This is a genomic window from Blautia caccae (assembly GCF_040095955.1).
In the GTDB taxonomy this organism is placed as follows: domain Bacteria; phylum Bacillota; class Clostridia; order Lachnospirales; family Lachnospiraceae; genus Blautia; species Blautia celeris.
In genome coordinates, this window is record NZ_JBBMFP010000002.1 from 172,731 (window position 1) to 230,401 (window position 57,671).

Here is a 57,671-nt window from a genome sequence, read left to right on the forward strand (position 1 = left end):
ATGGTTCGGGCCCAGAATATGGGCGCTGTGTGGCTGATCGACCTATCCTCCCTTACCTATGCCTGCAGAGCGGAATATGGGGATTTTGTCACAGGTATTTTCAGCAATGACAAGGAGACGGGGGAACGGTTCCGTTTTACTGCCCAGGGATTGGGAGAGCCGGCATTCGCACTGCCGCTGGACCATATCTACCATGAACTGCCGTGGCCGGAATGCCGGAAAAAGCATCTCAGCGTAGCACTTGCATTTCAGCGGAATATATTGAGAAAAGGCGTGCGCTGGATCCATCTGGACGCAGCAGGCCCTTCTGTGAACCGGGAGGATACGCTTTACATGGAAAAGGGAGCCAGCGGGGCGGATATAGCCGCGATCGCGGCCTTTGTTGAAAAAGAATTGCCCGGAGAGTTCATGATGTGAACCTCTTCGGGGGATTCTTTTTTTCTTGACTGCTGTGCACGAAAATGGTATCTTAATATAGGACAGCCCTGCAAAAAGGGCAAATATGAGGGAAGAAAGAAGGAATTTTTTAATCATATGGATGACGGGAGTAGTCCTTTATGGGCGGTAATGGTTTTTCTATTATTCATCATCATTAACGGAATTTTATATGGATTTGGCTCTGCCATACAGAAAGTAAGCGAAAGTGAAGTGGAGAAAAGGCAGCAGGAGGGTGACAAAAAATCCCGCTGGCTCCTGGATGTGGTGAACAACCCGGTTATGGTGGTCAATACCATCCTTACGGTCGGTACGCTTCTCAGTATCCTGGCCGGGTATGTGGGAATCCGTGAGATTGTTCCATACATGTATACGGCACTGAACGGGGTATCTGCATTTTCCTACATACCGGACGCTTTACTGCGCGGCATTTGCGTTGTGATCGTGGTGCTGTTGGTGCTGATCCTGCTTGTGGCTGTGGGCGTGATTTCCGCCAAGAAACTGTTTACCTGTAATCCCCATCAATGGGTTTACCGCACAGCCGGACTGGTACGGCTGATCGTGAAGCTGTTTTATCCGATTACGTTTTTGATTATGAAGCTGTCCAACGGACTGGTGCGCCTGCTGGGTGTGGATCCCCATCATAACGAAGAAGATGTGACAGAAGAAGAGATCATTTCAATGGTGGATGATGCCCATGAACAGGGTGTGATTGAAGAAAATGAAGCGGAAATGATTCAGAATATCATGGAGTTTTCCGACAAGGAAGCCCAGGATATTATGACTCACCGGAAAAATGTCAGCGCCATAGAGGTAAATACTCCTCTGGCAGAAGCGCTTTCCTATATGCTGAACGGAAGCAATTCCAGATATCCAGTATACAGGGAGGATATTGATGACATTATCGGCATTCTGCATCTGAAGGATGCCATGAAACAGATGACCTTTGAGAACAAAGGGGATGTGCCCGTGGGCCAGATACCGGATCTGATCCGGGAGGCCTCCTATATTCCGGAAACCAGAAGCATCAATGATCTGTTCAAACGGATGCAGGCCAAGAAAATCCACATGGCTGTGGTGGTGGATGAATACGGACAGACTTCAGGCATTGTGACCATGGAGGATATTCTGGAAGAGATTGTGGGCAATATCCTGGACGAATATGACGAAGACGACCATTTTATTGTGGAGCAGCTTGATGACTCCTATCTGATGAAAGGACTTACTCCGCTGGAAGAGGTGGGAGAGGTACTGGACATTGATTTTGAGGATGAAGACTATGAGACATTAAATGGATATCTGACCTCTTTACTCGGGCATATACCGAATATGCAGGAGGATAAGGAAGTCAGGGTAAATGGATATTTATTTACCATCCTTGGGGTGGAAAATAATACAATACAAAAAGTAAGGGTAGAAAAACTGCCCAAAAAAGAAGGAGAAGAGAAATGTCAGGACATTCAAAATTCGCAAACATAAAACATAAAAAAGAGAAAAATGATGCAAAAAAAGGTAAAATCTTTACCGTGATCGGCAGGGAAATCGTGGTAGCCGTAAAAGAGGGCGGCCCGGACCCTGCAAACAACAGTAAACTCCGCGATGTGATCGCAAAGGCAAAAGCAAACAACATGCCAAACGATACCATTGACCGCGGTATCAAGAAAGCAGCCGGCGATGCCAATGCGGACAACTACGAATACATCACCTACGAAGGCTACGGCCCAAGCGGTGTGGCTGTCATTGTGGAGACCCTGACAGACAACAAGAACCGTACAGCCAGCAATGTGAGAAGTGCTTTCACAAAAGGAAACGGCAATATCGGAACACCGGGATGCGTATCCTTTATGTTCGATAAAAAAGGCCAGATCATCATCGACAAAGAAGAGTGTGAGATGGACGCAGACGACCTTATGATGATCGCTTTGGACGCAGGCGCAGAAGACTTTTCCGAGGAGGAGGACAGCTTTGAGGTCCTCACAGCTCCGGATGATTTCAGTGCTGTCCGTGAAGCCCTGGAAAAAGAGGGCATCCCCATGGCAGAAGCCGATGTTGCCATGATCCCCCAGACCTATGTGGAACTCTCCGATGAGCAGGATGTGAAGAACCTGCAGAGAACACTGGATCTGCTTGAGGATGACGATGACGTACAGTATGTATGGCATAACTGGGACGAGTGATAAAATACGCTGAATATAAAATACCTCTTTGCGCAGGGAACTGTGCAGAGGGGTATTTTTGTATTTACATCTGTTGGACTTTATTGTGCGGAAATGGTATGATATCAATATAGGAATAGGCGAATCAGTAAATGGCATTTTGGACAGGTGAAGTCTATGGAAGCAAAACAGAAAAAAATATTTAAAAGGATTGTAGGGCTGCTTTTCTTCATTCCTCCGACAATTCTTCTTTATTATTTGAAAACCGGGCAGCTATGGAACCGGAAATTGTACTATTACGTGGTATTTTTCCTCTATGGCAGTCTGAGTATTTTTTATATTATAGAAATAATCCTATTGCGGAAAAAGAAAAAGTCCATTTGGGAGGACAGGGAATTACTGATAGCAACCCTTTTGGTTATATTTTGCTTTGTGGATTCCATATTCTCTTATGTAGAATTTGAGTATTCAAAAGACGTGTATGAAAAATGTCTGGAACATCTTCGCCAGGGGTGGTAGAACTTTGTAAAAGGTTGAACGGAGGTGAGCATATGCAGGATAAAAAGGAATCCGAGGATTTAAAAGACAGACTGGCCTATGAGCCGGAAGAAGTCAAGCGGATGGTGGAGGAGTACAACAGACAGAAGCAGATAGAATTTGAAGACCTGCATTCAGAGAAAACCTGTAAGATCATTTCAGTATTTAATGTGTTTCAGAACATACTTCTCATAGCCTGGCTTATCAGCTTTATAATCAGTATTGTTGAACTGTATATGCATTATCCCCTAACCAATCATTCAATCCGTTTCGGAAGAGACAGACGTATTCTCACGCCTATAATTATGCCGGTTGCTGTGATGATGGGCGAATATATTGGCGGACTGAGTAAAATCGGAGGTACTGTTTTTACCACATTGGGTGGTGCCTTTGCGCTTTGGATCACAAAGGAATATATACTGTTATATCCGAATATGCAGATTTCAACATGGCTTACAGCATTTTTTATTATAATGGCATATATCTGCTGTATCATCATGAATTTCCAACCCAGTATTAACCGCTATCTAAAAAGATATCCTTCCAGATTATGGTTTGATCCGGCCCGTGATAAGAGAAAAAAGAAGAAATAATTTTGCCACAGCCTGCAATATCAACAGAATAAAATGCAGCACATTGCTCTGACCCGGGCTATGCATAATAATCACCAAATTACATATCCTACCTCCAGGAATAAAATCTTGGAGGTACTTTTATGTCTGAAGAAAAGAAAAATGAACTGGAGAAAACAGAAAAGCAGAATGAACAGATAGAAGATATGGGGCAGCTTGATTTATCGGATAATGAAAAACAGTATCACATCCATCTTCTGTCCATCATAGGCGAGGTGGAAGGCCACGAATCCCTGCCGAACAACAGTAAGACAACAAAATACGAACATGTCCTTCCAAAGCTCGCTGTCATTGAAGACAGCAAGGACGTGGACGGCCTGCTGATCCTGCTGAACACGGTAGGCGGAGATGTGGAGGCAGGGCTGGCAATTGCGGAGATGATCGCGTCCCTGAGCAAACCGACCGTTTCCCTGGTGCTTGGAGGCGGTCACTCCATCGGTGTGCCTATGGCTGTATCTGCGGATTACTCTTTTATTGTGCCCTCTGCCACCATGGTGATCCATCCGGTCCGGAGCAACGGAATGTTTATCGGTGTGATGCAGTCTTATAAAAACATAGAAAAGATACAGGACCGTATCACAGGCTTTGTCTCTTCCCATTCCAAAATGACCCAGGAGCGTATCGAAGAACTGATGCTGGATCCCACCCAGCTTGTCAAGGATGTGGGCACTATGCTGGAGGGCGAAGAGGCCGTAAAAGAAGGTCTCATAGATGAAGTGGGCGGTATTTCCCAGTCTCTGGAAAAACTGTATGAACTCATAGAAGAAAATAAGAAAAAAGACGCCTGATCGAAAATTCTTAAATTTTGTAAAGACTTTTAAGTTGTGTGAAATGCAATTTTATGATAAAATAAACATTTGATAAAGTTTATCACTCCATCTGTGCGCTGTACACAGGAATCAGATGGAGAAAATACATATGAAGAGGTTGACCACATGTCATTATTACAGGCACTTCTGCTTGGACTGGTGCAGGGAATCACAGAATTCCTTCCGGTGAGCAGTTCCGGGCATCTGGCTATTATGCAGAATCTATTAAACATCAATACCGATACAGGCGTGTTGTTCGATGTGATTTTACATTTGGGAACGCTGACAGCTATTTTTATCGCGTTCTGGAAGGACATTAAGAAGCTGATCCTGGACGGCTGCGGAATGATCTATGATATCATTCAGAATATTAAAATATGGTCACACAACAGAAGAGAACACGATGCCAGGCGTTATAGGAAGATCGTGTCCTCCAATTATCGTAAATTTATCCTGCTTATTACGGTTTCTACAATTCCCACTGCGATTGTGGGCCTGCTTCTGCAGAATGTTGTGGAAACAGCCGGCAGCAATCTGCTGGCACCCGGGGTTGGGCTTTTTATCACCGGCATCCTGCTTTTGGTGGTGGACTTCTTCCCGGCAGGTGACAAAATACCGAAAGATGTATCCTTTTGGATCGCGCTGGCTATCGGCTTTTTTCAGGGAATCGCCGTATTTCCGGGAATCTCCAGGTCCGGTATGACCATAGCAGCCTGTCTGCTCTGCGGTCTCAACAGAAAATTTGCAGTAAAATATTCATTTATCATGTCCATTCCGGCTGTGTTGGGGGCAGCAGTCCTGGAATTGAAGGACATACCCGGCTCGGGAGTCACACTTCCCGTGTTTGGGGAATATCTGGCGGCAGCCGTTCTTGCAGGAACAGCGGGGTACTTCTGCATCAAAACAATGCTGCGGCTGATACAGCGCAAAAAATTCCGGTATTTCAGTATTTACTGTTTTATCATCGGAATTGTTGCTGTAACGTGTAATTTTGTCCTGTAGGTGCAAACCGCAGGAACTATAAGGGGAGTCAGGAAAATGGCAGCGACGAAAAAAAACAACACAAGAAAAAAGACGGGCACCCGCTCTGGAAGCAGAAATAAGAAAAAACAGGACGAGGGCATCGGCCTGTATACTGAGATAATATTATGGATCACACTGGCAGGCTCCATCCTGCTGTTACTGAGCAATTTCGGCATGGGAGGCCTGGTAGGAAAGACAGTCAGCGGAGTCTTCTTCGGACTGTTCGGCCTGGTGGCCTACATATTCCCTATCTTTTTATTCCTTGCCGTATCCTTTGTCATATCAAATAACAGAAATCCGAAAGCTTACCGGAAAATGGCAGGCTTTCTTTTGCTGTTCATTTCTGCCTGCGCATTGATGCAGCTTTTAACGGACGGCTATTTCGGCGGAACTTCCATTATGGATTATTATAAAATTTCGTCCACGTACCAGACCGGCGGAGGTATTCTGGGAGGACTTCTTTGCAATATCTTCGGAAAAGCGTTTGGCACGGTCGGAACTTATGTGATCGTTATCATTGCAATGATCATTGCTCTGATACTGATCACACAAAAATCCATGTTCGCGCTTCTTAAGAAGGGCAGCACCCACGTGTACGGCAGTGCGAAGGCAGGACATGCCCGCAGAAAACAGTACGCGGCAGAGCAGAAAGACAGACCTGTCACAGGAAGAAGAGCAAAACACGGAGAGAAAAACGAAGAATCCGAACCTTTAAAATTGAAAACAAGAAGAAACAAGAACGAAGACAGCATTGCAGCCAATCCGGCTGCTGAAAATATAAGTGTTATCCGGAAGGAAGCAGCAGCGGCTGAGGCAGCTTTGACGGAACCGGCAGAGGAGATTCCGGCAGATGATATCCTTCTGAAACCAGAAAATGCTTTCCCTATCCACCGTTCCGACACAGCGCCGGCAGAGGTGGAAGAGATTGTGGAAGATATACCGGCAGAACCTGTTGTGGAGGAAAAGCCCCGAAAAGCAGGTTCCGCGAAAAAAACGCGTTCCTCAAAAGATGAGATCGAGGATGGTATTGAAAACATAAAGGGTGAGATCGCGGACAAGGAACAGGAGATAAAAAAGGAATACGAAATTCCTCCCGTCTCACTGCTGAAAAAGGGAACCGGCGGAAAAGGTGATTCTGACACGCATCTTCGCAGCACAGCCAAAAAACTGCAGGAGACACTGCACAATTTCGGGGTCAATGTGACAGTGACCAATGTGAGCTGCGGTCCGACCGTTACGCGTTATGAGCTGCAGCCGGAACAGGGCGTTAAAGTCAGCAAAATTGTCAGCCTGACCGATGATATCAAACTGAACCTGGCAGCAACGGATATCCGTATTGAGGCACCCATTCCCGGCAAAGCCGCCGTCGGAATCGAAGTCCCCAATGCCACAAACAGTGCAGTTATGCTTCGTGAACTGATACAGTCCGAGGCTTTTTCCACGTGCAAATCCAAGCTGGCATTTGCGGCGGGAAAAGATATTGCAGGACAGCCGGTCATTGCCGATATTGCCAAGATGCCCCATCTGCTGATTGCAGGCGCCACAGGCTCCGGTAAATCCGTATGTATCAATACATTGATTATGAGTATCCTTTACAAAGCCACCCCGGAAGAGGTACGGCTGATCATGATAGATCCCAAGGTTGTGGAGCTGAGTGTGTATAACGGGATTCCCCATCTGCTGATCCCTGTGGTCACTGACCCCAAGAAAGCGGCAGGTGCCCTGAACTGGGCAGTTGCGGAGATGACAGACCGTTATAATAAATTTGCAGAGTACAATGTCAGGGATTTAAAAGGATACAATGCAAAAGTTGACAAAATTAAGGATATTGAAGAGGAAGGAAAGCCGGAAAAGATGCCGCAGATCGTTATCATTGTGGACGAGCTGGCAGATCTTATGATGGTAGCGCCCGGTGAGGTGGAGGATGCGATCTGCCGCCTGGCACAGCTTGCCCGTGCAGCGGGAATCCATCTGATCATCGCTACACAGCGGCCTTCCGTCAATGTCATCACCGGCCTGATCAAGGCAAACATGCCTTCCAGAATCGCGTTCTCCGTATCCTCCGGTGTGGATTCCCGGACCATTATTGATATGAACGGCGCGGAAAAACTGCTGGGCAAAGGCGACATGTTATTTTACCCGCAGGGTTACCAGAAGCCGGCCCGTGTACAGGGCGCTTTTGTCAGTGACCAGGAAGTGGGGGCTGTAGTGAAATTCTTAGCGGAGCAGAATCCTGCCCATGTCTACAGCCAGGAGATCCAGGACAAAATTGAAGCAGCCAAAGATGCTTCCGCCAATCAGGCAGGAGCTGCATCCGGTGGAAATGACCGGGATGCCTACTTTACCGACGCCGGCAAGTTCATCATTGAGAAGGACAAGGCCTCCATCGGTATGCTCCAGCGTGTATTTAAGATTGGTTTTAACCGGGCAGCAAGAATCATGGACCAGCTCTGTGAAGCCGGCGTAGTGGGCGAGGAGGAAGGTACCAAACCCAGAAAAGTCCTTATGTCCCAGGAAGAATTTGAACAGTATATAGAAGAGTATTTGTAAAATATTGATATAGATGAGAAATGAGGTATTTACATGAAGTGTGCGAACTGCGGTACAGAATTTGAAGATGGCATATTGTTCTGCCCCGTATGCGGCAAAGAAGTTCAATGGGTGCCGGAATATAATACGCTGGAAACGATTATCCAGCAGCGAGAGATACAGGAAAAAGAGAAGAAGAAAAAAGAGGAGCATGCGCTCCGGGAAAAGAGACGCCAGGAACAGGAGATGAAGCGCAGAAAGAAAAGGCGTATGGCTGTGGGCTTTACTGTGGCCGGGGTATGTGTGCTGGCTGTGGGCGCAGGTGTGATCTTCTATCAGAAGCAGTACAATTCTTTTGATTTCCAGATGGCCCAAGCTGAGTCTGAGTTCAGCAACAAGGACTATGACTCAGCTCTGAAATACCTGGAACGTGCCCTGAATCTGCAGCCTGACAGCACAGAAGCCAACATTCTGCAGGCAAAGATATATCTGAAAAATGAGGAGGAGGAGAAAGCGCTGGCGATTCTCATTGCCACCATCGCCAAGGCTCCCGACAGTGTCAGTGCCTATGGGGAACTGCTCCGCCTGTACGAGAAACAGGGGGAGGTCAAAAAGATCAAGGAGCTGATGGATGACTGTGAGAGCACAGAGGTAAAGGAACGCTATTCTTCCTATATCAGTACCCTTCCGGTTATCTCACTGGACGGCGGAACCTATGACAGCAAAGAGGAAGTGGATTTCAGCGCGATTGAAGACGGAACCAAAATATATTATACTCTGGACGGCAAAGACCCGGATACCACCAGCAAACTGTATGACTCCGCCAGCGGAATCATGTTGGAGGAGGAGGGAGAGTATACCCTGAAATATGTGGCGTATAACGCCAAAGGCATTCCCAGTGACATCGGCCTTATGACCTACACCATAGAATTCAAGGCGCCGGACGCTCCCAGGATCACACCCGCCTCCGGTCAGTATGAGGACTCCATGACAATTAAAGTATATGTGCCGAAGGGATGTACCGCATATTATGAATTTAATGAAACACCTACCACCGAAAGCACAGAATATACAGGCCCGGTTGCCATGCCTGTGGGAGAAAATATATTTTCCGCCATCTTAGTGGATGAAAACGGAAAAATAAGCAGTCCGGCAAGTGCAACTTATGTCATTTATCAATGATTTATAAAGTAAATTGGAAATTTTTCTAAAATTCGGATTGAATTTTTGTTACTTTTGCTCTATACTAAAAAGAGCGACTATAGCAATAGAATTACCATATTTGGAGTTGTGAGGAGGACATTATGTACAAGATTCTGAAAGCAGAAAAGCTCAATGAGATAGTATATCTCATGGTTGTTGACGCACCAAGGGTTGCAAAACACTGTGAACCCGGACAGTTCGTCATCGTGAAAAAAGACGATGCAGGGGAGAGAATTCCGCTTACCATCTGTGATTATGACAGAGAGGCAGGAACTGTTACGATCGTATTCCAGCCGGTAGGTGCTTCCACCGAAAAATTCGCTAAAATGCAGACAGGAGATTTCTTTGAAGATTTCGTAGGTCCGTTAGGATGTCCATCTGAATTTGTAAATGAAGATCTGGAAGAGTTAAAGAAAGAAAAACTTTTATTTGTAGCCGGCGGCGTTGGAACCGCACCGGTATATCCGCAGGTAAAATGGCTGCACGAGCACGGCATTGACGCTGATGTCATTGTAGGTGCCAAGACCAAAGACCTGATCATCCTGGAAAAGGAAATGGAAGAAGTAGCAGGAAATTTATACATCACCACAGATGATGGTACATATGGACGTCACGGAATGGTAACAAAAGTAATTGAAGACCTGACTGCTGAAGGCAAGACCTATACAAAATGTGTTGCGATCGGCCCCATGATCATGATGAAATTCTGCTGCCTGACAACTAAGAAACTGAATCTGCCCACTATCGTTTCCATGAATCCGGTCATGGTTGACGGAACCGGTATGTGCGGAGCCTGCCGTGTTATCGTCGGCGGTGAAGTGAAATTCGCATGCGTGGACGGTCCTGAATTTGACGGTCATCTGATTGACTGGGATCTGGCAATGAAGAGACAGCAGATGTACAAGACAGAAGAAGGAAGAGCATTATTAAAACTTCGTGAGGGGGATACCCATCACGGCGGATGCGGAAACTGCGGAGGTGACGAATAATGGGTGACGTATTAAAGAAAGTTCCTGTAAGAGAACAGGACCCGAAGGTGAGAGCAACAAACTTTGAAGAGGTTTGCTATGGATATAACAAAGAAGAAGCAATGGAAGAGGCAGCCCGCTGCTTAACCTGTAAAAATGCAAAATGTGTCAAGGGATGTCCTGTAAACATTGACATTCCCGGATTTATCAAAGAAGTAAAAGAGGGCAACTTTGAAGAAGCATTCAAAGTGATCGGCCAGTCCAGCGCCCTTCCGGCAGTCTGCGGACGTGTCTGCCCCCAGGAAACACAGTGTGAAGGTCTGTGTATCCGCGGTATCAAAGGCGAACCGGTTTCTATCGGTAAGCTGGAGCGTTTTGTTGCTGACTGGGCAAAAGAAAACGGAATCAAACCGGAACCTCCGAAGGAGAAAAACGGACATAAGGTTGCAGTGATCGGTGCCGGACCTGCTGGTCTTACCTGCGCCGGAGATCTGGCTAAGATGGGTTACGATGTAACGATCTTTGAAGCACTTCATCAGCCGGGCGGTGTACTGGTATACGGTATTCCTGAATTCCGTCTTCCGAAAGACAAAGTAGTTAAAATGGAAGTTGAAAATGTAAAAGCGTTAGGTGTTAAGATTGAGACGAACGTGATTATCGGTAAATCCACCACGATCGACGAGCTCATGGAAAAAGAAGGCTTTGAAGCTGTATTCATCGGTTCCGGTGCAGGACTTCCCATGTTCATGGGCATTCCGGGTGAGATAAGCAACGGTGTATTCTCTGCCAATGAGTACCTGACAAGAAGCAACCTGATGAAAGCTTTCCGCGACGACCATGACACACCTATTAAAATGGGCAAGAAAGTAGCCGTTGTAGGCGGCGGCAACGTGGCAATGGATGCTGCAAGAACAGCTCTTCGTCTCGGCGCTGAGGTACATATTGTATACAGAAGAAGTGAAGCAGAGCTTCCTGCAAGAGCGGAAGAAGTACATCACGCAAAAGAAGAAGGAATTATCTTTGACCTTCTGTGCAATCCTACAGAGATCCTGGCAGATGAAAACGGCTGGGTAAGAGGCATGAAGTGTGTTCGTATGGAACTGGGCGAGCCGGATGCGTCAGGAAGAAGACGTCCTGTAGAGATTTCGGGTTCTGAGTTTGAGATGGAACTGGATACAGTTATCATGTCCCTGGGAACTTCCCCGAACCCGCTGATTTCTTCCACCACAATCGGCCTTGATACAAACAAGAGAAAATGTATCATCGCTGATGAGGAAAATGGCAAAACAACCAAAGACGGTGTTTACGCCGGCGGTGATGCCGTGACAGGTGCCGCAACGGTTATCCTGGCCATGGGCGCAGGAAAATCCGCTGCACAGGGAATCGACGAATTCATCAAAGGAAAAAATAATTAATTAAACATACAAAGAGCCGTCACCGGACGTGGCGGCTCTTTTTTCAGTTGTATGGAGGAAAATGGAGAACACAAGGGAAATCATGATAGAAGCAATAAGAGAGGAACTGAGAGAGTCGGCTGATAAGGACTACAAAAAATTTCAGGAATCCCTGATACCGGGTCTGACGACCATGATGGGGGTCCGGCTGCCAAAGCTCCGGAAAATGGCAAAGAAGATCGCAGGGGAGGACTATGCCGGTTTTTTAGAGAAAGCGGATGATAGCTGTTATGAAGAACTGATGCTCCAGGGTATTGTGATCGGATATGCGAAAATGGAGCGGGAGGAGCAGACGCAGGCACTGGCGCGTTTTGTGCCCAAAATCAATAATTGGGCCATTTGTGACTGCAGTTGTATTACTTATAAGTTTATGAGAAAGGATTCTGCTTACTGGTTCGCCTTTTTGGAGCGATATCTCAGCTCAGAAAGAGAATATGAGATTCGTTTTGCTCTGGTATCTATGCTTGACCATTTTGTGACAGAGGATTATATTGACCGTCTGCTGGATATATGCAACCATTTAGACAGTGATGCCTATTATGTGCAGATGGCGGCAGCCTGGGCAGTCTCTGTCTGCTATGTGAAGTTTCCGGAGAAGACCGCCGCATTTCTGCAGACAGATACCATGGATACCTTTACACACAATAAATCCATTCAGAAGATCAGGGAATCCTACCGGGTGTCAAAAGAGGAAAAGGACAGACTTTTGAAATGGAAGCGGGAGGATACAGGAAAATGAAGATCACCATACTTACTGTTGGAAAGATCAAAGAAAAGTTCTATCGTGACGCCATTGCCGAATATACAAAGCGTCTGAGCAAATACTGCAAGCTGGAAATCCTGGAAGTGGCAGACGAAAAAACACCGGATGCCGCCAGCGAGACTGTGGAGGAGAATATCCGCCAGAAAGAAGGCGAGCGCATTCTAAAATGCATCAGGGAAGATGCCTACGTCATTACACTGGAGATCAATGGAAAAATGCTGGACTCTGTTGAACTTTCCCAAAAGATAGAGAGTCTTGGAATACAGGGGAAGAGCCATATCACTTTTGTCATAGGCGGTTCCATCGGACTTGGAAAAGAGGTGCTGAAACGCTCGGATTTTGCGCTCAGCTTTTCCAAAATGACATTTCCGCATCAGTTGATGCGGGTAATATTGCTGGAACAGATTTACAGGAGTTACCGGATCATGAGTGGGCAGCCTTATCACAAATGAATTTTGAACGGTCAGCATATAAGGAATGGCAGACTAAGCGGTCTGTTATTCCTTTTCTCAGATTTGGATACTTTTTTGGCCGGACGATAGTTATATGATACGAGAAATAGTAGTTGTTTCCGATACAGATTATGGGTATAATATGGACTAAGAAATGACAAACAGGGATATGTGCAATTCTTATTAAAAAGAACGGAGACAAACGCATGAGAAAAAAGAAAGTGATGTTACTCTGCACTCTGATATTCTGTTGTATCCTATCGGCCTGCGGCCAGAAAAAAGAAGAAAAATCAGAGAAACCCCGGCCTGCCGCTGAATTACCTGAAAAAGAACCGGATATTGATAAAAAGAATCCTGTAAAAAAGGATACCGATAAAACAGAAGATAAAAAGAAAGAGGACAAAAAAGATGTTAAAACGGCTCCAAAGGCAGAAAAGCCAAAAGAAAAACCAGAAGCAGAGCGTCTGATCCAGGAGCAGACTTTTGATACAGAACTAATACCACTTGGAAATGTGACATTTGCCTCTTATTTGCCTGATACATCACAGATGCCATATGGAGATGCTGAATTTAAGGTGTCCCAAAACCAGCAGGTTATTGCTGTACTTTCGGGAATGAACCAGTCCAATACCAGAAAAGAGGAAACCTTTCATAAAGTGGAAGCTGTCTCCTTTCCTGATTATAACCAGGATGGTTATGACGATATTATCATTATCTGCAGTTATCTGCCGGATGACAGGACAAAGGGTGTGTATTCTGAAGCCAGATTATATTACGGAAGTGCAGAGGGCCGGTTTACTCTGGATATTGGTCTGTCAGAACAAGTGAATGCGGATGTTATGGAAAAGACGATTCAGAATATTTTAGATTTTCTTTATCAGGACACGGATTATGCAGAAATCCCCCAGACAGATGAGCCGGATGATTCTCAAGCAGATACAGCCTGGAAACAGGCATTTGCGGATTATATCCATAACACCTACGGACAGGGAGGCGTTGCAGGCTATCAGCTTATATATGTAAATGATGATGATATCCCTGAATTGGCAGTCATAGGGAATTGCGAAGCTGCGGGCTGCAGAATCGTCACCTATGCCAACGGACAGACCTATGAGAAACATCTCCGCAGGACAAATTTTACATATATCGAAAGAGAAAATCTGCTCTGTAATTCCGATGGGGTGATGGATGGATATTATGATCTGGTGTATTGTATCATTGATGGACAGATGACGCTGATCGCGGAAGGAAATTACGGCGCGGAGGATAATAGCAGCCTTCAGGTAGATGAGAACGGCAATCTTATCTACAAATATTATTGGAATGGTGTCGAAATGACAGAGGAAGATTATAACAGCGCGTTAAATGAAGTATATGATATGTCAAAGGCAGCGCAGGGATATGAAACTGGTGCGTACTATACGGTTGAGGAGATTCTTGCTGAACTGGAAAATAATTAGTATACGGCAACAGTTCATAAATAGACGAAACAGATCCGGACGTCACCTTGAAGAAGGGAAAAAGATGGAAAAACACAGTAAGAAAAAACGATGGATGATTACAGGAATATCCGTTACTCTGGCGCTTGCTTCTGTCTGCATGGTGGTATGTCTGTACATGTATCAGAAGAACAGCAGCATGCGCAATGCCAGATATGTTTTGAGGGGAGAAATCAGTAAACTGCAGTATGCCATTGATTCCCAATTGTTTACCACAAAAGCACTGGAAGTGATCGTCACCAGCAACCATGGCGAGGCGGTAAATTTTGATAAGGCAGCTGAAAGTCTTTACGAAAAGGATGCCTCTATCAGAAGCCTGCAGCTGGCACCGGATGGAAATGTGACCTATGTATATCCCCTGGAGGGAAACGAGGAAGCCTTCGGCGACCTGTTCAGTGATCCTGACAGGAAAACAGAGGCAGAGTATGCCAGGGACACAGGAAAAATGACCTTGGCAGGCCCATATGAACTTTCACAGGGCGGCATGGGAATTGTGGCGAGAAATCCCATATATCTGACAGATGAGGATGGGCAGAAAACATTCTGGGGATTCAGCATTGTTGTGCTCAATGTGCCTGAGATATTTGACGAGATAAATTTAAAGTCATTGAATGGACAGGGATACAAATATAAAATATGGCGGATCCATCCGGATACAGGCAAGGTGCAGAATATCATACAGAACGCGGACTTTTCTGTGACGGATGCCGTGGAGGATGTGATTCAGGTTCCAAACGGTACATGGCATTTGAGCATAATTCCCAAAAAAGGATGGGTTCCCATGGAATACATATGGATAGAATCCATTGTCTGCAGTCTCATACTCGTTCTGGCAGTCATGGTCATCAACGGCATACTGACCAGCGCAGAGCAAAAAAAGGAGCTGGCAAAGCTGGTCAATACGGACCCGCTGACGGGCCTGCATAACGGCAGATATTTTATGAACTGCTTAAAGGAATTCGTCCTGCAGAATCGTCCCTGCGTATTATACTATCTGGATATGGACAGGTTTAAACAGATCAATGACCGTTTTGGACACGATATCGGCGATAAGTTTTTAAAAGAGTCTGCAGCCCGTATGCAAAAATGCCTCTCTGAAGAGGATTTGGCATTTCGTACCGGCGGAGATGAATTTACGGTACTGGCTGCCGGTGGAAAAGGCGACGAATTCTATGAAAAACTAAAAGAACGACTGAAAGAGGAGATTGGCCGTCCATATATACTGCCCGAATGTACCCTGCATCCCCATGTGAGTATCGGGTATGCGCGCTACCCTGAGGAACAGGAAAATGCGGAGGCGCTGATTCGCCAGGCAGACCAGCGGATGTATGAGGAGAAGAGACAGATTCATCATTAATGTCAACAGATTCATTATAAAACGGAGAAGGATATGAAAAATCTTAAAATTGCATTACTCCAGCTAATGCCGGGGAATTCTTTAGAAGAAAATTTAGCCAAGGGAGCAGATGCCTGTAAAAAAGCAAAGAAAATGGGTGCTGATATTGCCCTGTTTCCGGAAATGTGGAGCAGCGGATATAAAATTTCGGAAGATATAGAGGAATTAAAAACAGATGCGGTATCCTCTGACAGTGATTTTGTCTGTTCTTTCGGCGAGCTTGCCAAAAAATTGGGTATGGCGATCGGTATCACGTTCCTTGAAGCGTTTGAACCGCTGCCGCGCAACACACTCTGCCTTTTTGACCGTTTTGGCAGCAGAGTTCTGACCTATGCCAAGGTTCATACCTGTGACTTTGGTGATGAGTGCAGACTGACGGCGGGAGATGATTTTTATACTGCAGAGCTGGATACAGAACAGGGAATGGTAAAGATTGGCGCCATGATTTGTTATGACAGGGAATTTCCGGAAAGCGCAAGAATCCTCATGCTGAAAGGTGCTGAGATCATTCTGGTTCCAAATGCCTGTCCCATGGAAATCAATCGTATTTCTCAGCTTCGCGCAAGGGCGTATGAAAATATGACAGGTATTGCTACTGTCAATTATCCCTTTGGAAAGCCTGACTGCAATGGACATTCAACTGCCTTTGACGGGATTGCATACAGGGAAGGTGAGCCGGGTTCCAGGGACACTTTGATCATAGAGGCAGGCGAACGGGAAGGAATCTATATAGCTGATTTTCCCTTAGATGAAATCAGATTCTATCGAAGAACGGAAGTCCACGGAAACGCATTTCGCCATCCCGGTAAATACGGTCTGCTCGTCTCAGAAGGAATTGAGGAACCGTTTATCAGAGAATGTTATCGAAAATAGAGAAAAAGTTATAGGAATGGAGTAATCAATATGTTTAAAGTAATATTATGGGATGTGGATGGAACACTGCTCAATTTTGACAAAGCAGAAAAATATGCCCTGCGGCAGTGTTTTGCAAAATTTAACCTGAAGGAATGTACGGATGCCATGATCTCCAGATATGCGGAAATAAACAAACGTTATTGGAAACGCCTGGAGGCCGGGGAGATCACAAAAGAACAGGTACTTCTGGAGAGATTTTCGGAATTTTTCCAAAAGGAACATATCCGCTGTGACAAGATCAAAGAGTTCAACGATGAATACCAGGTGCGTTTGGGCGATAAAATATTTTTTAATGATGACAGCAAGTCTCTTCTGGAAAGGCTGAAAGGAAAAGCAAAGCAGTACGCAGTCACAAATGGCACTTATGTGGCACAGAAACGCAAGCTTGAAAATTCAGGACTTGACGTTCTGTTTGACGGTATTTTTATTTCCGACCAGATAGGATATGAAAAACCGGACATCCGGTTTTTTGATCACATTTGGAAACAGACAGGTGTTTATGAGAAAGATGACGTTCTCATTGTAGGGGATTCCCTGACCAGCGATATGCAGGGCGGAAATAATGCAGGCATCCGCTGCTGCTGGTATAATCCGGAGGACAAGGAAAATAATACAAATGTAAAGATTGATTACCTGATACATGATCTGAATGAGGTTGAATTTCTGTGAGAATCTTACATGGAGCCGGGAGTAAGGATAATATCAAAGCCGGATAAGTTCGTATTCCGGAAGACAGTGTATTCCTCTGCCAGATTTTGAAGCTTCTGTTTTTCGGGAAGGGTATTCCATAAGGTGATCTTAATTTCCATCCCTTTATTTTTCTTTTTTCCTGTCCAGATGCCAATGATCTCACCACGGTACAGGACAGCACCAGGGTTGCTTACAAATGTCCATATTTGTTTCTGCAGTGTTTTGTCGGGCTGCAGAACCGCCCTGTCTCTCTGGTCGAGAAAGGGGTCATGTCCGCCGAGCAGCAGCAGTTCTCTTTGCAGTGAATCCGGAGACAGAAGACGTTCCTTGTCGGAGGTCAGGATATAGGATTTTTTGCCAAAAACCATGACAGGTTCTGTCTCTTCCGAAACCGTTTTCCACATACGCCGTGCCTGTTTACCGGAACATCCGAGCCAGGCTGCAAAATGATTCGGTGTTGCCGGGCCGTAACAGTGCAGGTATTTCCGCATTAACTTTTTACAGGCATCCTTGTTTGGCGTAAACGAATAGCCGGTCCAGTTTTTGTAAGAGGTAAAAACCGGGCTGGTTCCCTGCCGTCCGCCGAAAACGATCAGACCTTTTAAGGCGCAGGGCCGCAGAAGAAAAGACACTACGGCACCGCCGACGGTCTGTTTATCAGGACTTCCATACATGGAGGGCTGTGTCCATAGCGCGCGCTTTTTCTCCGGGAGCAGCGGCAGCATCCATTCTGCCAGGTTCTGATCCAAGGAAGTTTTGCTGATTACGGTACAGTGATCAAGCTGTGGAATTACCTGCTGTAATATTTCAAATAATTCATGGAAACCCATCTGCAGAAAATCAAGTGCCAGAGTAATTCCGGCAGTATAGATCCATGGCTCATCCTCCTGCGGTATAAGCGCAGATAAAAATACATCACTTTCCAGAGCAGGAAATACAACAGGGATACCCCGCAGGCTCCAGGTCTGCAGAAGCGTTTTCTCTTTATACAGCAAATATTCCATTTCTGTCAAACTGCAGTCAGGAATCCGGTTAAAAAGAGCAGTTTCCCAGGCGCCCGGAGGTGTATTCTGCATTCCGCACGCACCCGTCAGCTTTTCCATATCCGTTTTTTTATACTCCTTATCCAGATGGTGAGCACCCAGTCTGAAATTTCTTATTTGCTCAATGCTTATTTCGGCCATGTAGTAGTTCCCTTCGATTTATGTGTAATTATGAAAATACAGACAGTATAGTTTCGATAAATCTGCCCAGTTTGTGTAAGCAGTATACTGGGGAGCTGATAGGGATATTATACCTCTTTTTCTTTATAGACTGCAACACCGTCAGAGATAACTTTGTGTCCGGAAGCTAAAAAGCCGTCCATTTCTGAACGGCTATAAATTTTTGAATCTTTGAAAATAGGTGAATCGCAAGAGAGAATACCAAGCCGGCGTTTTAAACCACTGTCTGATTCGACTCCAGAATATTCCGGAACAGGTACAGATGTTTTTTCCGCAGGCAATAAATGATCCAGTAGACATCTCCCGAATCTTCTTTCTCTTCCCTTACATCCACAGTATAACTCTCTCCCTCAATGTTTACTGTCATAGTCTCTGTAAGAATCGTCCCCCAATATTTTAAATCATGTTTCTGACAGAATTCTTTGATCAGATCTGTGATTTCTTCCTTTGTTTGTGGATGCTGGCTTCTGAAAATAATATATGCGTCCTTCATATGGAATCTCCTTTCGGTATTTTAAAAAATCATACATTATGTTTTAGAACCGTACCGGTGTTGCCCGGCATGTGAACCGTGACAGAACCCTGGCGTTTTGATGATTCCGTCAGGTCATATTTTTCCAGTACAGCGTACAGTTTTTCTGCCATGGTGCGGTCCATATCACAAAGCGGCAGCCTGCAGGGGCCTACATCATAACCCATGGCGCGCATCGCCTGTTTTACGGGTATCGGATTTACATCTAAAAACAGCGCTTCAATGAGCTCCAGGTATTTTAACTGCAGATTATCGCTTTCTTCGCTGTTTCCACGGAAATAGGAAGTGCAGATAGCATGGGTCTCGTTTGGAATAAGATTGGACAGAACAGATATCACACCCTTTCCTCCAAGAGCCAGAGAAGATGTGATCTGATCGTCATTGCCGGAATAAATGGCCAAATCCTCTTTGCACAGACTGGCTATTTTGGCCATCTGGGAAAAGTTGCCGCTTGCCTCTTTTACAGCCACTATATTTTCTGTTTCGCTGAGCCGTTTATAGGTGGCCGGGTAAATGTTCACCCCGGTGCGAGATGGTACATTATATAATATGACCGGCAGACGGGTAGACCTGGCACATTCGTTGAAATGCAGAAACAAGCCCTGCTGTGATGCCTTGTTATAATACGGTGTTACATGGAGAAGCGCGTCGGCCCCGGCTTTTTCGCATTCTTTTGAAAGGTATACGGCATGTGCGGTATTGTTGCTTCCTGCCCCGGCTATGACCGGAACGCGCCCACGGACATGTTTGACTGCGCGGCGTACCAGTTCTATATGCTCATCATCTGTCAGGGTGGAGCCTTCTCCTGTTGTACCTGCAACTACGATCGCATCTGCGCTGCCTGCGATTTGCATATCCAGCAGCTCGTCAAAGACAGAATAGTTAATCGAATAATCCTCCTTCATCGGAGTGACAACAGCAGTTCCCACACCTTTAAATACTATCTTTTTCAAATTTGAATCCTCCCAAACCTTTGTAATTTAGATTATGGAAATTATAGCAGTTTGGTTATTAAATGGGAGTGAAGTTCCGGGCAGAGGCATTAAGTTTCAATAAATGTAAGAATCGGCTGCGGTAATATATCGATTGTCATACATTTCAATATCATATATAATAAACCTGTGAGCGGTATAAAACCGTTGGGAACAGACGAATTGTCTGCAATAACATCCGGCGGAAGTGGTGGACAGTCTGTAGAATCCCGGAAGGTTTGCGCAGAAACCGGAAAAGGTCTTCGTTTCTTCCGGCAGCGCGCTGAAAATCAAAGAACAGGAGCATAACATTATGGATTTAAAGAAAAACATCTGTGATAATATCAAAGAATGTGAGATAAAGATCGGCTATCGGGAGGAAGATATGAACCTGTATTATCCGCAGGCATCCTTACTGGAACTGCTTCCTGCCGAAAAAGAAAATCTGTCCGAGGCGCTTGCTGCATTTTGCAGGACCGCAGAACCGGAGCTTGGAAAACTGACCATAAAAGAGACAGAGGAAAAAGGCCGGTATTGTATTCATGTCCCATCCGCAGGGGTAAAATATGTCCATGAAAATCTGGAGGACAGCCCATTTTTAAAAGCCTTTTTGGCGGAAATATTTAAAGCCGGTAATACTGTGGAGGATATGATAAAGATATTCCAATCCTTCTCTCAGGATATTATTATAGAAAAGGTTGACGAACAGGAATGGGGAATCTCTTTTCAAAATCCGGAAATAGATCCTTACGTGTATTATCTGGAGCAGGATGCGTTCGGTCTGCAGTATCATCGGTTTACAAGGCAGGCCTATGATGCGTTAAAGAATAGTCATTGATCTGTCCATGCAGAATCGCCTTTGGCGATGGGATTTTCCGGCGCAGGAAATGTGCAGACCTATGGAAGTATTTCAGATAAAGACATGATATCTCTGCTGAAATGCTGGAAGCAATCTGTGATGTACTGGACTGTCAGCCGGGAGATATTATAGAATACCGCAGAACTTCCGGGGCGGAGTACCGGGCAAAAAATATTACAGATAATCCCGCTGACATTCCTGACACTGCACATCCCGACTGCAGCAAAAATTCAAAATAATGTCATCAACACGTGTGCAGGTAGCCTTTTTATATGTTACAGTATGTGCAGCCTTACTGCTGTCCTTCGGACATGTTGCGTGGCTCACTATTGTATATGTATGTTCATCGTCTTTTGTTTGTTTTTCCATAAGAATACTCCTGTATAACATAAAGTAAATACACCGGGTACAAGATCATTATATAGAAAACGGCGCAAAAAAGAAAGAGCCGATCAAAAAAAAGAGAGGTATAGAGATGAAATTTGTTATGTCTTACAGCTGCGGCAAGGACAGTACCCTTGCACTTCACAAACTGATAAAAGCCGGACATGAGCCGGTGGGCCTGCTGGTTATGGTCAATAAAGATATGGACCGTTCCTGGTTTCACGGTGCGGATCACAGGCTGCTGGAAAAGTTTTCAAAGGCACTGGAGATTCCCTTGCTTCTCTGTCCCTCCGGAGGTGACGAGTATCATCTGGAATTTGAAAAAGGCCTGAAAAGAGCCATGGAGCTTGGGGCAGAGATGGCTGGTTTCGGCGATATTGATATTGAAAATAACCGCAGGTGGTGCGAAGAGCGGTGCCGTGCGGCAGGCCTGAAAGCTGCATTCCCGCTGTGGCAGCAGGGACGTGAGAAGATAGTGCAGGAGATTATTTCAGAAGGCTATTGCTGTATCGTCAAATCCATAGACAATCAGCTTCTGCCAAAAGAACTCCTGGGAAAACAGTTAGATTCGGAAACATTGGAGATAATGGCGGCAAGGGGCATTGATATCTGCGGAGAAAACGGAGAATACCATACCATCGCAGTGGACGGGCCGATTTTCAGGCATAAGCTGGAAATACAGACAGGCAGTATTCTTGATTTCGGTGAGCGGTCAGTGATTGATCTCAGATGAATTGGCAAATTTAAAAATGTAATCTGAAGAATTAAAAAAGGGTGCTGTCAGCATTCACTGACAGCACCTATTCTTTCATCTGCAGCGCTCCCTTTTTAAGCCGGAAATTCACACCGGCTTGTTTGGTTGATTCATGATTTTCCGTTTATGTATGATCCGCGGGCTGTATCAGCCGTTTGCTTTCCCAGCCCTTGTTTTTAAAATAAAGCCAGCCGACGAGGAAGGGCAGGAGAGGGGACAGGGCCTGTCCCACATATACACCGGGGAATCCCATACCTGCCGTAAATGCCAACAGCCAGCTTACGGGCAGCCGGACAACAGCCGCATCCAAAAGTGCATTTACCATGGCAATGTTTGCGGCGCCTATGCCGATAGCAAAGGAATCGAAGGTATACAATGCAGCGTAAACCAGACTGTTTATGCCGCAGCAGATCCTCAAATAAAGGATGCCGTCTGCAATCACCTCTTTATTTTGGGGTTCAAACAGCATGATGATCTGTCCTGCAAATAGTTGTACAAGAACCACTGCCATTAGCGTGATCAAAAGGTTTAAGCGCAGCCCGGTTTCCGTTGTCTTTTTGACCCGGTCTGTTCTGCCTGCGCCCATGTTCTGTCCGGCCATGGCGGTTACAGCCTGGCCGACTGCCCAGCAGGGCATTCCTGCAAAGGTATTGACTTTCAGTCCCACCCCGGATGCTGCAGCAACAGACACTCCGAATTGATTCAACATGCCTGTGATCATAAGATAAGAGATATTCACAACTGCCATTTGAACCGCTGTGGGCAGTCCGACTTTTAAGACAGCAGCCATTTTTTCAGGCTGAACAGCAAAATTTTTCAGCCTGAACGGAAAGATAAAAGTTTTTCTTCTCAGACAGCATATGGATATTGCAAGGGAGATACCCTGTGAGAAAACGGTGGCATAAGCTGCGCCTGCAGTCCCCATACCGAAAGGTCCCACTAAAAGAAGGTCCAGCAGGATATTAACGACTGCCGCGGCTGCGATAAAGTAAAGTGAACTTTTGGAATCTCCCAATCCTTTCATAACAGAGCAGACAGCATTATAGCCAAACACGAACACTGTGCCACAGCAGATAATTCTCATATAATCGCAGGCGTCCTGCATGGACCCGGCAGGAACACGCAGTATCTGAAAAAGCGGCCGGTAAACAAGCAGCCCTGACACTGTGACTAGTAATGAGGCAAAGAAGGAGAGGGAAAATAATGTCCCGACAGTTTCACGCTGTCCCTCTTCATCATCGGCCCCTTTGTATTGGGCAACCAGCACAGTACCTCCCATTGTGACGCCGATACATATGGAATTAATGATAAAACTTATCATGGACGCATTGCTGATCGCGGCAAGTCCTGTTTCCCCCACAAACCTTCCCACAACAAGCATATCCACAATACTGTAAAAGGACTGCAGTAAATTGGCAAGCAGCAGGGGGACAGCAAACTTTATCAGTTTTTTTGAGACATTTCCCGTTGTCAGATCTTGTTCTTTTCTCATCAAATCATTTCTTCCTTTCATAGATAAGTCCGGCATGCCTTTTCCCGGCACCGGAACATGCATAATAAAAAAACAGAGGGCAGCCACGGTAATGTGCTCCCTCTGCTTGTATGACAATAACAGTTCAAATACAAAAGGCAGCAGACAAAACATTGCCTCCTGCCCAAATCGCATACAAAAACAAATCCCAAATCATGAATCTGTTTTGGAATCTGCCTTTTATAATATCATAAATACTCTATCAGGCTCCGCACAATGTTTTGTTATATACAATTGTTCGGAGCTGTTGTCAATACAGAATTTCCCATATAACTTCATTGTGCCCACCCTTTCTGTTCATCCTTTTACCTCATTATAAACAGTCAGGGTTATACTGTCAATATTCTGTCGCACGGGATATGAATCCCCCAAAAGATGATTGACATTTATCTACTACTAATGTAAAATAAAATCAGGTACTACAATTGTAGAAAAACTCTGTAACCTGACCGGAATATAATGATTCGGTATCTGCAGACAGTACAGGAGGTGATAAGATGAAAAAGCGTATTCAGAAACTGCCTGATTCGGAGCTGGATGTGATGCTTGCTTTGTGGAACGGTCATCCGGATATGACCCGGCTGGAGGTGGAGGCTTTTGTAAACCAGAAAAAAGAACTGGCACCCACCACGATTCTGTCCATGCTCACCCGGCTTGAATGCAAGAAGTTTGTCTCTGTAAAAAGGGAAGGGAAGACAAATCTCTACAGCGCGGTTGTGACGCAGAGCGAATACCAGCAGCAGGAAGGGAAAAGCGTGCTGGAAAAATTGTATGGAAATTCACTTAAGAACTTTGTGGCATCTCTTTATCAGGGAAAACAGATTCACGAGGAAGATATACAGGAACTGGAGGAATTCCTGAAGGAACTGGAGCGGAAGGGGGAATAGTCTATGGCAGAGTTTATGCTGCACATAATTAAAGTGAATGTTTTGTCAGCTTTTATCATTTTTATTGTGCTGGCAGTATCAAGACTGCTGGACAGGAAATATTCCTCCAGGTGGAAATATCTTATCTGGCTGTTTGTTTCCGTATTTCTTCTCATTCCGGTCAGGTTTCCATCTCCTGCCGCAGGACTGAATATAGAAGTACCAAAACAAATTGTCCGGGCAGAAGCAAGCAGAAGTACGAATACGTCCGGCGCGGAGAATCTGCAGTCTCCTGCAGACACCGCGAAAAGCATCAGTGATCTGCAGAAGGATACAGACAAAAATGCAGACCTGCAGGGCAGCACGGGACAGGAGAATATAACTATGGATACCGTGGCATGGATCATGGCAATTATCTGGGGAGCGGGTATTTGCGCAGCAGCGGTATATAAAGTGTTTGTTTTGAGAGCAGGAAGACAGTACCTGCGCCGCTGGAGAATTCCTTTTACGAACCGTGAGAGAATCGCTGAATATGATAAACTGTGTAAAGAAATGCATCTGAAAAAAGCACCGAAGCTTGTGGCAAACAGCAGGCTATCCGGGCCGCTTTTGGCAGGGATCAGGAATACCTTTCTCTATCTCCCTGTACGGGAGTATTCAAAAGAGGAATGTGAAATGATCTTCCGGCATGAGCTATGTCACTACCGCAGCCGGGATCTGTGGTATAAACTGCTCATGATATGCATAACAACGGTTTATTGGTTCAATCCGGCAGTTTACTTTATGAAAAAAGAGGCGGAGCGTGATATAGAGTTTATATGTGATGAGAAAGTCATGAAAGGCAGGAACCGTGAGGATAAGCTTCGGTATAACCAATTGCTTCTGAAGACAGCAGCACTGGGCAGACCTTCCTATGAGCTGTCCACCAGTCTGAATGACGGCCTTCTCACATTCAAAAAAAGGATGGTAAATATTATGAAGGCAGGAAAAATGAAACGGGGAATCCTTCCTGTTATCTGCTTTACCATCATTTTAGTTACATCGAATGTATTTACCGGCTGTTCCTTAAAAGACTCCGGTGAAAAAAAGAAAGATGCGGATACGGAAGCCACCACTGACAGCGGCGCTGACAAGGATGAGGATACACCCGCCGGCAATGAGGAAAAAGACAAAAAAGAGAAGGTGGTCAAGGGAACTAGTACGGTCAATCCCGTCACAGATACAAAGGAAAAGGCAGATACGCCTGTCGAACCCGAACAGGAAGAAGGGACCACTGAAACACCGGCGGCGCATCCGGCTTCCACAAAGGAGGAACGCACGGAACTGAGCGGATTTATGAATCGGGATTCTCTGCCTTCCATGGCACAGAATCTGGGACTTCATCAAACACAGGCTATGCTGTTTGGTGAATCAGGTCAGCGGTATGAAGGAGACGGCATTCAGGTTGAGTGGCATTCTGATACAGAAGGAATCGGAGGCCGCACCCCGATTACGATCGAATGCGATAATAACAGCAGTGTCAGTATGGAGGGATTTTACTGCGGGCAGCCCTACAAGGAAGCGGAAGCCGGACTTCTGCAGAGCGGTTACCGAAATATGGGTGATAGTAATCCGGACCACAAAGAGTACATATCTGATTCGGAAAATATAATCATAGGTTTTGATATAGCAGGGGATACCATAAGCTCGTGGTTCTGGCTGAACTGGCCGCAGGGCGACTTCGCGCCTGTCACGACCCAATACATGCCTGCTGACGGAGATTACAGAAATTCCAACGACGGGGAATATTCCACCATAAAAATCACCGGGATCAATGACTACAGTTTTTATTTTTCCATTTACAGATATACAGAAGGGGAAGGGAATCAGCAGATCTTCATGGACAATATAGCAGTCTTTGAGGAGACAGATTCCGCAACTGCAGTATTCCGCGGGCAGCAGTACACGCTGACCTTTGACTGTTCTCAAAACGGACTTATCGTTCTGTCTGGATTTGATGACGCCACTGCATTGGGCAATACCTTCTGGACGTTCTGAGTCCGGCATATCAACAAAAATTATTAAAATCGGAGAGTGAAAATGCAGCATAAAAAAAGGCCCCGGCCGTTATGGAAAAAAATACTTTTCAGTCTGTTGACTGCAGTGCTGCTCATGGTTCTATGCTTTTTTGTCTATGTTTCTGATTATTACCATGCGAAGGAGTATCAGGCAGAGGCAGTATCTGCCGATTCAGAAGATTACATTGTATACGGAGATAAAAACAGCAGCACAGGTTTTATCTTTTATCCCGGCGGACTGGTGGAGGCCGAGAGCTATGCGCCGCTGCTTGACAGAATTGCGCAGAAAGACGTCTGCTGTGTTCTGGTAAAGATGCCTTTTCATCTGGCAGTTTTTGATTCCGGCGCAGCAGACAGGGTGATCCGGGATTTTCCGGATATGGAACGCTGGTATATCGGCGGACATTCTCTGGGCGGTGCCATGGCATCCTCCTATGCACAGAAGCATGAGGATACTTTAAAAGGGCTGGTTCTGCTGGCTGCTTATCCCACAGATACCCTGTCCGCACTGCCGGTCCTGTCCATCTACGGCAGCATGGACGGAGTTCTGAACCGGAAGAAGTATAAGGACTCCATCAAAAACGCGGAAATCTGCAGTGAGATCATGATACAGGGAGCTAATCACGCAGGCTTCGGCAATTACGGGGAGCAGAAAAAAGATAACACGGCAGAGATTTCAAGAGAGGAACAGTGGGATACAACTGCTTCTTATATTCTGGAATTTTTTGGAGCATCGGATGCGCCATGACAAAGAGTCCGGCTTGCCTGACTCTCCGCCAAAGTGCAGCCGCCTGCGGCCGTTTCCCTCTTAAAAAGCAGAGGCATTTGCATAAAAATGCCCTGCTTTTTTTGTCTCTATTCTCCATGTGCATTGTAACCGGATTCTTTTTACTATTGGAAATCGCCATACAATAGGGTATAATAAGAACGTAGTCGTAACTGTTCAGTCAGGTCTGCGCATTTACTGCGCTGACTGTGCAAAAGAGTAGTGGCGGCAGGTATTCGCCCCATCGCGAAGCGATTTTTAATGGGCGAATACCCGTAACTATTCAGCTGGCTGAATAGTTACCGTATATCAATGAAAAACCAACAAGGATTTATATCCTGCAGATAGAAACGGAGATACTATGAAAATATCTACAAATGTAAAGTTAAGCGCCCAGTGTATGAGCTGTCTGATCACACGCCAGATGGAAAATCTTAAGGACACAGCTTCAGAGGAGATCAAATCCGCTTACATGAGGGAGGTGTTTCAGATCATCGGCGCAGCCGGACCGGAGGATACTGCACCGGTTCTCATAGCAAAAATCAATGTGCTCCATGAGAAATATTTCGGACATGCCTACAGTTTTGAACAGTTGAAAAAAGAGTACAACCAAATGATGCTGGAGGCAGAGGAAAGAATACGCAGCCGGATCATTCAGGCAGAAGACCCTGTGTACCATGCAATTTTGTATGCCAGGGTGGGAAATTACATTGATTTTGGAGCCATGGGAAGCGTCAGCGATGAAAAACTGCGGGAACTGATAGCAAAAGCCGAGGAGGAGACCCTGGACCCTGTTGAATACAGCCGCTTCACAGAGCAGATGAAAACTGCAGAAAACCTGGTATATCTCACAGATAACTGTGGTGAGATTGTCCTTGACAAGCTTCTGATCGAACAGCTCATGAAGAAGTATCCGCAGATACATATCACGGTCATCGTGCGGGGAGAACCGGTCATCAATGATGCCACCATAGAGGATGCCGAAATGACCGGGCTTGCGGATCTTGTGCCTGTCATGGGCAACGGCACGAAAATAGCGGGCACAAGCCTGAAGGATATTTCGGATGAGGCCCGGGATTTGATTCGTCATGCAGACGTGATCCTTTCTAAGGGCCAGGGTAATTTTGAGACTCTGAATAACAGCGGGCTGAATATTTACTATATGTTTCTCTGCAAATGTTCCTGGTTCGTAAACAGATTCGGTCTGGAGCAGTATAAAGGTGTGTTTGTCAATGACAGAAGCCTTGGGAGGGATGGGTCATGAGAGAAGAATTGAGAAAACGCTGTGAATTGTTTGTTGAAAACAGGGATATTATAAAATCTGCATTTGCCTGGGAGAGCGCCTATGTCTATCCCATGTGTTCCGGAATCCTGACGGCAAGAGGTGTCCGTGCGGATACACAGCGCCTGATGGAGTGCCGCGATATTTTAAAGGCCAATACCGGAGTATTCTCCAATTTCAGAGGTGTTTCCAGGCTGGCTGTCATTGCCATGCTTTCTCTTAATGCAGATGCCGGGCTTATGATGGCGCAGATGCTGGAACTATACGGGAAGTTAAAAGAATTTTTCTGGGGCTCCGAATATCTGACTGTGGCAGCAGCCACTATTGCGGAGATGGCAGAGCCTTCCGGATATGATGAGATCATAAACAAAACAAGCAGTATTTACAACCGCATGAAAACTGCCCATCCCTTCCTCACTTCCGGGGAGGACAGTGCATTTGCCGCTCTTCTTGCCATGTCCGAGCTGGATGACTCCTGTATCGAAAGGGAGATGGAGCAGTGCTATTCCATATTGAAACCCTACTTTTTCTCCGGGAATTCGGTGCAGTCTCTGAGTCATATTCTGGCACTTGGTGAGGGGTCCGCGGAACAGAAGTGCAGAAAAGCCCTGGAAATCTTTGACGCACTGAAAGCGCGGGGACTGAAATACGGTACAGGCTATGAACTGGCAACGCTGGGTGTTCTGACCCTTCTGGATGTGGACAGGAATTTACTGATACAGGATATCACAGATGCGGAAGCCTTCCTGAAAGGGCAGAAAGGCTTCGGGGCCTTCGGTGTAGGCTCCAGGCAGAGGCTTATGTATGCCGGTATGATGGCATCCTGTGACTATGTTCCTGACCTGCATTCCATGCAGACTGCGGCATTAAACGGTGTGGTGGCACTGGTCATTGCCCAGCAGGCTGCTATCTGCGCGTCTGCGGCAGCAGCAAGTGCAGCCGCGGCGGCGTCCTCTTCCGGCTCCTGATCATGTTATATGACAGGGATATCCGGGAGCCGCTGTTCGATTTTCTGGAAGAGCGGTACGGAAAGATCAGAATCATAGAAGAGAAACAGATGGGAAAGTCCCGTGCGGATATCGTGATGGTTCTGCCGGACGCCGTTGCCGGCATTGAGATAAAAAGTGACGCGGACACGTATGTCAGGCTGCAGAGACAGGTAAGAGATTATAACCGTTATTATGATACCAACCTTGTGGTGGTCGGTTCCACGCACGCGCGCCATATAAAGGACCATGTGCCTGCTTGGTGGGGGATTCTCACGGCTGAGAAGCTGGGCGGTACTGTGGATTTTTATACTCTGCGTGAGCGGGACCTAATCCGAAAGTGGATATGAAAAGAAAACTCGGCCTGTTATGGCGCCCTGAACTGGCCCATATACAGGAGCTGAACCAAATGCCGAAATACAGGGAAAAAAGCAAGGCATTTGTAATAGACAAAATACTGCTTAAGGTTCCGCAGGAGATTCTGACGCTGCAGATCAGCGAGGAATTGTTCCAGCGGGACTATACCACCATAGAGGAGAAAATAACGGAGTACAGAAAACAGAAAAAGCATAACTTATAGGGGAGAGATACAATTACAAAGCTGAAAGGAGCAAGGGGTTACATGACAAGATACGAGAAAATGAGTCAGCTTTTCAATGAGGATTACCGGGTAATTGATTTTCTGCCCAGAAGGGTTCCCGATGAAGCCGGAACCTTATTTGAAGAAGCAGAACAGTATTATATGCAGGACAAACAGCTTCAGATCTTCTGTGACAAGGTGATCGCCATAGTGCTGAAGCTGTTGTGCTACTATCCTTTTGAAATGTATGTGCAGGAGCATATTCCGCTCATCCGTACAAGAGAGGGCTGGCTGAAGGATAAACACTGCGATACCATAGTAAAGCTCATTAAAAAGACCATTCTGAAAAGAAGGGGACAGATTGATATTCTCCTGACCAGGGAAAATTCCATGATAAGCATCAGCGGCGGAACCCTGAGTATCGCCGTCTACAATGAAAGTGAGTCTCTGCGGGAGATGCTGCAGTCCATGGTGCGTACGGAAGGCCTCTATGACTGGAAATTCAGAGCCTGACAGCACTGTGAACAGAAAAAACATAAGAGAAAGCGAGGAAGACACAGAGCGATATGTTGAAGTCGTACATAGCTTTTGACATTGAAACCACCGGTCTAAGTCCAGAAGAAAATGAGATCATAGAGATAGGCGCCTTAATGGTGCGTGACGGAAAGGTACAGGAGCGCTTTATGGAATTTATAAAGCCCAGACTGCCGATTCCGGCCAATATCACCGGCATTACCGGCATCACCAATGACATGGTGGAAGACGCAAGAGGCCGGGAGCAGGTGATTCCTGATTTCCTGCAGTTTTGCGGACAGGATATCCTGATCGGGCACAATGTGCTCTTTGATTACAGTTTTGTCAAACGGAGCGCAGAATCTCTCGGGTATACCTTTGAAAGGGATGGCATTGACACGCTGAAGATTGCCAGAACGGTCCACAGGGATCTGCCCTCCAAAAGTCTGGGAGAACTGTGTGAGCATTACCGGATCAACAATGCGGCGGCCCACAGAGCTTATCATGACGCGCTGGCTACTGCCAAACTATATCAGACCATGGCACATTATTTTGAAGAGAAGGAACCGCAGGTCTTTCAGCCGTGCCCTTTAGTCTGCACAGCAAAAAAATGCCCGCCTGCCACGAAAAAGCAGCTGGATTTTCTCATGCGCCTGGTAAAGCAGAAGGGCGTAAAGCCGGCGTTTGATCCGGAGACTCTGACCAGAAATGAGGCGTCCAGGCTGATTGACAGCATTTTGTCCGGTCAGGCCATTTGATTCCCGCACAAGGAGTGAGTATGGAAAACAGAGAAGAACGAATCACATTAAAACCCGATAACCATGATATGCGTCTGAAGTATTACGAACTGATTCTGGAGAGCAGAAGTCTTGCTGAGCTTCCCTGTTATCCTCTGCCTGAGGGGTACCGTTATGTGTATTACCGGGAGGGGGATAAAAAGGATTGGATCGCCATAGAGACCTCCGCCAGAGAATTTATCCTTCCTGAAGAGGGAGAGTCTGCCTGGAAGAGATATTACGCCGGAAAGGAAAAAGAACTGGAGAACCGAATGTTTTTTGTGGAGACCACTGACGGAGAAAAGGTTGCCACAGCCACAGCCTTCTATGAGCCACGTGACCTTTCCGGTGCCGGATGGCTGCACTGGGTTGCGGTAAAAAGGGAATACCAGGGGAAGGGCATTGCAAAGGCCCTGATCTCCCATACCCTGCAGTGCTTAAAAGAACTGGGGTATCCCTCCGTCAAAATACCCACACAGACAAATACCTGGGTTGCTGCCAGGCTCTATCTGGATTTTGGATTTCGGCCTGTTCCCCAAAATGCGGTGGACAGCCAAATAGGGTACGGAATCCTGAAAACCCTGACGAATCATCCGGCGCTTGCAGGCTTTGAGCCGGTGCCGTATGAAGAAATCTGGGATTCCCGTATGGTTCAGATCGAGAAAAGGCTGAGAGAACAATATCCCGGTCTGGTACATTTCAGGGTCTTGGAGGAGAATGGACAGGATAGGATTCTGTACTGTACGGAATCCGGGGCCGGAGAATGGGACGGTGCACTTTAGATACATGGCAGAAGGGCCGGAGGCATGTACTGCATTGATGCAGACAGCCGCCGGCCCTTTTGTCATATCAGCTTGTTGTATAAGCAAGAAAAATCTGGTGGATGGCTTTGTGAAGATACGGCAGGTATTTGTCCATGGTTACGGGCTGTTCAAATAAAATACAGTTGTAACAGGTGGACCCCACCAGTTCGATAAAAGTAAAAAGCATAAGCTCAGGTTCCTCACAGGTCACTGCGCTTTTTTTCATCATTTCCAGATAGTATTCATAAAATTTCTGTGATTCCTCCGGCACGGTTCTTTCAAAGGCATTTTTGAAGATTCCCCAGGAGAGATTCTTTGCAATGAACTGAAGAAGGGCATGTTCCTTCTGAAACCGTTCAATGATATAGTCCATCATCCACATCATCTGATCTTCAAAGCCTGAAACTTCCCTGGTGGCCAGGGCCTTATGGGCATCTGCGAATAACTGCCCGGCTTTGTAGGCGATCAGCTTATCCCTCAAATCATATTTGTCTTTAAAATACAGATAGAATGTTCCTTTTGCCAGACCGGCCTGGTTTACAATATCAGAGATCGTTGTTTTGGCAAAACCCTTTTTCGTAAACAGATCAAATGCTGTCTGGAAAAGTGCATTCTTTTTCTGCTTTTTGTTTATCTCCAGTTTTCCCATGGCTCTCTCACCTTTCATATGCGGCAACTGTCCGCTACCCTGACAGTTACGGCTTTTATCACACCTGAATTTCGATTTTAGTTTTATTATCCTATAGAAATGACTAAAAGTCAATATCTAAAAAATGACCAAAATTCATTTTGCTATTTCGTAGATTCTTGTGACTTTTAAATATTGACTATTGGTCATTTTCATATATAATGAAGGTTGAAATGAAAACGAAAAATAAACAGAATAGGGGATGATTTCTTTGGTCAAAACGGGTAAGTGGATAGCCAGACACCGGGTTCTCATATTGCTGCTGGGAATCCTTCTGCTGGTTCCATCCGTAATAGGTATGGCTAAAACAAGAATTAACTACGATTTGCTCAGTTATCTGCCGGAACACCTGGAAACCGTAAAGGGGCAGGATATTCTGGTGGATGAGTATGGAATGGGCGCATTTTCCATGGTTGTTGTGGAAAATATGGACCTGAAGGATGCGCAGAAGCTGGAGGATAAGTTCAGTGAGATACCGCATGTTAAAGATGTGCTCTGGTATGACGATGTGGCGGATATCAGTCTTCCGGTGGAAATGATTCCAAAAGACCTGCGGGAAGCCTTCTTCCGGGGAGATGCCACCATGATGCTGGCGCTTTTTGACAACACCACATCCTCCGATGAGGCTATGGAAGCTGTGACGCAGATGAGAAAAGCGGCAGATGAGCAGTGCTTTATCAGCGGTATGACAGGGATCGTCACAGACATTAAGAACATATCCCTGCAGGAGCTGCCCATCTATGTGGTCATTGCCACATGTCTGGCATTTCTGGTCCTGGAGCTTTCCACGGAATCCTTCCTGGTTCCGGTGCTTTTCCTGCTCAGCATCGGTTGCGCTATCTTATACAATATGGGAACCAACATATTCCTGGGGGAGATTTCATACATTACCAAGGCACTGACCGCTGTGCTGCAGCTTGGCGTTACCATGGATTATTCCATTTTCCTTCTGAACAGTTATGAGGAGAATAAACTTCGTTTTCCGGGAGACAAAAACAGGGCTATGGGGCATGCGATTTCCAACACCTTCAAATCCATTGTGGGCAGCTCAGTTACCACCATTGCCGGATTTGCAGCTCTTTGCTGCATGACCTTTACCCTGGGCAGGGACCTGGGCATTGTCATGGCAAAGGGTGTTGTGATCGGTGTGGTATGCTGTGTCACCCTGCTTCCGTCCATGGTCCTTATCTTTGACAAGGCCATTGAGAAGACAAGACACAGACCGCTCATACGAAATGTGGAGAAACCTTCCCGGTTCATTACAAAGCATTATAAATTGTGGCTGGTCGTTTTTCTGGTTCTGCTTTTCCCGGCCATCTACGGAAACAACCATACAAAGGTCTATTACAATATCGCCCAGTCTCTGCCGGCATCCCTTCCGGGCAATGTGGCAAATGAGAAGCTGCAGGAAGATTTTGATATGAGTACCATGCATATGATCCTTATGAACAAGGACATGGACAGCAAAGACAAACGCGACATGATGGAGGCGGTTGACCGGGTGGACGGCATCAAATGGACCATCGGCATGAACTCCCTGTTCGGCCCGTCCATTCCTGATTCCATGATACCTAAGGATATCAAAAAGATGCTGCAGAGTGACAAGTACGAGCTGGCTTTTGTCTGCTCCGAATATGAGTCAGCCACACCTACGGTCAATAAGCAGATTGCGGCTATCGATAAGATCGTAAAATCCTATGACAGCTCCGCTATGGTGATCGGTGAGGCGCCGCTGATGAAGGATCTGCAGGATGTAACGGATGTGGACCTGCGCAATGTAAATATTATCTCCATTGCTGCCATTTTCATTATCATCATGCTGGTATTTAAGTCCCTGTCCCTCCCTGTTATTCTGGTGGCGGTGATAGAGTTTGCCATAGCTGTGAATATGGCAGTGCCGTTCTATCAGGGAACCAGCCTTCCCTTTGTGGCAAGTATTGTCATAGGTACCATTCAATTGGGTGCCACTGTGGATTATGCCATATTGATGACCAGCCGGTACCAGAAGGAACGCCAGAGAGGACACAGCAAGAAGGAGGCCATATCCATTGCCCATAAGGCCAGCATGCTCTCCATTGTCACCAGCGGATGCAGTTTCTTCGCCGCTACGTTCGGTGTTGCCTGCTACTCCAAGGTGGATATGATCGGTTCTATCTGTACACTGCTTTCAAGAGGCGCTCTTATCAGTATGGCAGTAGTTATCATGGTCCTTCCGGCCATGTTTATGATATTTGACAAAGTGATTTGTAAGACATCCATAGGATTTCTGGGAAAGAAGACAAAAAAACAGTGCTCATCAGGAAAGGAAGTATTGGAATGAACAGGAACAGAAAGCTGAAGAATAAGATGATGACAGGACTTGCCGTGAGCATGGCTGCTGTTATGGGTGCCATGCCGGTCTACGCAGCAGGGGAAAATGAGAAAGAAGTATCCAAGGAAGAAACCGTCTATGTAAACGCGGATGCTGCAGGGAAAGAAAAGAACGTGACCGTGTCTAACTGGCTGAAAAATGCAGGCACAAAGAAGACATTAAAGGACCGGACGGATCTGAAAGACATAAAAAACGTAAAGGGCGATGAGACTTATACCGAAAGCGGAAATTCTGTCACATGGAATACCGAAGGGCAGGATATCTATTATCAGGGCAAAACAGGAAAGGACCTTCCCGTAACCGTGAACTTCACGTATTACCTGGACGGAAAGAAAATGAACCCGGAGGATCTGGCCGGCAAAAGCGGCCACCTGCAGATCAGGATCAAATACGAAAACCATGCAAAGCAGACCGTAAAGGTGGACGGAAAAGAAGAGACACTCTATAGTCCCTTTGTGATGCTGACAGGTCTGATCCTGCCTGAGGAGACGTTTTCAAATGTTGTGATCGATAACGGCAAGGTAATCTCAGACGGCAACCGAAACATTGTACTCGGCATTGCCATGCCCGGCCTGAAAGAAAGCCTGGGCCTTGACAAAAAACTGAACAAAGACAGTGACAGCGAAGGTATAAATCTGCCGGAGAACCTGGAAGTGTCCGCGGATGTAAAGAATTTCTCCATGGACCCCACCTTTACCATAGCGCTGACAGATGTTATGAAGGAACTGAAAACCGATGACATCACAGATATGGATAAACTAAAGGATGCCTTAAATGATCTGGAGGACGCCGCACTGAAACTGGTAGACGGTTCCGCAGAGCTTTCCAAAGGGGCCGGCACGCTGGATAACAAATACAAAGAATTTGATGATGGTGTCAACACCCTGAAAAGCGGAATCGAAACACTGGACAGCGGTGCCGCACAGCTTGCTGACGGAATCGGCAGTTATACCGACGGCGTAGACCAGTTGGATGACGGGATCCAGACTTACCTGGGAAGCAGCGGTGTCCTGACCGGCAAGGTCACAGAGTATGTAAATGGTGTCAGCACAGTGGTGAACGGCGTTAAGCAGTATGCAGACGGCGCAGTAAAGCTTGCAGACGGCACAGCGGCCTATATCGGCGGAGAAAAGCAGCTTGCAGCCGGAGCAGAGGGACTCAGACCCCTTGTATCGGGCCTGACGGAGATCAAGGGTGCCATTGAACAACTGAACAGTGTTCTGGACGGAAAAGGAAGCACCAAGGATGACATCCGCCTTGCTGCGGATACACTTGCCGCAGGAACACAGCAGTTAAAGGATACTCTGGATACTGCAGAGGTCAATGACATGATGGCATTGATAGACCAGATGACAGGCACCGGACAGGAACTGATCGGGGAGGCAGAGGGCCTTTCCTCTGTTATGCAGGAAAAGATTGCCAAACCGGTGGGTGAAATGATGGCGGCAGGCGAAAACCTCAAGGCAGGTCTCGGCTCTCTGCAGTCTTATCTGACCACAATCCAGACAGAGGCGGCAAAAGCCGTTGCCCAGGCAGAACAGATGATAACGGATTCTGTAAACGGCAGTATTGATGAGAAGAACGCCCAGCTTCAGTCTTCAGCACAAAACGCAGCACAAAATGCGGAGGATGCCGCCAACGCCCAGCTCCAGGCAGCAAGAGACGCTTTGGACGCGCAGATCGCCGCATCAGATGATGAGGCAGTTAAAAGTGCTCTGGAAGCAGCAAAAGGCCAGCTCGGCAATGTATCTGTGTCCGCAGAAAATGTAGAGGAACTGCAGCATATCCAGACGCCTGCAGTGGAGGTGAACCTTCCTGCGTTTGATCCCTCCGGAATTATCGGGGCCATGGAACAGATGGCAGGCTCTTATCAGTCAGTCGAATCCACAGTAAATGAACTCTGCGGCACCGAACTGCCGTCGATCCAGAAGAAGCTGGAAGGCATCACAGCCGTAAAGGACCAGATTCCCACAGCTTCCATGCAGACATTAAAGGAGAGTGTATCTGCTCTCAACACAGGCATGCAGCAGTTAAAAGGAGGCATCGGCCAGCTCTCAGGCAGTGTGAATCTTCTGGATCAGAAGACCTCTGTACTTCCCGAGGCAGGCAAAGGGATTCAGGCGCTTCTGGACGGTTTCCAGAACCTGGGAGGCGCGAACCGGCAGCTTTTGGACGGCGCAGCCGAGCTGAAAGAAAAGGCTCCCATACTGGTACAGGGTGTGGGAACATTACAGGGCGGCACCTCAGAGCTCAGCCAGGGCCTTGACGCGTTAAGCACAGAGCTTTCTTCCGGAGCCTCCACGCTTTCCGCAAACAGCGGCACACTGCGGGAAGGAGCTTCCGTTCTTACCTCAGGAACCGGCGAACTGCTGACCGGCAGCAACACCCTGCAGGATGCCAGCGGCCAGGTGCAGGACGGCATCTCCCAGCTCAAAGACGGCGCCAAAACCTTGAAGGACGGCATGAAGGAATTCGACGAAAAGGGCACAAAAAAGATGAAGGACACCATAGAAGATGAATTGGGCGATGTCCTGGACCGATTAAAAGCCCTCAATTCTGAAAACTGCACTTATGATACCTTCAGCGGAAAAGCAGACAACATGAACAGCAACGTGAAATTTATCATTGAAACAGACGCGATCGAGACAGAAGAATAAGATAAATCTTTGATCAGGCGGTACAGCACATTGTGGCTGTACCGTTTTTTTGATTCTGTCATCTGTAAATAGAGCATACAACTATATTGACAGTATACAACTACTGCGATATAATACAGAAAAACCAGGAGGTATAAAAAATGCGTAGTGACAGAATCAAAAAAGGAGTGGAGGCCGCGCCGCAGAGGGCACTGCTCTATGCACTTGGACTGACAGATTATGAGATGGAGAAGCCGCTGATCGGAATTGTAAGTTCACAAAACGAGATTGTGCCGGGGCATATGAATCTGGATAAGATAGTTGCAGCGGTTAAGCAGGGTGTCTCTGAGGCAGGCGGCGTTCCTGTTGTATTTCCGGCGATCGCAGTGTGCGATGGAATTGCCATGGGACATGAGGGAATGAAGTATTCCCTTGTGACAAGAGAGCTGATCGCAGATTCCACAGAAGCCATGGCTATGGCTCATCCCTTTGACGGCCTTGTCATGGTGCCGAACTGTGACAAGAATGTTCCCGGCCTTCTCATGGCAGCCGCGCGCCTGAACATTCCCTCCATTTTTGTGAGCGGAGGGCCTATGCTCGCCGGCATTTCCAAAAAAGAGCGCATCAGCTATTCCACCGTGTCCGAGGCGGTCAGTTCCTTTAAGGCAAACCGCATAGACGGGGAAACGCTCTGTACTTATGAGAAGAAAGCATGTCCCACCTGCGGCTCCTGTTCCGGCATGTTTACTGCCAACAGTATGAACTGCCTGACAGAGGTGCTGGGGATGGCCCTTCCCGGAAACGGAACCATCCCGGCTGTCTACAGCGCCAGGCTGCGTCTTGCAAAAGAGACCGGGCGGCGTATCCTGGAACTTGTCAAAGAGGATGTGAAGCCCCGGGATCTTATGGTCAGGGAGGCATTTGAAAATGCCCTGACCATAGATATGGCCCTTGGCTGCAGTACCAACAGCATGCTTCATCTTCCGGCCATTGCCCATGAGTGTGAGATAGAGATTGACCTGGATCTGGCAAATGAAATTTCAAAGAAAACACCGAATCTGTGCCGCCTTTCTCCCGCAGGAAACCACTATATAGAGGAACTGGAAGAAGCAGGCGGCATCCCTGCCGTGATGCATGAAATCAGTAAGCGAAACCTCCTGCATACAGAGCTGCTTACCTGTACAGGGAAAACCGTAGGAGAAAATATAAGCGGACATGAGATAAGAGACACCTCCATCATCCGTCCAATCAGCCGGCCCTACAGCGCCGGGGGCGGTATCGCTGTGCTGAAAGGCAGCCTCGCCCCGGAGGGCTGTGTGGTCAAAAAATCTGCCGTGGACGAAAAAATGATGCGGCACACAGGCAGGGCCCGCGTCTTTGACGGAGAGGAAGAGGCCCTGTCTGCCATCTATGCAGGAAAGATCCACGCAGGCGATGTAGTCGTCATCCGCTATGAAGGTCCAAAAGGCGGCCCCGGAATGCGGGAAATGCTCAATCCGACTTCAGCCATTATGGGAAGCGGCCTCGGTGATAAGGTGGCGCTGATCACTGACGGACGGTTTTCCGGGGCAACCAGAGGAGCCGCCATCGGCCATGTGTCCCCGGAGGCGGCAGACGGGGGGAATATCGGGCTGGTGGAGGATGGAGATCTGATTGAAATTGATATTTTAGACTGCCGGATCAATATTCTTATCTCCGACGAGGAACTGGCGGCCAGAAGGGTCGATTGGAAACCAAAAGAAAAAGCGCTTAAAGGATATCTGAGAAGATATGCCAAAAGTGTTTCTTCCGGCAGCAGAGGGGCGGTCCTGGACTGAGGCCCTGCCGTACACCATAGAAATGCCGCATTGCCATAATGCGGCATTTCCTGTATAATAAAAGACATATTGCAGAGGAAAGAAAAGAGAAAGAAGAGGATTTACCAATGATATCACACGAAAAAATAGAAGAGTTCATCTGTCAGTATCCGGTTTATCAATATGCCTTCTTCAGTCCGGAGGAAATTGATTTTTCCTACCGCGTCAGATGGATCTGCGAAAAAGAGTGCGATCGTTTCCAGTCCACCTGGGCCTGTCCGCCGGCTGTGGGAAGTGTGGAGGAGTGCAGGCACCGCTGTCTTGCCTACAAAGAATGCTTTCTGTTCTCCACCATAGCGGAGGTCTCCGATGTCATCAATTTTGAGGAGATGCTGTCCACCCGCAGGGAACATGAAAACATAACAGCCGCCATCGAACAGTTCATAAAGTCCCAGGGAACCGGGTGTATGGCTCTCTCCACAGAATCCTGTGACATCTGTGAAACATGCACGTATCCGGATGCCCCCTGCCGTTTCCCGGAGAAAATGCATCCCTGTGTGGAGAGCCACGGCATCATCGTCAGTGAACTGGCTGAAAAATATAATCTGGATTTTACCCTGTCTCCAAACCAGATTCTCTGGTTCGGCATTCTTTTTATCGAATAGATTGCAAGGTATCAAAGATCAGGAGGGCGGAACCGTCCCATACCGGGAACTCCCGCCCCCTTTTGTCATCAATTCTCCACTTTTCGCATACTCATAATAGTAAGACATCACCCCGGAGCACCCCCATGCGCAAAAAATCCACCCCCATCACCGGCCGCATCGCCGACTCCCTTCAAATCCCCAAAGACCTGGCATACCGGGAAGCCATCTTCACCATGACCGGCTCCAGGGAGCTTTTTATAGAAAATTACAAATGCATCCGCCAGTATGAGGACACCTGCATTATTCTCCTCACCAAACACGATGCTATAAAAATAGAGGGAACCCACCTCACCATTGACTACTACACCAACGAAGAGATGAAGATCACAGGAAGCATCTGTCGTGTTTCCTTTCTATAAGAAAATGGGAGGTAACAAAGTTGAAGGCTTGGAATTATTACTGCAAAGGCTATGTCCGCATCCGTCTGCAAAGCGGCGGCCCGGAACGTTTCCTGAATATGTGTGCCCACCATAATATCCCTGTTTGGGATCTGCAGAACCGGGAAGGGTTCTACGAAATGAATGTGAGTATCTCCGGGTTTTACCAGATGAAACCCATATGCCGAAAGACCGGTTCCCGTGTGAAAATCATAAAAAAATACGGACTGCCCTTCTTTTTTTACCGGAACAAAAAAAGAAAGGCATTTTTTATCGGCATTCTGGCAGGATTTTTTCTGCTCATGGTATTGTCCCAGCATATCTGGAACATTCATGTGGAGGGAAACCGCCACAACAGCACGCAGACCATACTCAATTATCTGGATGAGATCCAAATCCATCACGGTATCTTAAAAAAAGATGTGGACTGCTCCTACATAGCGGAACAGATGCGCAGGGAATTTCCTGACATCACCTGGGTATCCGCAAAAATATCCGGCACCCGGCTCATATTGGAAGTAAAAGAAAATGCCACGGCAAACAAGATAATAAATCAGACCGAGGAAAATCCCAGCAGCATAATTGCCGGAAAATCAGGAACCATTGTCTCCATGATCACCAGAAAAGGCACGCCCTGCAAAAAAGTGGGAGAGACTTGCGAAAAAGGCGAGACTCTGGTATCCGGCAGGGTGGATATCATGAACGACAGCAAGGAAGTGGTGGGGTATGAATACACAGAATCCGATGCTGACATTTATATTCAGTCCCAGATGCAGTATTACCATGAATTCGACATACATTTTCAGAAGAATGTCTATACCGGGGAAGCCAAGAAAGGCCCGGTCCTGCAGTTAGGTGATTACTTTATCAATCTGAAAGGGAAGAATCATTTTGACCAGTTTGATACCGTAACCAAGCTGCATCAGGTCCGGTTGACAGAGAACTTCCGCCTTCCCATTTTCTACGGAAGCAGCACAGATTATGAGAGTGTCACAAAGCCCTTCAAATACACAAAGGAAGGCGCTGAGAAAAAAGCGCAGGAACAGCTTGAACTTCTGCTTGATACCCTGCGCGAAAAAGAAGTACAGGTAAAAGAGAACCATGTAAAAATACAGGTGCTTAACAATGTCTGCGTGGCAAAAGGCCAGTTGACAATCATAGAAAAATCCACGGAAAAACAACCGGTGGAGATTCTGGAACAGCCTGCCCCAAATGCAGAAGAGGCAGAGGAAAACTAAAATTACTGCTGCCCGTGGAACGCGGGAACGGTCATGGAAGCCTGAATCAGGAAAGAAGACGCTCTGTGTGCAGCTGTGAAAAGGCTGCGTTTAGAATCCTTCCGTCCCCGACAGATGTAAAAACCTGCCGGGGACAATTTTCACGCACCCTGCCTTGGGGAAAATGTATTGACAGAACCGTGGAAGAGAACATATACTTGTGTTGGATTCTACTAACGTTTTTACTTACAGGAGGGGAATATATGTTAAAGCAAATATCCATATTCGCAGAAAATAAGAAAGGGATGCTGCAGTCTGTCACCGGTATCCTGGCACGGGAAAATATTAATATTATGGGCTCTGTCACAAACGACAGTGCCGAATACGGCATCATCCGAATGGTGGTCTCTGATCCGCAGCGGGCGCTGGAGGCCCTTTCCAAAGAAGGTTTTATCTGCCGCGACACGGATGTTCTGGGCGTGGAGCTGGATGACAATCCCGGTGCCCTGGACAGGCTTTTGGTCTCTCTTTTGGACAGCAATATCAATGTGGACTATCTATACCTTTCCTTCAATCGAAGTTCGGGAATGCCTATCATGATCCTCCATGTGGACTGCATCAATGAGGTGAAAAACTGCCTGCAGGCCAAAGGACACTGTGTCCTGTAAGTGTTTAAAGGATTACAGATGCCTCTGCTATTCCCAGATCAATAAGCTTCTTGACTGAAAATTCAACATCAGAACTTAAAACAGTCTCCAGCTCTGCCGCAAACCCTTCCATATCTTCCTTGTTAAGGCGATCCAGCAGGGAAGTGAGGCGGGGGAGATAGTATCTGTTTAAGGTTTCACGATTTCCCCGCATATTTCGGATAGGGTATCCCCACATAAGCTGATAAAAGAGTGAGGTATAGACGTTCCTGACCGCGTGATAGGGGGCCAGATGTATTATAAGTTCAAGAATGCTGTAAGCGGTCAGATCACAGCGCTGTTCCTGCCAAGGCATGCAGCGCCGGAAGTTTGGAGTCCACCGGGTAGATGCCGCGCTTGATGCCCACCATAATCTCCAGGCAAAGGGTATAACAGCGCTGGGAGACTTTCTTGTAACTGCTCCACTGAAAGGATTCCTGCGTCTTTGGAGGCGGCAGGGTGATCCTTTTTTCATAGAACTGATACAGAGCCGCCGGAAGCGAGGTGGTATTTCCAAATGTATCTTCCCGCTCTGAAATTCTGAGAATGGTTTATGTATCACCGGATTCTGTGACAGCCTCTGATGGACGGGAAAGGGATATAAAAGACGGGCAGGATATTAAGACTGCTTTTGCCGGACAGGGTTCCGTCTATGGTCCATATTTTTTAATGAGGCGAATGAATATATCGTCTGTTATTCTGCTCCGGTATATCAAAACGGCAGCATTGCAGGGGTACTCTGCATTGAAAAAGACGGATACATATTCAGTTCTATCATTCAGGGACTGCAGTTTGTCGATTCGGGAGAGTCCTATATGATCAACGCGGAAGGCACTGATATTGCAGTCAGCAGAAGAGAACATGTGGAGTGGGTGGACAGCCAGTATAATGCGGAGAAAATACTGGAGGAAAAAGAGGACCCTGTTACACGGTCCATTATAGAACTGGAGCGAAATGGTCTGGATGGAAAATCCGGACGGGGAACCTACTGCTGGGAGGACGGATTGTGCTATTTATTTTATGCCCCCATCCCCTCCACCGACTGGGTGTTGTTAACAGGGCTGCGCCGGGAAGAGATACATTCGATGACACAGTCCATGTTATATGCCTCGATCTCAAAGGGTCCTCTCTTAGGCATGTGTATCACGGCATTTTTACTGCTTACCGCGGCAATTATTATATGGATCATATTGAGTCTGAAAGAGAGCTCGAAAGAAAATGAAAGGCTGGAAATCAGTGCAAACCGTGACCCTCTCACCGGTATTAAAAACCGAAACTGCTTTCGTTCCGATGCAGAGATGCTTGCAGCCGGAAGTTACCGGACATTTGCCTGTGTTTATATGGATGCAAACGGGCTTCACGAGATCAACAATCATATGGAGCATGCAGCAGGAGATCAAATGCTGAAGGATTTGGCAGAGGTGCTCCGGCAGGTGTTTGGTCCGGAATATGTATACCGCATTGGCGGTGATGAATTCGTAGCCTTTTGCCTGAATCAGGATAAGCCGGAAGTTTTCCGCAGGATGAACGGAAAAGAACGTCAGTTACGTGTTCTAAACAAGGAGTTAGAACAGATACTTTTGGAGAAACAGGATGCGGATACATTCCTGTCTGTTTGGGCACCTGGTTTTAACGGAGTATATTTTGTCAATTTAAGCGGCGATGCCATCCGTCATTTATTTATCCCTTCCTATTTTCAGGAGCTGCTTGAGGAGACAAAGGATAAATTCAGCGAAGCCCTGCGCCTTAATGCCAACCGTATTGAAAAGCTGAATATCGGCTGCAGTTTGAAAACTTCTGCGACTACGGGTATCTGGAGACTCTTTTGAACCGGGATAGGAAAGGGAGAAGCGCATTTCGGATAAATTCACGCAACGCATAAGCCGGCATAATGTATAATGAGCTGATTTAAGTGCGCACCAGGCGCACAGAGGAAATAAAAATGACAAATACATGCCAGCTGAGCAATAACACTATAGATTATGTGAAACGTTACCGGTGCATCCTAGATACAATGATCGAGAACATGACATCTGTCTGCCTTACCGACAGTATTTCCGCAAACTTTATCAAACAGATGATCCCGCACCACCGGGCAGCCATCGAAATGTCGGAAAATCTGCTGCGCTTTACGACATGCATACCGCTTCAGAACATTGCCCAGAATATCATATGCTCCCAGAAAGAAAGTATCTGCAGTATGGAGGCCATCTGCTCCGAATGCAGCCGCCGGAGAAATACACCCCGGGCGTTGAATTACTACCAGCGCAGCAATGAGTGCATCCTTCGGAATATGTTCAGGGAAATGCACACGGCCTGCACCGACAACTGCATTGACGCAAATTTCATGCGTGAAATGATTCTCCACCACAGGGGTGCTGTCCTTATGTCCCAAAATGCACTTAAGTTTTGTATCTGTCCGGAATTAAAACCGATTTTGGAGTCGATCATTGATTCCCAGGAAAAGGGTGTTCAGGAGATGCAGCAGCTTCTAGGGGAGATCACGCAAAAATAAGTTCAGGGGGCACCGTAAGACAGTGTCCCCACCTTTTATCGCCTGCGCCCCGAAAATATCCTGCCGATTGCATATCAAATATGTTACAATGAATTAAGACACAGACAAATTCCACGATAACGATAAGAGACATTGAGGGAGGCAGGCGTATGGAATTAAGGGTACTTCGTTATTTTCTGACAGCAGTCAATGAGGGAAATATCACCAGAGCCGCAGATATTCTGCATGTGACGCAGCCTACACTCAGCAGGCAGCTCATCGAACTTGAAAATGAATTGGGCGCTACCTTGCTCATCAGGGGAAAACGCTCCCTGACTCTGACAGATGACGGAATGCTGTTCAAACAACAGGCAGAGGAGATTGTAGAACTGGCGGATAAGGCAGAACAGACCTTTACAGGGAAAAATGAAGCCATCAGCGGAGTGATTTCACTTGGCGCATCAGAGGCATTGGGAGGCCGTGTCCTGGCAAGATATATGAAGCAGTTTCTGAAAAAATATCCGGATGTCAGATTCGATTTATATAACGAGATGGCTGATAATATCAAAGATAAACTGGAAAAAGGGCTGTTGGATCTGGGCCTGTTGCTGGAGCCGGTTGATACCAAAAAATATGAATTTCTCCGCCTGTCACAGAAAGAGAGCTGGGGCATACTGCTTCGCAAAGATCATCCACTGGCGGAAAAAGACAAAATTTATGTGCAGGATCTAAGAGAATATCCCTTAATTCTGCCCAAAAGGGAAAATGCAAGAAATGAAGTGCTGAACTGGCTGCAGTGTGAAGAAAGCCATCTGAACATCCCTGTAAATTACAATCTGCTTTCTAATGTGGCACTTCTGGTGGAAGCAGGTATCGGCTGTGCGGTATGTCTGGACGGCGCACTGTCTGTTCATTGCAGTCCGGATATTTGTTTTTGCCCGGTCTATCCGGAACATACAACGCGGAGCGTCCTGCTTTGGAAAAAGAATCACCTGTTCCAGCCGGCGGCATCCTTGTTTATTCAAATGCTGCACACTCATAAATGGGGCGAGTAACAATAAATACGATTTTCTAAATACAGAGGGTGTTCCTCAAGTCTTTCATGGCTTTGGGGACACCCTTATTTTATGCCCGGAATCATACGCTCAGCGTATGATAAACGATAAAATGTAAGCATTGGACGAAAAGCGGACTGCGAATTTATAATAGACCTATAGCTAAAGGAGGTTTTGGAAGATGACTGAGTTTGAAAAGAAGCAGTCCGGCAAAATATACGATGCCCGTGACTCTGAACTTCGTTCGCTGCAGTACAGGGCTAAAGATCTGATGCAGGAGTATAATAGGATTCCTGCGGCAAACGAAAATGAGAAAAAACGGGTCTTAGATCTGCTTGTGGGAGCAGCCGGAAAAAATGTTCGTGTGAACCAGCCATTTTATGTGGATTACGGAAGCAATATTTTCATCGGGGACAACAGCTTTATCAATTTGAACTGCACGTTGCTGGATACAGGGAAAATCACCATAGGAAAAAACACTTTGATCGGACCGGATGTAAAAATCTATACGGCTGTACATGCAAAAGAAACAAGCGAACGGTTCTGGGAAGAAGATGACGGTGCCGTATATGTGAAAACATGGACACAGCCTGTCCGCATAGGGGATGGGGTATGGATCGGCGGAGGCGCGATCCTGCTGCCGGGAGTTACCATCGGAGATCATGCAGTGATCGGGGCCGGAAGCGTGGTAACAGAGTCCATACCGGCCGGGGCAGTAGCCTGTGGGAATCCATGTAAGGTAAAAAAGAGGAGGGAGGCAGATATCTGATGATAACCGGACGGCGGCGCCGAGCTGCTGGAAAAGATAGCCAAATGGCTGAAAAAACTTGATATATGTGCCGGGAAAGGAAGGGAAAATAATTATGAAGTATACAACATTAGGTGATTCGGATTTGAAAATATCACGCATCTGTATGGGATGCATGGGATTTGGAGATGCAAAGAGGGGACAGCATTCATGGACATTGGATGAAGAGCATTCCAGAGAGATCATAAAAAGGGGCCTGGAGCTGGGGGTGAATTTTTACGATACAGCCATCGCCTATCAGAGCGGAACCAGTGAACAATATGTAGGAAAAGCACTGCGGGATTATACCAAAAGGGATGAGTTGGTAATCGCCACAAAATTCCTCCCCCGGACAGAGGAAGAAATAAAGGCTGGAATTACCGGACAACAGCATGTTGAGCGTATGATAAATCAGAGCCTTAAAAATCTGGGCATGGATCATGTGGATCTTTATATTTACCACATGTGGGATTTTAAGACCCCACTTTATGAGATCATGGAGGGGCTGAACCGTGTGGTAAAAGCCGGAAAAGCCAGATATATCGGTATTTCCAATTGCTTCGCCTGGCAGCTTGCCAAAGCAAACTCATTAGCGGAGCGGGAAGGATTCGCAAAGTTTGTCTCTGTACAGGGACATTATAATCTTATCTTCCGGGAAGAGGAACGGGAAATGGTTCCCTATTGCCGGGAAGAAAATATTGCATTGACACCGTACAGTGCGCTGGCTGGCGGACGCCTTTCCAAACAGGCGGGGGAGACATCAAAGCGCCTGCAGGAAGATGACTATGCAAGGCTTAAATATGACGGGACAAAGGAACAGGACGAAGTTATCATAAGCAGGGTAGCAGAGCTGGCACAAAAAAGGGGTGTGTCTATGACAGAAATCTCATTGGCCTGGCTTCTGTCCAAAGTAACGGCTCCGGTGGTGGGCGCCACAAAATTTCAACATATCGAGGGAGCTGCACATGCTGTGGACATACAACTGACAGAAGAAGAAATGAAGTATCTTGAGGAGGCGTACGTTCCCCATAAACTGGCCGGCGTTATGGCCCAGAACCAGGTGAATATGCAGAAGAAACCCCGTGTGGTCCACAGGAGATCAGAGAATATAAATCCACAATCAGAGAGGAGAAAAGAAATATGCCGCATATTGCAATCACAATGATTCCGGGCAGAACTGCAGAAGAAAAAAAGAAATTAGCGGAGAGGGTACATGAGTTCATTACTGCAGAGCTTCAGATTGATGGTAAGTATGTATCGGTTTCAGTGGAAGATATTTTGAAAGAAAACTGGAATCAGTCTATGGAAAAGTTAACGGATGATATCATGTATGTAAAGCCCGGTGTGTAGAACGAAACAGGATTGCCATCAGGAGAAATCTGCATGCCCTCGGAGAAAATGGAGAGATTCTAACTGAATGTTGACACAATGTCAGGACAATGCTATAACTATTATAGTGACACGGTGTCAGAAAATTAGATGAACAACTTGAGAGGGGGAGCAGGAAATGCCAAAAGGATCGCCGGAGCGGACTTCCGCCAGAAAGGAAGAAATTGTAAAGGCCTGTGAACATCTATACCAGACCATGAGTTTTCGGGAAATCAACTTAAAAGAGATTGGAAAAGTGACATCCTTTACCAGAACGTCAATCTATAATTATTTTCAGACGAAAGAGGAGATTTTTCTGGAGTTACTGAAACGGGAATATGAATTATGGATTGAGGAACTCCAGCAGATCATAGAAGGGAATGAGACACTTTCAAAGAAAGATTTTGCAGGCCAGATAGCAAAAAGCCTAGAGCATCGGGAGCAGCTCTTAAAAATCATGTCCATGAATATGTATGACATGGAAGAAAACAGCCGCCTGGAAAATCTGGTGGATTTTAAGAAGGCTTACGGAAAATCTATGAGAACAATGTTAAGATGTATGAGCAAGTTTTTCCCGGATATGGAACTAAAAGAGCAGCAGGATTTTATTTACGAATTTTTCCCTTTTATCTATGGCATTTATCCGTACACAAGAGTGACGGAAAAACAAAAGGAGGCCATGGAACAGGCTGGGGTCAACTATGTATATCAATCCATTTATGAGATCACCTTTCAGTGCCTGATGCAGCTGCTTCCGGATAAGAAATAAAAACACATATAAACTGAGTGAAAAATTTAATTACAAGCAAGGAGGATAACAATGTCAGAAAAAATCGTACAGACTGCAGGAAGAGATCAATTAGGAGAATTTGCTCCGTCATTTGCACATTTCAATGATGACATCTTATTTGGTGAGGAATGGAACAGCCAGTCCATTGATCTGAAAACAAGATGCATGATTACTGTGGTAGCATTGGTGTCATCAGGGATCACCGATTCCTCTCTGATCTATCATTTGCAGAATGCAAAAGCACATGGAGTGACAAAGGAAGAAATCGCAGATGTTCTCACCCACATTGCCTTTTATGTAGGATGGCCAAAAGGATGGGCGGCATTTAAGCTGGCGAAAGAAGTATGGAATGAGACGGAAAAGGAAGAGACGGAGAAGGACAAGTTCCAGAATACCATCTTTTTCCCTGTAGGAATGCCAAATGATGGGTTTGCACAGTACTTTACCGGACAGAGTTATCTGGCCCCGGTTTCTTCCGAACAGGTAGGTATTTACAATGTGACGTTTGAGCCGGGATGCCGTAATAACTGGCATATCCATCAGGCGGACAAAGGCGGAGGGCAGATCCTCATCTGTGTAGGCGGACGAGGCTATTATCAGGAATGGGGGAAAGAACCTGTTGAGATGAAGCCGGGTGATTGTATCAATATTCCTGTAGGAGTGAAGCATTGGCACGGTGCGGCGCCGGACAGCTGGTTTGCCCATCTGGCCATAGAAGTGCCTGCAGAAAACGGATCAAATGAATGGCTGGAAGCGGTTAATGATGAACAGTATGGAAAATTGAGATGATTTGGTGACTACTAAAAACCGGCATTGCTTTAAAAGTGATGCCGGTAACCGTAATCGGAACTATGAATGGAGAACATCCAACCTGGACACTGGTGGCCCATGTGGGAATCATCGGACACGACAGAGTTCCGGTAAGTTTGGCAGCGCCGCACTTTATCAATCAGTTTATCAAAGATACGAAGAAACTGTCCATCAACATGGTAGGCATGGTTGAAAAAATAAAAGGTAAAAGTACAGATATTTTATCGATTGTACAAACGGAAGAAGAAATTCGAGAGAGGGTAAAAGATGTTTTTGATAATATCATTGTGGAAAGAACACAGAAATTAATTATTTTTATTGATGAATTAGATCGCTGTAAACCGACATTTGCCATAGAAATGTTAGAAAGGATAAAACATTACTTTGAAGATGACCACATTATATTTGTAGTATCTGTAAATAAAGAACAATTGGTACATACCATATCCAATTATTATGATAGTGGATTTGATGCTACTAGATATTTGAATAAATTTTTTGATGAAAATGTAAATTTACCAGAAATGAGCAGTTACTCAAAGCGTACTGTTGAATGTGGTAACACTAATACTGAAAAAACATATTGGTTAACAAAGATTGCAGATGAGCTAGGGATGTATTATCATTTATCACTTAGAGATAAACTTATTTATAGAAGTAGCCTTGTATGATTTTATTAGATATTGTTGATGCAAATGAGAAGAAAAAATTTATAGAAGGCAACAGCGATTTTGTAGAAAAGACTTTACCTCAGATTGAAATTTATAAGCAATTTGTTCTTAGAGTTATAGGCGATGGAAGCAGAGACGAACAAGAGAAAAAATTTAAAATTGGTTGTGAAGAAGTCGTAAAGATATATAAATATATATTTGAATTTGAAGGCGACGAATACTATGACCGATTTGATTTAGATCGTAATACGAAATCAAAATGTATCGCAGCGTATAATGGACATACATATTACTAAAATTAAAAAGCAAGCTGGAGTCTATAAAAGAATTCAGTTTGCTTTTTATGTACACAGAAATAATGCACAGTACACAATTGTGCTTTCTGCTAAAGCCAGTAAATTCAAGGCATAAGAGGGATAGGCTACATTTTATTATCCCAACTGGTGGGCTTCAATCCCTATGCCGATCGCGTCATTTCTGGAGGAATATGATTTCTCCGGTAAAACGATCATCCCGTTTTGCAGCCACGGCGGCGGCCGGTTCGGACAGAGCCTGACGGCCATCTCAAAGCTGGTTCCTGATGCCCATATGGGGGAAGCGCTGTCCGTCCACTATTCAGGCGGGTCTTCCCTGAACAGCGATATCAGCAGCTGGCTGGATGCCAACGGGATACAGCGTAAATAAGCACCTGGTAAGTGAAGTACAGCAATATATCATTCCCGAAGTCATTCCTATCGATTTCTATGATGAGACGAAAATATCATTTGATAAATTGGAGAGTTTTTTATCAAAGAGGATTTACATTAGAAAAAAAATAGTTTAGAAATTGTTTATTCTTTTGTTAGATATATGTTATCCGTGAAGTCTATATTTTAACCATCGGGTATATACGGCCCATGCAGACCTGCATCCCTGTAAGGGCTGCGAAGCCTGCGGCATGTCCGGGCCATGTGCCCAGAAAGATGATATGGCCTTTGTGCGTAAGAATATGCTGGAAACGGATCTGGCAGTCTTTGTGACGCCACTTTACTATTTTGGCCTGTCCGCGCAGATGAAAATGGTGATCGACCGGTTTTACAGCTTTAATGGAGCATTGACGGCAAGAGGGCTGAAATCTGTACTGCTTGCCGCGGCATGGAATACGGATGACTGGACCATGAAAGATATCAAGAGCCATTACATGACGCTGTGCAGCTATCTGAATTTCCGGAATCAGGGGATGGTACTGGGAACCGGCTGCGGAACGCCCGCCATGACGAAAAGGACACAATTCCCCCAAGAAGCATACGAGCTTGGAAAAAGGATTGGCGGGTGAACGGATGAGGAAGCCAAAAACAGTAGTGAAAATCGTCGTTGACATTTTGATGACAGCAGCGATGCTCTTTTTAATGGGGTATCAGTTCTGGGGGGAGGTGGCCCATGAATGTCTCTGGCGAGGTGGCTGCATATTCTGGGGGCATACTGGGGCTTTGTGCTGATGAGCCTGCATCTGGGTCTGCACTGGAGTATGTTTATTGGGATGGCGAGGAAAGGATTTGGATTCAAAAACGCATCCAGACTGCGGTTTATACTCCTGCTTGCTGTCGGACTATTGGTTGCAGTTTATGGAAGTTTTGCCTTTGTCAAACGTGATTTTTTGACATATTTATTTTTGCGCTCTGAATTTATCTTTCTTGATTATAACGAACCGGTTATACTGTTTTATTTGGATTATCTGGCGCTGATGGGGGCATTTATTTTCCTTTCCCACTATACGTCCAGGCTGATTACCAAATTCGCAGGCTACAAGAAAAATAACTGATCAGGATGGTTCAGCCGGGGGTGAAAATGGAGATGAAAATTTCAAAATTCGTATTCTGGATTTATAAACAAAAGAAATATTTGAGTTTTCATTCCCGCCAGGGATATGAGAGTGTTTATGCAAAAACATCGGAAGAGATGTGGGAACTGATACACCTCTACATAGAGACGGGATATAAGGTGTATTAAGAAAGCGGGTGGTGTGGGAAGGAGGTTTTAATATGCCAGAGATACTGATTGTAAAAGAATGTTTTGGAATAGAGCAGGCCTTACATCAGTTGACTGCTTTAGAATATTCCTGTACAGCCGTTCAAAACAGGGAAGAAGCCTCGGAACTACTGCATCACCAAATGTATGACCTTGTCCTGTTAGGCATAGGGCATCTGGAAGCGGATCTACTTTGGATTGAAGATATAGCAGGGAGATATCCGGGGCTTCCAGTGATCGCCGTTGGTAATGTAAAGGATTCCGGCGAACGGATCCGGCTTTTAAATCATGGAGCATGGGATTGTATCCCTTCTTCTTGTTCCTCGGGAGAGATCACAGCAAGAGTAAAGGCAATTGTCCGGAGAAGAGAGAAGTACGGAGAAAGGTAAGAAGGTTAGGAAAGGACTGATGGAATCAAAAGAAGAACAGCAGCAATATACATCGGCATTGTTCTGACACTGCTTTTGGAAGGGTATGAAAAACAGCCGGATAACAGTCAGACGGATACAGCAAAAGACACAGAAGGTGAAATAGCAGAAGAATTGCCGTTAAGATGTCCACTGGGGAACCGGGCAGCAATTATTTGAAAACGGATCTGATCGGCGGTTTGGTGCAGTCCTTTGAAAACCAGACAATCGTGGAGTGCAACACTGCCTATGGCGGTTCCCGTGCAAATACGGCCATGCATTATCAGGTGGCGGAAGATCACGGCTACACAGCCATTGCAGAGGTGGACATCATGGATGAAAACGGCTCCATGACGCTACCGGTCATCGGCGGTGATAATCTCACGGAAGACTATGCGGGCGTAAATTTTGCCAACTACGATTATTATGTGGTGCTGTCACATTTTAAAGGCCATTCTATGTTTAACTGTTCTGTTTTCATGGAACAGGTGGTCTTGAATTGTGCATAGGGTGGCTATTTTCCGGGCCATGTGGTATACTGTAACCAACGATATAAAAGCAAAGGAGATGATTCCGATGTTAGTAAAAGCAGATAAAAAGTGGGATTATGCACTTGGTATGATCAAAGTGGATGGTTTGGAGCCTAGCCCTGAAATGAAGGAATTAATTAAAAAAGAAAAACGGGGCGAGATTTCAATGGAAGAGGTGAAAAAGGCTCTTGACCGCAAATATAAAATGAAACCGTAGGAGGCAGAAATGCGTGACCCCTATTTATACCCGGATTCTGAAGTGCTGAAGAATCTGGCGGGTATTCAAGATGAGCAGATGTTGAAAGACATGGAGGCAGATTATACATTATACAGACTTTCAGAAATTGTAACGGATGCTGATTGGATGAAATTTGACTTTAATTCTCTGTGTAAAATGCATTATCATATCTTTCAGGATATATATGAATGGGCCGGCTGCCCCCGTATCATCAATATTGAAAAGGCAGAGGCGGTATTGGGAGAGCTGTCAATTGAATATTCGGATTGTTATGACATAAAAAAGGATGCCGTTTTGGTTCTGTCTGAAATGAATGCGTTTCACTGGAGAACAGCTGAATTTGACCAAGTGGTGGAAAAGTTTTCCGATTGTATGGCCAGACTTTGGAAAGTGCACCCTTACCGGGAAGGAAATACTCGGACAATCGTCACATTCTGCTCCATGTTTATCGAGGCACAGGGAATCTATATTGAGAGTGATCTGTTTAAAGATAATGCATCCTATATGAGGGATGCACTGGTTGCAGCAAATGCAGAGTTCCATGATTTGGGAGACCTGCGTAAATCAGAGTATCTGCGGCATATCGTGCAGGATGCTCTGGAGCAGGGGCAGGAAATGCGGGAGCGCATTGAAGAACAATTGCGTGCAGTAAATCTGATTGTTTCGGAAGATAACATCCGGAAAATTGTAATTTGGAACCGCAAAGATAAAAAGGAGCATGATGCCCAAGAGATAAAAAAGTATCTGCAATGATAAACGAACCAAAGCAATGACAGAACTTTTTGAGAAAGCAGAAGGAAAAGATATAAAAATAAGACAACCGAATCATTAGACAACAGCAGGGTATGTCCTACAGAAAAGGATGTGCCCTGCTGCTTTTTAGGAAGGTAACGGTGTATTTCCATTGGGTGCAATGAACTGCGCAGTGTGCAGGAACTGGCGCGAGCAATGGCCGGGTTTCAGAACCGCTATCCCAGGGTAAAGTTTGAACTGTACAGTGGTTCAAATGAGGACATACAGGAACGCATTGAACAGGGAACACTGGATATCGGGCTGTTTCTGGAGCCGTTTCATCTTGCCAGGTATGAGACACTTCCCATGCACACAAAAGAGCGACGGGGCGTTCTGCTTCACAGGGAAGCTCCGCTTGCAGTGCAGGATACCATTTATCCGGGAGACCTGGTGGGGACGCTTGTCATGACGATCCACGTCGATACCCCGGCACATCAGGAGCTGTCACAGTGGTCAGGGGATTTTGCAAAGGAGATGGATTTCAGCGCGAATTATAACGTGCTCCACAATGCGGTAATCGTGGCCCGGGAACGAAAAGGGGCAGTGATCTGTCTGGAGCAGGACTGCCATTACGATGATATGAAGTTTCTGCCCCTGGAGCCTGAGCTTTCTGTGGGGTCTGTCCTTGCATGGAAAGAAGGACGAATCGCTTCCAGAGCGGCAAAGGCATTTCTCCAGTTTTTGCAGCACAAGGAGGAGCAGGAGACAAAATGACCGTCATGCGAAAACTGCATCTCCGCGCACTCAATATAGGCATTTTACATTTTGAGAACGTTATTTTATACTGTAGATGTACCAAGAGAGACGGTGCATCTACAGTTTTTTTACGGGGAGAAATACTATGGACGATTTGGATAAACTTGCAGGGCAGCTTGGGGAGATGGGATTTTCAAAACAGGAAACTGCGTATTACCTGAAGCTGCTCACTGCCGGAGAAGGCTCTGACCCTGAACGGCTGCGTATTCTCTGCGAAAAGCGCACAGCGGTTTTGGATGAGATCCACAGGCTGGAGCATAGAATCATCAGCATGGATACCCTGCGTAATGAAATCAGAAACAAAAGATAAATATGGAGGAGGTTTTCAGATGGAGTATATCACTTTAAGCAATGGTGTGGCAATGCCAATGCTGGGTTATGGATGCTTCCTTGTAAGCCCTGAGGAATGTGAGCGTTGTGTCACGGATGCCATTGATGTGGGATACCGAGCAATTGATACGGCACAGGCTTACTACAACGAAGAAGGGGTGGGCAGTGCCGTCAGCAAAGCAGTTGCCGCAGGCAAGGTCCGGCGGGAGGACTTGTTTCTTACTACGAAAGTGTGGATCATGAACGCCGGTTATGAAAATGCAACGGCATCGATTGAGGCGTCCCTGCGCAAACTGCAGACCGATTACATTGATCTATTGCTCATCCATCAGGCGTTCAATGATTATTACGGCACTTGGAGAGCGATGGAGGAAGCCTATAAAGAGTGCAGGGTCAGAGCTATTGGCGTCAGTAACTTCTACCCTGAACGTTTCATGGATCTGGCTCTGTTCAGTAAGGTCCGGCCGATGGTCAACCAGCTGGAAACCCATGTGTTCCAGCAACACAAAGGAGATTGGCTGTTCATTGAGAAATATGGAGCAAAGGTGGAGGCGTGGGCGCCCTTTGCCCGCGGGGAAAAAGGGATTTTCACCAATCCCATTCTGATGGCCATTGGGCAAAAATATGGCAAGACCATCGGGCAGGTGGCACTGCGGTTCCTTGTGCAGAGCGGCATTCCCGTAATTCCAAAGTCCACCCATAAGGAGCGTATGGCCGAAAACCTGGATATCTTTGACTTCCAGCTGGACACCGAAGACATGATGCAGATTGAGACTCTGGATCAAGGCATGAATATTTTTATGGATCACGAGGACGCGGTGCAGATTGAAGATTTCTTTGCCCGGTTTGGTGTGAAGTGATAGAAGACGGCACGGGAAATATGCAAATTTACAAGATTACAAAATTATTATAATACAAGGAGGAGATTAAAATGGAATTTTACGAAGTGATCAGGGAGCGTTTTACCTGCAAGAAGTTTGACAGCCGTCCGGTGGAACAGACAAAGCTGGATGCCATTCTGGAAGCGGGACGGCTGGCGCCGACTGCAAAAAATCTGGAGTTGGCCGGTCCCGGCAATGTAGTCACGATGATGGTGGACGTAGCAGATAAGGAGGGCTTTGAGGCCCTGCTGGCAAGCCCGGCACATTGTGAAATAGCAGATAAAGCGGGAGAAGCTTTTTGTACTGACAGCTTTGTGATGGGGCAGATTGAACTTTGAGACCAATGTGATTGCCGGTTTCTGAGAGGAAGCCGGCAATCATACCGTATGTAGAAAATGCACTTTAGAGCATAAGTGTAATGGAAGAAGTATAAAAGGAGTCAGCCCTTATGAAAAAAATATTACTTGTGGACTCAAGCCTGAGAAAGAATGGAAACTCAGAAATTATTGTGGATATACTGGCAGAGGAATAGAAAGACTTCATAACAAGTGTCTTGCTGCATATCAGTGGACATACATAGAATTATATGGACAGAACTCCCAGAGGTAAAAATACACTGGGAGTTTTTCTGTTGAGAGAAGAGGATAAAAAATGTCACCTCATATGGTATCTCGGTGTGTAATATATAGGAGACGTGCTTATTACGATATTCAGCTAATCCAGATAGCATTGTAGAGGGAATATATAACGTGAGGAGGAAAAAATGACACCAGAAGAACTTTTTTTGAAATACATGGACCACTTGTATCGGGTGGCTTTGTTTATGCTGTTCAGTATTCAGGATGCGGAAGACATTGTTCAGGAGACATACATCCGGCTTCTTGTAAAGCAGCCCAAATTTCATGATGAAGAGCATGCAAAAGCCTGGCTGAT

The 57,671-nt window shown here is 46.1% G+C and carries 62 protein-coding genes and 2 pseudogenes (2 of these 64 cut by a window edge); 58 read left to right on the top strand and 6 right to left on the bottom strand.

Features of this window, described 5'->3' with window-relative positions; genetic code table 11:
* From WMO65_RS02635 to WMO65_RS02710, 16 genes are all read left to right on the top strand, one after another.
* Positions 1-417 carry the 3' end of a M17 family metallopeptidase gene (locus WMO65_RS02635; protein ID WP_148391463.1) on the top strand. Its footprint begins 816 nt before the window's first position, so only the last 417 of its 1,233 coding nucleotides appear in the window; the start codon falls outside the window, past its left edge; its stop codon occupies positions 415-417.
* Positions 418-567: 150 nt separating this feature from the next.
* On the top strand, positions 568-1,914 hold the full coding sequence (locus tag WMO65_RS02640) for a hemolysin family protein (protein WP_243128768.1): 1,347 nt from the start codon (positions 568-570) through the stop codon (positions 1,912-1,914).
* Positions 1,884-2,612 carry a YebC/PmpR family DNA-binding transcriptional regulator gene (locus WMO65_RS02645; RefSeq protein ID WP_033140304.1) on the top strand — a complete coding sequence of 243 codons (729 nt, stop codon included), beginning with the start codon at positions 1,884-1,886 and terminating at the stop codon, positions 2,610-2,612. The genes WMO65_RS02640 and WMO65_RS02645 overlap by 31 nt, the downstream gene beginning before the upstream one ends.
* Before the next feature lie 530 nt (positions 2,613-3,142).
* The gene (locus WMO65_RS02650; protein WP_148391461.1) at positions 3,143-3,721 is read left to right on the top strand and encodes a hypothetical protein; all 579 of its coding nucleotides are present in this window, start codon (positions 3,143-3,145) and stop codon (positions 3,719-3,721) included.
* A gap of 122 nt (positions 3,722-3,843) precedes the next feature.
* On the top strand, positions 3,844-4,548 hold the full coding sequence (locus WMO65_RS02655) for a ClpP family protease (RefSeq protein WP_033140301.1): 705 nt from the start codon (positions 3,844-3,846) through the stop codon (positions 4,546-4,548).
* Between the two features lie 147 nt (positions 4,549-4,695).
* Positions 4,696-5,571 (top strand): undecaprenyl-diphosphate phosphatase, encoded by an 876-nt coding sequence (locus tag WMO65_RS02660; protein WP_148391460.1) that lies wholly within the window; start codon positions 4,696-4,698, stop codon positions 5,569-5,571.
* A 36-nt stretch (positions 5,572-5,607) separates the two neighbouring features.
* A complete protein-coding gene (locus WMO65_RS02665) occupies positions 5,608-8,142 on the top strand; it encodes an FtsK/SpoIIIE family DNA translocase (protein WP_033140299.1) in 2,535 nt (844 codons plus the stop codon).
* Positions 8,143-8,175: 33 nt separating this feature from the next.
* A complete protein-coding gene (locus tag WMO65_RS02670) occupies positions 8,176-9,303 on the top strand; it encodes a chitobiase/beta-hexosaminidase C-terminal domain-containing protein (protein WP_033140298.1) in 1,128 nt (375 codons plus the stop codon).
* A 122-nt stretch (positions 9,304-9,425) separates the two neighbouring features.
* Complete coding sequence (locus WMO65_RS02675; protein WP_033140297.1) at positions 9,426-10,313, top strand: sulfide/dihydroorotate dehydrogenase-like FAD/NAD-binding protein; 888 nt, start codon at positions 9,426-9,428, stop codon at positions 10,311-10,313.
* Positions 10,313-11,707 carry an NADPH-dependent glutamate synthase gene (gltA, locus tag WMO65_RS02680; protein WP_349063614.1) on the top strand — a complete coding sequence of 465 codons (1,395 nt, stop codon included), beginning with the start codon at positions 10,313-10,315 and terminating at the stop codon, positions 11,705-11,707. Before WMO65_RS02675 ends, gltA begins: the two co-directional genes overlap by 1 nt.
* 61 nt (positions 11,708-11,768) lie before the next feature.
* On the top strand, positions 11,769-12,485 hold the full coding sequence (locus WMO65_RS02685) for a DNA alkylation repair protein (RefSeq protein ID WP_242849966.1): 717 nt from the start codon (positions 11,769-11,771) through the stop codon (positions 12,483-12,485).
* On the top strand, positions 12,482-12,961 hold the full coding sequence (gene rlmH / locus WMO65_RS02690; RefSeq protein WP_033140295.1) for a 23S rRNA (pseudouridine(1915)-N(3))-methyltransferase RlmH: 480 nt from the start codon (positions 12,482-12,484) through the stop codon (positions 12,959-12,961). Before WMO65_RS02685 ends, rlmH begins: the two co-directional genes overlap by 4 nt.
* A 206-nt stretch (positions 12,962-13,167) precedes the next feature.
* A complete protein-coding gene (locus WMO65_RS02695) occupies positions 13,168-14,421 on the top strand; it encodes a hypothetical protein (RefSeq protein WP_148391459.1) in 1,254 nt (417 codons plus the stop codon).
* A gap of 64 nt (positions 14,422-14,485) precedes the next feature.
* Positions 14,486-15,817, top strand: a complete 1,332-nt coding sequence (locus WMO65_RS02700) for a sensor domain-containing diguanylate cyclase (RefSeq protein WP_148391458.1) — start codon at positions 14,486-14,488, stop codon at positions 15,815-15,817.
* Positions 15,818-15,850: 33 nt separating this feature from the next.
* Complete coding sequence (locus tag WMO65_RS02705; RefSeq protein ID WP_148391457.1) at positions 15,851-16,729, top strand: carbon-nitrogen hydrolase family protein; 879 nt, start codon at positions 15,851-15,853, stop codon at positions 16,727-16,729.
* Between the two features lie 30 nt (positions 16,730-16,759).
* Entirely contained in the window at positions 16,760-17,440 is a 681-nt protein-coding gene (locus WMO65_RS02710) for a YjjG family noncanonical pyrimidine nucleotidase (protein ID WP_148391456.1), read from the top strand.
* Between the two features lie 5 nt (positions 17,441-17,445).
* On the opposite strand, the gene WMO65_RS02715 is transcribed toward WMO65_RS02710, so the two are convergent.
* From WMO65_RS02715 to dapA, 3 genes are all read right to left on the bottom strand, one after another.
* Positions 17,446-18,564 carry a winged helix DNA-binding domain-containing protein gene (locus WMO65_RS02715; RefSeq protein WP_330641472.1) on the bottom strand — a complete coding sequence of 373 codons (1,119 nt, stop codon included), beginning with the start codon at positions 18,562-18,564 and terminating at the stop codon, positions 17,446-17,448.
* Between the two features lie 334 nt (positions 18,565-18,898).
* On the bottom strand, positions 18,899-19,177 hold the full coding sequence (locus WMO65_RS02720) for a hypothetical protein (protein ID WP_033140289.1): 279 nt from the start codon (positions 19,175-19,177) through the stop codon (positions 18,899-18,901).
* Between the two features lie 29 nt (positions 19,178-19,206).
* Positions 19,207-20,169 (bottom strand): 4-hydroxy-tetrahydrodipicolinate synthase, encoded by a 963-nt coding sequence (gene dapA, locus WMO65_RS02725; protein WP_148391454.1) that lies wholly within the window; start codon positions 20,167-20,169, stop codon positions 19,207-19,209.
* Between the two features lie 331 nt (positions 20,170-20,500).
* On the opposite strand from dapA, the gene WMO65_RS02730 reads away from it, so the two are divergent.
* From WMO65_RS02730 to WMO65_RS02735, 3 genes are all read left to right on the top strand, one after another.
* Positions 20,501-21,025: a DUF3877 family protein gene (locus WMO65_RS02730; protein ID WP_148391453.1), complete on the top strand. Its 525-nt coding sequence runs from the start codon at positions 20,501-20,503 to the stop codon at positions 21,023-21,025.
* Between the two features lie 89 nt (positions 21,026-21,114).
* Positions 21,115-21,285: a helix-turn-helix domain-containing protein gene (locus tag WMO65_RS26515; protein WP_353963993.1), complete on the top strand. Its 171-nt coding sequence runs from the start codon at positions 21,115-21,117 to the stop codon at positions 21,283-21,285.
* 236 nt (positions 21,286-21,521) lie between these two features.
* Complete coding sequence (locus WMO65_RS02735) at positions 21,522-22,163, top strand: Dph6-related ATP pyrophosphatase (protein ID WP_148391451.1); 642 nt, start codon at positions 21,522-21,524, stop codon at positions 22,161-22,163.
* 145 nt (positions 22,164-22,308) lie between these two features.
* Here the strand turns inward: WMO65_RS02735 and WMO65_RS02740 are convergent, their stop codons facing one another.
* Complete coding sequence (locus WMO65_RS02740) at positions 22,309-23,676, bottom strand: MATE family efflux transporter (protein WP_148391450.1); 1,368 nt, start codon at positions 23,674-23,676, stop codon at positions 22,309-22,311.
* Between the two features lie 536 nt (positions 23,677-24,212).
* On the opposite strand from WMO65_RS02740, the gene WMO65_RS02745 reads away from it, so the two are divergent.
* From WMO65_RS02745 to WMO65_RS02785, 9 genes and pseudogenes are all read left to right on the top strand, one after another.
* Positions 24,213-24,602: a BlaI/MecI/CopY family transcriptional regulator gene (locus WMO65_RS02745; protein ID WP_148391449.1), complete on the top strand. Its 390-nt coding sequence runs from the start codon at positions 24,213-24,215 to the stop codon at positions 24,600-24,602.
* 3 nt (positions 24,603-24,605) lie between these two features.
* Positions 24,606-26,618, top strand: a complete 2,013-nt coding sequence (locus WMO65_RS02750; protein ID WP_148391448.1) for a M56 family metallopeptidase — start codon at positions 24,606-24,608, stop codon at positions 26,616-26,618.
* A gap of 42 nt (positions 26,619-26,660) precedes the next feature.
* Complete coding sequence (locus WMO65_RS02755; protein WP_148391447.1) at positions 26,661-27,386, top strand: alpha/beta fold hydrolase; 726 nt, start codon at positions 26,661-26,663, stop codon at positions 27,384-27,386.
* A gap of 379 nt (positions 27,387-27,765) precedes the next feature.
* Positions 27,766-28,668, top strand: coding sequence for a damage-control phosphatase ARMT1 family protein (locus tag WMO65_RS02760; RefSeq protein ID WP_225305326.1), 903 nt, complete (start codon positions 27,766-27,768; stop codon positions 28,666-28,668).
* Complete coding sequence (locus tag WMO65_RS02765; RefSeq protein WP_033143407.1) at positions 28,665-29,654, top strand: DUF4003 family protein; 990 nt, start codon at positions 28,665-28,667, stop codon at positions 29,652-29,654. The genes WMO65_RS02760 and WMO65_RS02765 overlap by 4 nt, the downstream gene beginning before the upstream one ends.
* 2 nt (positions 29,655-29,656) lie before the next feature.
* Positions 29,657-30,252 (top strand): annotated as a pseudogene (locus WMO65_RS02770) (sce7726 family protein).
* A 42-nt stretch (positions 30,253-30,294) separates the two neighbouring features.
* On the top strand, positions 30,295-30,765 hold the full coding sequence (locus tag WMO65_RS02775; RefSeq protein ID WP_054353632.1) for a hypothetical protein: 471 nt from the start codon (positions 30,295-30,297) through the stop codon (positions 30,763-30,765).
* A 53-nt stretch (positions 30,766-30,818) separates the two neighbouring features.
* Positions 30,819-31,523, top strand: a complete 705-nt coding sequence (locus WMO65_RS02780) for a 3'-5' exonuclease (protein WP_349063619.1) — start codon at positions 30,819-30,821, stop codon at positions 31,521-31,523.
* Between the two features lie 20 nt (positions 31,524-31,543).
* On the top strand, positions 31,544-32,323 hold the full coding sequence (locus WMO65_RS02785) for a GNAT family N-acetyltransferase (RefSeq protein ID WP_148391446.1): 780 nt from the start codon (positions 31,544-31,546) through the stop codon (positions 32,321-32,323).
* A 67-nt stretch (positions 32,324-32,390) separates the two neighbouring features.
* On the opposite strand, the gene WMO65_RS02790 is transcribed toward WMO65_RS02785, so the two are convergent.
* The gene (locus tag WMO65_RS02790; protein ID WP_033143403.1) at positions 32,391-32,993 is read right to left on the bottom strand and encodes a TetR/AcrR family transcriptional regulator; all 603 of its coding nucleotides are present in this window, start codon (positions 32,991-32,993) and stop codon (positions 32,391-32,393) included.
* Positions 32,994-33,234: 241 nt separating this feature from the next.
* Here WMO65_RS02790 and WMO65_RS02795 point away from each other — a divergent pair, with 241 nt between their 5' ends.
* The 7 genes from WMO65_RS02795 (at position 33,235) to WMO65_RS02825 (ending at position 42,804) form a co-directional block, all read left to right on the top strand.
* Positions 33,235-35,352, top strand: coding sequence for an efflux RND transporter permease subunit (locus tag WMO65_RS02795; protein ID WP_186971210.1), 2,118 nt, complete (start codon positions 33,235-33,237; stop codon positions 35,350-35,352).
* A complete protein-coding gene (locus WMO65_RS02800) occupies positions 35,349-38,060 on the top strand; it encodes a hypothetical protein (protein WP_148391445.1) in 2,712 nt (903 codons plus the stop codon). Before WMO65_RS02795 ends, WMO65_RS02800 begins: the two co-directional genes overlap by 4 nt.
* Before the next feature lie 140 nt (positions 38,061-38,200).
* Positions 38,201-39,856: a dihydroxy-acid dehydratase gene (gene ilvD / locus WMO65_RS02805; protein WP_148391444.1), complete on the top strand. Its 1,656-nt coding sequence runs from the start codon at positions 38,201-38,203 to the stop codon at positions 39,854-39,856.
* A 107-nt stretch (positions 39,857-39,963) separates the two neighbouring features.
* Positions 39,964-40,500, top strand: coding sequence for a DUF2284 domain-containing protein (locus WMO65_RS02810; protein ID WP_033143408.1), 537 nt, complete (start codon positions 39,964-39,966; stop codon positions 40,498-40,500).
* A 125-nt stretch (positions 40,501-40,625) separates the two neighbouring features.
* The gene (locus WMO65_RS02815) at positions 40,626-40,901 is read left to right on the top strand and encodes a YabP/YqfC family sporulation protein (protein ID WP_033143400.1); all 276 of its coding nucleotides are present in this window, start codon (positions 40,626-40,628) and stop codon (positions 40,899-40,901) included.
* Between the two features lie 20 nt (positions 40,902-40,921).
* Entirely contained in the window at positions 40,922-42,157 is a 1,236-nt protein-coding gene (locus tag WMO65_RS02820; RefSeq protein WP_148391443.1) for a sporulation protein YqfD, read from the top strand.
* Positions 42,158-42,399: 242 nt separating this feature from the next.
* On the top strand, positions 42,400-42,804 hold the full coding sequence (locus tag WMO65_RS02825) for an ACT domain-containing protein (protein WP_033139802.1): 405 nt from the start codon (positions 42,400-42,402) through the stop codon (positions 42,802-42,804).
* A gap of 4 nt (positions 42,805-42,808) precedes the next feature.
* On the opposite strand, the gene WMO65_RS02830 is transcribed toward WMO65_RS02825, so the two are convergent.
* The gene (locus tag WMO65_RS02830) at positions 42,809-43,339 is read right to left on the bottom strand and encodes a hypothetical protein (protein ID WP_148391442.1); all 531 of its coding nucleotides are present in this window, start codon (positions 43,337-43,339) and stop codon (positions 42,809-42,811) included.
* A 298-nt stretch (positions 43,340-43,637) separates the two neighbouring features.
* Here WMO65_RS02830 and WMO65_RS02835 point away from each other — a divergent pair, with 298 nt between their 5' ends.
* The 23 genes and pseudogenes from WMO65_RS02835 to WMO65_RS02945 all read left to right on the top strand — a co-directional run.
* Positions 43,638-44,651, top strand: coding sequence for a sensor domain-containing diguanylate cyclase (locus WMO65_RS02835; protein ID WP_148391441.1), 1,014 nt, complete (start codon positions 43,638-43,640; stop codon positions 44,649-44,651).
* A 113-nt stretch (positions 44,652-44,764) separates the two neighbouring features.
* Positions 44,765-45,337 (top strand): DUF305 domain-containing protein, encoded by a 573-nt coding sequence (locus WMO65_RS02840; protein ID WP_148391440.1) that lies wholly within the window; start codon positions 44,765-44,767, stop codon positions 45,335-45,337.
* Positions 45,338-45,486: 149 nt separating this feature from the next.
* Positions 45,487-46,371 carry a LysR family transcriptional regulator gene (locus WMO65_RS02845; RefSeq protein WP_148391439.1) on the top strand — a complete coding sequence of 295 codons (885 nt, stop codon included), beginning with the start codon at positions 45,487-45,489 and terminating at the stop codon, positions 46,369-46,371.
* A gap of 181 nt (positions 46,372-46,552) precedes the next feature.
* Entirely contained in the window at positions 46,553-47,140 is a 588-nt protein-coding gene (locus tag WMO65_RS02850; protein ID WP_148391438.1) for a sugar O-acetyltransferase, read from the top strand.
* 94 nt (positions 47,141-47,234) lie between these two features.
* On the top strand, positions 47,235-48,323 hold the full coding sequence (locus WMO65_RS02855) for an aldo/keto reductase (protein ID WP_148391437.1): 1,089 nt from the start codon (positions 47,235-47,237) through the stop codon (positions 48,321-48,323).
* The gene (locus tag WMO65_RS02860) at positions 48,299-48,508 is read left to right on the top strand and encodes a tautomerase family protein (RefSeq protein WP_033139795.1); all 210 of its coding nucleotides are present in this window, start codon (positions 48,299-48,301) and stop codon (positions 48,506-48,508) included. The genes WMO65_RS02855 and WMO65_RS02860 overlap by 25 nt, the downstream gene beginning before the upstream one ends.
* A gap of 157 nt (positions 48,509-48,665) precedes the next feature.
* Positions 48,666-49,295, top strand: a complete 630-nt coding sequence (locus WMO65_RS02865; RefSeq protein ID WP_148391436.1) for a TetR/AcrR family transcriptional regulator — start codon at positions 48,666-48,668, stop codon at positions 49,293-49,295.
* Positions 49,296-49,346: 51 nt separating this feature from the next.
* Complete coding sequence (locus WMO65_RS02870; RefSeq protein ID WP_103732346.1) at positions 49,347-50,105, top strand: carboxymuconolactone decarboxylase family protein; 759 nt, start codon at positions 49,347-49,349, stop codon at positions 50,103-50,105.
* Between the two features lie 101 nt (positions 50,106-50,206).
* Positions 50,207-50,797 carry a P-loop NTPase fold protein gene (locus WMO65_RS02875; protein WP_243128767.1) on the top strand — a complete coding sequence of 197 codons (591 nt, stop codon included), beginning with the start codon at positions 50,207-50,209 and terminating at the stop codon, positions 50,795-50,797.
* Entirely contained in the window at positions 50,794-51,093 is a 300-nt protein-coding gene (locus WMO65_RS02880) for a hypothetical protein (protein ID WP_148391435.1), read from the top strand. Before WMO65_RS02875 ends, WMO65_RS02880 begins: the two co-directional genes overlap by 4 nt.
* Positions 51,094-51,241: 148 nt before the next feature.
* Positions 51,242-51,481 (top strand): annotated as a pseudogene (locus WMO65_RS02885) (flavodoxin); the annotation flags it as partial.
* Between the two features lie 253 nt (positions 51,482-51,734).
* A complete protein-coding gene (locus WMO65_RS02890) occupies positions 51,735-52,112 on the top strand; it encodes a flavodoxin family protein (protein WP_148391434.1) in 378 nt (125 codons plus the stop codon).
* Between the two features lie 108 nt (positions 52,113-52,220).
* A complete protein-coding gene (locus tag WMO65_RS02895; RefSeq protein WP_243128765.1) occupies positions 52,221-52,598 on the top strand; it encodes a hypothetical protein in 378 nt (125 codons plus the stop codon).
* Positions 52,599-52,624: 26 nt separating this feature from the next.
* Complete coding sequence (locus WMO65_RS02900) at positions 52,625-52,786, top strand: hypothetical protein (RefSeq protein ID WP_187370514.1); 162 nt, start codon at positions 52,625-52,627, stop codon at positions 52,784-52,786.
* Between the two features lie 32 nt (positions 52,787-52,818).
* Entirely contained in the window at positions 52,819-53,193 is a 375-nt protein-coding gene (locus WMO65_RS02905; protein ID WP_148391433.1) for a response regulator transcription factor, read from the top strand.
* A gap of 164 nt (positions 53,194-53,357) precedes the next feature.
* Positions 53,358-53,720 carry a DUF362 domain-containing protein gene (locus WMO65_RS02910; protein WP_148391432.1) on the top strand — a complete coding sequence of 121 codons (363 nt, stop codon included), beginning with the start codon at positions 53,358-53,360 and terminating at the stop codon, positions 53,718-53,720.
* A 67-nt stretch (positions 53,721-53,787) separates the two neighbouring features.
* The gene (locus tag WMO65_RS02915) at positions 53,788-53,958 is read left to right on the top strand and encodes an antitoxin VbhA family protein (protein WP_187370513.1); all 171 of its coding nucleotides are present in this window, start codon (positions 53,788-53,790) and stop codon (positions 53,956-53,958) included.
* A 9-nt stretch (positions 53,959-53,967) separates the two neighbouring features.
* A complete protein-coding gene (locus WMO65_RS02920; protein ID WP_148391431.1) occupies positions 53,968-54,732 on the top strand; it encodes a Fic/DOC family protein in 765 nt (254 codons plus the stop codon).
* A gap of 150 nt (positions 54,733-54,882) precedes the next feature.
* Entirely contained in the window at positions 54,883-55,485 is a 603-nt protein-coding gene (locus tag WMO65_RS02925) for a LysR family transcriptional regulator substrate-binding protein (protein ID WP_256157716.1), read from the top strand.
* Between the two features lie 127 nt (positions 55,486-55,612).
* Positions 55,613-55,837 (top strand): hypothetical protein, encoded by a 225-nt coding sequence (locus WMO65_RS02930; protein WP_148391429.1) that lies wholly within the window; start codon positions 55,613-55,615, stop codon positions 55,835-55,837.
* A 19-nt stretch (positions 55,838-55,856) separates the two neighbouring features.
* Entirely contained in the window at positions 55,857-56,717 is an 861-nt protein-coding gene (locus tag WMO65_RS02935) for an aldo/keto reductase (protein WP_148391428.1), read from the top strand.
* A 71-nt stretch (positions 56,718-56,788) separates the two neighbouring features.
* Entirely contained in the window at positions 56,789-57,076 is a 288-nt protein-coding gene (locus WMO65_RS02940) for a nitroreductase family protein (protein ID WP_148391427.1), read from the top strand.
* A gap of 425 nt (positions 57,077-57,501) precedes the next feature.
* Positions 57,502-57,671 carry the start of an RNA polymerase sigma factor gene (locus tag WMO65_RS02945; protein ID WP_148391426.1) on the top strand. 283 nt of this gene lie beyond the right edge of the window, so the window shows 170 of its 453 coding nt (coding positions 1-170); the start codon lies at positions 57,502-57,504; the stop codon falls past the right edge of the window.

Bases quoted from the DNA above. Each gene is read 5' to 3' on its own strand.
- WMO65_RS02640 (WP_243128768.1), top strand. From the start codon at position 568: ATGGTTTTTCTATTATTCATCATCATTAACGGAATTTTATATGGATTT.
- WMO65_RS02645 (WP_033140304.1), top strand. From the start codon at position 1,884: ATGTCAGGACATTCAAAATTCGCAAACATAAAACATAAAAAAGAGAAA.
- WMO65_RS02650 (WP_148391461.1), top strand. From the start codon at position 3,143: ATGCAGGATAAAAAGGAATCCGAGGATTTAAAAGACAGACTGGCCTAT.
- WMO65_RS02655 (WP_033140301.1), top strand. From the start codon at position 3,844: ATGTCTGAAGAAAAGAAAAATGAACTGGAGAAAACAGAAAAGCAGAAT.
- WMO65_RS02660 (WP_148391460.1), top strand. From the start codon at position 4,696: ATGTCATTATTACAGGCACTTCTGCTTGGACTGGTGCAGGGAATCACA.
- WMO65_RS02665 (WP_033140299.1), top strand. From the start codon at position 5,608: ATGGCAGCGACGAAAAAAAACAACACAAGAAAAAAGACGGGCACCCGC.
- WMO65_RS02670 (WP_033140298.1), top strand. From the start codon at position 8,176: ATGAAGTGTGCGAACTGCGGTACAGAATTTGAAGATGGCATATTGTTC.
- WMO65_RS02675 (WP_033140297.1), top strand. From the start codon at position 9,426: ATGTACAAGATTCTGAAAGCAGAAAAGCTCAATGAGATAGTATATCTC.
- gltA (WP_349063614.1), top strand. From the start codon at position 10,313: ATGGGTGACGTATTAAAGAAAGTTCCTGTAAGAGAACAGGACCCGAAG.
- WMO65_RS02685 (WP_242849966.1), top strand. From the start codon at position 11,769: ATGGAGAACACAAGGGAAATCATGATAGAAGCAATAAGAGAGGAACTG.
- rlmH (WP_033140295.1), top strand. From the start codon at position 12,482: ATGAAGATCACCATACTTACTGTTGGAAAGATCAAAGAAAAGTTCTAT.
- WMO65_RS02695 (WP_148391459.1), top strand. From the start codon at position 13,168: ATGAGAAAAAAGAAAGTGATGTTACTCTGCACTCTGATATTCTGTTGT.
- WMO65_RS02700 (WP_148391458.1), top strand. From the start codon at position 14,486: ATGGAAAAACACAGTAAGAAAAAACGATGGATGATTACAGGAATATCC.
- WMO65_RS02705 (WP_148391457.1), top strand. From the start codon at position 15,851: ATGAAAAATCTTAAAATTGCATTACTCCAGCTAATGCCGGGGAATTCT.
- WMO65_RS02710 (WP_148391456.1), top strand. From the start codon at position 16,760: ATGTTTAAAGTAATATTATGGGATGTGGATGGAACACTGCTCAATTTT.
- WMO65_RS02715 (WP_330641472.1), bottom strand. From the start codon at position 18,564: ATGGAAAAGCTGACGGGTGCGTGCGGAATGCAGAATACACCTCCGGGC.
- WMO65_RS02720 (WP_033140289.1), bottom strand. From the start codon at position 19,177: ATGAAGGACGCATATATTATTTTCAGAAGCCAGCATCCACAAACAAAG.
- WMO65_RS02730 (WP_148391453.1), top strand. From the start codon at position 20,501: ATGGATTTAAAGAAAAACATCTGTGATAATATCAAAGAATGTGAGATA.
- WMO65_RS02735 (WP_148391451.1), top strand. From the start codon at position 21,522: ATGAAATTTGTTATGTCTTACAGCTGCGGCAAGGACAGTACCCTTGCA.
- WMO65_RS02740 (WP_148391450.1), bottom strand. From the start codon at position 23,676: ATGAGAAAAGAACAAGATCTGACAACGGGAAATGTCTCAAAAAAACTG.
- WMO65_RS02745 (WP_148391449.1), top strand. From the start codon at position 24,213: ATGAAAAAGCGTATTCAGAAACTGCCTGATTCGGAGCTGGATGTGATG.
- WMO65_RS02750 (WP_148391448.1), top strand. From the start codon at position 24,606: ATGGCAGAGTTTATGCTGCACATAATTAAAGTGAATGTTTTGTCAGCT.
- WMO65_RS02755 (WP_148391447.1), top strand. From the start codon at position 26,661: ATGCAGCATAAAAAAAGGCCCCGGCCGTTATGGAAAAAAATACTTTTC.
- WMO65_RS02760 (WP_225305326.1), top strand. From the start codon at position 27,766: ATGAAAATATCTACAAATGTAAAGTTAAGCGCCCAGTGTATGAGCTGT.
- WMO65_RS02765 (WP_033143407.1), top strand. From the start codon at position 28,665: ATGAGAGAAGAATTGAGAAAACGCTGTGAATTGTTTGTTGAAAACAGG.
- WMO65_RS02775 (WP_054353632.1), top strand. From the start codon at position 30,295: ATGACAAGATACGAGAAAATGAGTCAGCTTTTCAATGAGGATTACCGG.
- WMO65_RS02780 (WP_349063619.1), top strand. From the start codon at position 30,819: ATGTTGAAGTCGTACATAGCTTTTGACATTGAAACCACCGGTCTAAGT.
- WMO65_RS02785 (WP_148391446.1), top strand. From the start codon at position 31,544: ATGGAAAACAGAGAAGAACGAATCACATTAAAACCCGATAACCATGAT.
- WMO65_RS02790 (WP_033143403.1), bottom strand. From the start codon at position 32,993: ATGGGAAAACTGGAGATAAACAAAAAGCAGAAAAAGAATGCACTTTTC.
- WMO65_RS02795 (WP_186971210.1), top strand. From the start codon at position 33,235: ATGATTTCTTTGGTCAAAACGGGTAAGTGGATAGCCAGACACCGGGTT.
- WMO65_RS02800 (WP_148391445.1), top strand. From the start codon at position 35,349: ATGAACAGGAACAGAAAGCTGAAGAATAAGATGATGACAGGACTTGCC.
- ilvD (WP_148391444.1), top strand. From the start codon at position 38,201: ATGCGTAGTGACAGAATCAAAAAAGGAGTGGAGGCCGCGCCGCAGAGG.
- WMO65_RS02810 (WP_033143408.1), top strand. From the start codon at position 39,964: ATGATATCACACGAAAAAATAGAAGAGTTCATCTGTCAGTATCCGGTT.
- WMO65_RS02815 (WP_033143400.1), top strand. From the start codon at position 40,626: ATGCGCAAAAAATCCACCCCCATCACCGGCCGCATCGCCGACTCCCTT.
- WMO65_RS02825 (WP_033139802.1), top strand. From the start codon at position 42,400: ATGTTAAAGCAAATATCCATATTCGCAGAAAATAAGAAAGGGATGCTG.
- WMO65_RS02835 (WP_148391441.1), top strand. From the start codon at position 43,638: ATGATCAACGCGGAAGGCACTGATATTGCAGTCAGCAGAAGAGAACAT.
- WMO65_RS02840 (WP_148391440.1), top strand. From the start codon at position 44,765: ATGACAAATACATGCCAGCTGAGCAATAACACTATAGATTATGTGAAA.
- WMO65_RS02845 (WP_148391439.1), top strand. From the start codon at position 45,487: ATGGAATTAAGGGTACTTCGTTATTTTCTGACAGCAGTCAATGAGGGA.
- WMO65_RS02850 (WP_148391438.1), top strand. From the start codon at position 46,553: ATGACTGAGTTTGAAAAGAAGCAGTCCGGCAAAATATACGATGCCCGT.
- WMO65_RS02855 (WP_148391437.1), top strand. From the start codon at position 47,235: ATGAAGTATACAACATTAGGTGATTCGGATTTGAAAATATCACGCATC.
- WMO65_RS02860 (WP_033139795.1), top strand. From the start codon at position 48,299: ATGCCGCATATTGCAATCACAATGATTCCGGGCAGAACTGCAGAAGAA.
- WMO65_RS02865 (WP_148391436.1), top strand. From the start codon at position 48,666: ATGCCAAAAGGATCGCCGGAGCGGACTTCCGCCAGAAAGGAAGAAATT.
- WMO65_RS02870 (WP_103732346.1), top strand. From the start codon at position 49,347: ATGTCAGAAAAAATCGTACAGACTGCAGGAAGAGATCAATTAGGAGAA.
- WMO65_RS02880 (WP_148391435.1), top strand. From the start codon at position 50,794: ATGATTTTATTAGATATTGTTGATGCAAATGAGAAGAAAAAATTTATA.
- WMO65_RS02890 (WP_148391434.1), top strand. From the start codon at position 51,735: ATGTCCGGGCCATGTGCCCAGAAAGATGATATGGCCTTTGTGCGTAAG.
- WMO65_RS02895 (WP_243128765.1), top strand. From the start codon at position 52,221: ATGTCTCTGGCGAGGTGGCTGCATATTCTGGGGGCATACTGGGGCTTT.
- WMO65_RS02900 (WP_187370514.1), top strand. From the start codon at position 52,625: ATGGAGATGAAAATTTCAAAATTCGTATTCTGGATTTATAAACAAAAG.
- WMO65_RS02905 (WP_148391433.1), top strand. From the start codon at position 52,819: ATGCCAGAGATACTGATTGTAAAAGAATGTTTTGGAATAGAGCAGGCC.
- WMO65_RS02910 (WP_148391432.1), top strand. From the start codon at position 53,358: ATGTCCACTGGGGAACCGGGCAGCAATTATTTGAAAACGGATCTGATC.
- WMO65_RS02915 (WP_187370513.1), top strand. From the start codon at position 53,788: ATGTTAGTAAAAGCAGATAAAAAGTGGGATTATGCACTTGGTATGATC.
- WMO65_RS02920 (WP_148391431.1), top strand. From the start codon at position 53,968: ATGCGTGACCCCTATTTATACCCGGATTCTGAAGTGCTGAAGAATCTG.
- WMO65_RS02930 (WP_148391429.1), top strand. From the start codon at position 55,613: ATGGACGATTTGGATAAACTTGCAGGGCAGCTTGGGGAGATGGGATTT.
- WMO65_RS02935 (WP_148391428.1), top strand. From the start codon at position 55,857: ATGGAGTATATCACTTTAAGCAATGGTGTGGCAATGCCAATGCTGGGT.
- WMO65_RS02940 (WP_148391427.1), top strand. From the start codon at position 56,789: ATGGAATTTTACGAAGTGATCAGGGAGCGTTTTACCTGCAAGAAGTTT.